At 72.5% G+C, this 57671-nt stretch carries 44 protein-coding genes and 3 pseudogenes (2 of these 47 only partly in view); 14 read left to right on the top strand and 33 right to left on the bottom strand.

Translation table 11 applies throughout. The features are described from left to right. Nucleotides 1-50, top strand: partial view of a dicarboxylate/amino acid:cation symporter gene (locus QSK20_RS04545; protein ID WP_285787657.1) — the 3' end only. Its footprint begins 1273 nt before the window's first position; 50 of the gene's 1323 nt are visible here — the last part of the coding sequence; its start codon lies off the left edge, out of view; the stop codon is at nt 48-50. A 94-nt stretch (nt 51-144) separates the two neighbouring features. Then, nucleotides 145-1212, top strand: a complete 1068-nt coding sequence (locus QSK20_RS04540) for an NADH:flavin oxidoreductase/NADH oxidase (protein WP_285787288.1) — start codon at nt 145-147, stop codon at nt 1210-1212. 115 nt (nt 1213-1327) lie between these two features. On the opposite strand, the gene QSK20_RS04535 is transcribed toward QSK20_RS04540, so the two are convergent. From QSK20_RS04535 to QSK20_RS04510, 7 genes and pseudogenes are all read right to left on the bottom strand, one after another. Continuing rightward, entirely contained in the window at nt 1328-4885 is a 3558-nt protein-coding gene (locus tag QSK20_RS04535) for an ATP-binding cassette domain-containing protein (protein WP_285787287.1), read from the bottom strand. A 100-nt stretch (nt 4886-4985) separates the two neighbouring features. Then, entirely contained in the window at nt 4986-5825 is an 840-nt protein-coding gene (locus QSK20_RS04530; RefSeq protein WP_285787286.1) for a GNAT family N-acetyltransferase, read from the bottom strand. Between the two features lie 115 nt (nt 5826-5940). Continuing rightward, complete coding sequence (gene ispG, locus QSK20_RS04525; protein WP_285787285.1) at nt 5941-7113, bottom strand: flavodoxin-dependent (E)-4-hydroxy-3-methylbut-2-enyl-diphosphate synthase; 1173 nt, start codon at nt 7111-7113, stop codon at nt 5941-5943. Between the two features lie 9 nt (nt 7114-7122). Continuing rightward, nucleotides 7123-8373, bottom strand: coding sequence for a M50 family metallopeptidase (locus tag QSK20_RS04520; RefSeq protein ID WP_285787284.1), 1251 nt, complete (start codon nt 8371-8373; stop codon nt 7123-7125). Beyond that, nucleotides 8373-9584 carry a 1-deoxy-D-xylulose-5-phosphate reductoisomerase gene (dxr, locus tag QSK20_RS04515; RefSeq protein WP_285787283.1) on the bottom strand — a complete coding sequence of 404 codons (1212 nt, stop codon included), beginning with the start codon at nt 9582-9584 and terminating at the stop codon, nt 8373-8375. Before dxr ends, QSK20_RS04520 begins: the two co-directional genes overlap by 1 nt. Nucleotides 9585-9633: 49 nt before the next feature. Beyond that, nucleotides 9634-9844 (bottom strand): annotated as a pseudogene (locus tag QSK20_RS32225) (IS1634 family transposase); the annotation flags it as partial. A 777-nt stretch (nt 9845-10621) separates the two neighbouring features. After that, nucleotides 10622-18433 (bottom strand): polymorphic toxin-type HINT domain-containing protein, encoded by a 7812-nt coding sequence (locus tag QSK20_RS04510; protein ID WP_285787282.1) that lies wholly within the window; start codon nt 18431-18433, stop codon nt 10622-10624. 448 nt (nt 18434-18881) lie between these two features. On the opposite strand from QSK20_RS04510, the gene QSK20_RS04505 reads away from it, so the two are divergent. Continuing rightward, a complete protein-coding gene (locus QSK20_RS04505) occupies nt 18882-21995 on the top strand; it encodes a DNRLRE domain-containing protein (protein ID WP_285787281.1) in 3114 nt (1037 codons plus the stop codon). A gap of 106 nt (nt 21996-22101) precedes the next feature. On the opposite strand, the gene QSK20_RS04500 is transcribed toward QSK20_RS04505, so the two are convergent. Then, on the bottom strand, nt 22102-22653 hold the full coding sequence (locus QSK20_RS04500) for a GNAT family N-acetyltransferase (protein ID WP_285787280.1): 552 nt from the start codon (nt 22651-22653) through the stop codon (nt 22102-22104). A gap of 51 nt (nt 22654-22704) precedes the next feature. Between QSK20_RS04500 and QSK20_RS04495 the strand changes: the two genes are divergently transcribed. After that, nucleotides 22705-23544: a YhjD/YihY/BrkB family envelope integrity protein gene (locus QSK20_RS04495; RefSeq protein WP_285787279.1), complete on the top strand. Its 840-nt coding sequence runs from the start codon at nt 22705-22707 to the stop codon at nt 23542-23544. Nucleotides 23545-23619: 75 nt separating this feature from the next. Here QSK20_RS04495 and QSK20_RS04490 read toward each other — a convergent pair whose 3' ends face one another. Both QSK20_RS04490 and QSK20_RS04485 read right to left on the bottom strand, forming a co-directional pair. Next, a complete protein-coding gene (locus QSK20_RS04490; protein ID WP_285787278.1) occupies nt 23620-24786 on the bottom strand; it encodes an alkaline phosphatase PhoX in 1167 nt (388 codons plus the stop codon). A gap of 68 nt (nt 24787-24854) precedes the next feature. Further along, nucleotides 24855-27032, bottom strand: coding sequence for an MMPL family transporter (locus tag QSK20_RS04485; protein ID WP_285787277.1), 2178 nt, complete (start codon nt 27030-27032; stop codon nt 24855-24857). Between the two features lie 128 nt (nt 27033-27160). On the opposite strand from QSK20_RS04485, the gene QSK20_RS04480 reads away from it, so the two are divergent. Together QSK20_RS04480 and QSK20_RS04475 are read left to right on the top strand one after the other, a co-directional pair. After that, nucleotides 27161-27907, top strand: a complete 747-nt coding sequence (locus QSK20_RS04480) for a TetR/AcrR family transcriptional regulator (protein WP_285787276.1) — start codon at nt 27161-27163, stop codon at nt 27905-27907. Nucleotides 27908-27918: 11 nt separating this feature from the next. Further along, nucleotides 27919-29514 (top strand): phytoene desaturase family protein, encoded by a 1596-nt coding sequence (locus tag QSK20_RS04475; protein ID WP_285787275.1) that lies wholly within the window; start codon nt 27919-27921, stop codon nt 29512-29514. A 187-nt stretch (nt 29515-29701) separates the two neighbouring features. Here the strand turns inward: QSK20_RS04475 and QSK20_RS04470 are convergent, their stop codons facing one another. Continuing rightward, nucleotides 29702-31258 (bottom strand): Rieske 2Fe-2S domain-containing protein, encoded by a 1557-nt coding sequence (locus tag QSK20_RS04470; protein WP_285787274.1) that lies wholly within the window; start codon nt 31256-31258, stop codon nt 29702-29704. Between the two features lie 270 nt (nt 31259-31528). On the opposite strand from QSK20_RS04470, the gene QSK20_RS04465 reads away from it, so the two are divergent. Continuing rightward, nucleotides 31529-31750: a DUF2631 domain-containing protein gene (locus QSK20_RS04465; protein ID WP_285787273.1), complete on the top strand. Its 222-nt coding sequence runs from the start codon at nt 31529-31531 to the stop codon at nt 31748-31750. 125 nt (nt 31751-31875) lie between these two features. On the opposite strand, the gene QSK20_RS04460 is transcribed toward QSK20_RS04465, so the two are convergent. The 8 genes from QSK20_RS04460 to QSK20_RS32060 form a co-directional block, all read right to left on the bottom strand. After that, a complete protein-coding gene (locus QSK20_RS04460) occupies nt 31876-33345 on the bottom strand; it encodes a DivIVA domain-containing protein (protein ID WP_285787272.1) in 1470 nt (489 codons plus the stop codon). A gap of 31 nt (nt 33346-33376) precedes the next feature. Beyond that, nucleotides 33377-34516 carry a dual-specificity RNA methyltransferase RlmN gene (gene rlmN / locus QSK20_RS04455; RefSeq protein ID WP_285787271.1) on the bottom strand — a complete coding sequence of 380 codons (1140 nt, stop codon included), beginning with the start codon at nt 34514-34516 and terminating at the stop codon, nt 33377-33379. A gap of 104 nt (nt 34517-34620) precedes the next feature. Then, entirely contained in the window at nt 34621-35952 is a 1332-nt protein-coding gene (locus QSK20_RS04450; RefSeq protein WP_285787270.1) for a phosphatidate cytidylyltransferase, read from the bottom strand. A gap of 347 nt (nt 35953-36299) precedes the next feature. Continuing rightward, complete coding sequence (gene frr / locus QSK20_RS04445; protein ID WP_088980176.1) at nt 36300-36857, bottom strand: ribosome recycling factor; 558 nt, start codon at nt 36855-36857, stop codon at nt 36300-36302. A 55-nt stretch (nt 36858-36912) separates the two neighbouring features. Then, nucleotides 36913-37680: a UMP kinase gene (gene pyrH, locus QSK20_RS04440; protein WP_285787269.1), complete on the bottom strand. Its 768-nt coding sequence runs from the start codon at nt 37678-37680 to the stop codon at nt 36913-36915. A 162-nt stretch (nt 37681-37842) separates the two neighbouring features. Next, on the bottom strand, nt 37843-38670 hold the full coding sequence (gene tsf / locus QSK20_RS04435; protein WP_285787268.1) for a translation elongation factor Ts: 828 nt from the start codon (nt 38668-38670) through the stop codon (nt 37843-37845). A gap of 137 nt (nt 38671-38807) precedes the next feature. Continuing rightward, a complete protein-coding gene (gene rpsB, locus QSK20_RS04430; protein ID WP_285787267.1) occupies nt 38808-39662 on the bottom strand; it encodes a 30S ribosomal protein S2 in 855 nt (284 codons plus the stop codon). Nucleotides 39663-40066: 404 nt separating this feature from the next. After that, complete coding sequence (locus QSK20_RS32060) at nt 40067-41338, bottom strand: hypothetical protein (RefSeq protein WP_502888841.1); 1272 nt, start codon at nt 41336-41338, stop codon at nt 40067-40069. A 235-nt stretch (nt 41339-41573) separates the two neighbouring features. Here QSK20_RS32060 and QSK20_RS04420 point away from each other — a divergent pair, with 235 nt between their 5' ends. The 3 genes from QSK20_RS04420 to QSK20_RS04410 are packed head-to-tail and all read left to right on the top strand — an operon-like array spanning nt 41574 to nt 44815. Next, complete coding sequence (locus QSK20_RS04420; RefSeq protein ID WP_285787266.1) at nt 41574-41933, top strand: YraN family protein; 360 nt, start codon at nt 41574-41576, stop codon at nt 41931-41933. Between the two features lie 15 nt (nt 41934-41948). Then, nucleotides 41949-43469 (top strand): YifB family Mg chelatase-like AAA ATPase, encoded by a 1521-nt coding sequence (locus tag QSK20_RS04415; protein WP_285787265.1) that lies wholly within the window; start codon nt 41949-41951, stop codon nt 43467-43469. Then, nucleotides 43466-44815, top strand: coding sequence for a DNA-processing protein DprA (locus tag QSK20_RS04410; protein ID WP_502888840.1), 1350 nt, complete (start codon nt 43466-43468; stop codon nt 44813-44815). The genes QSK20_RS04415 and QSK20_RS04410 overlap by 4 nt, the downstream gene beginning before the upstream one ends. Here QSK20_RS04410 and QSK20_RS04405 read toward each other — a convergent pair. Further along, the gene (locus QSK20_RS04405) at nt 44760-45101 is read right to left on the bottom strand and encodes a hypothetical protein (RefSeq protein WP_285787264.1); all 342 of its coding nucleotides are present in this window, start codon (nt 45099-45101) and stop codon (nt 44760-44762) included. The genes QSK20_RS04410 and QSK20_RS04405 overlap by 56 nt on opposite strands. 230 nt (nt 45102-45331) lie before the next feature. Here QSK20_RS04405 and QSK20_RS32220 point away from each other — a divergent pair. The 3 genes and pseudogenes from QSK20_RS32220 to QSK20_RS04395 all read left to right on the top strand — a co-directional run. After that, nucleotides 45332-45751: pseudogene (locus QSK20_RS32220) on the top strand (site-specific integrase); the annotation flags it as partial. Continuing rightward, entirely contained in the window at nt 45737-46669 is a 933-nt protein-coding gene (locus tag QSK20_RS04400) for a tyrosine-type recombinase/integrase (RefSeq protein ID WP_502888856.1), read from the top strand. The pseudogene QSK20_RS32220 and the gene QSK20_RS04400, both read left to right, overlap by 15 nt. A 133-nt stretch (nt 46670-46802) precedes the next feature. Then, entirely contained in the window at nt 46803-47984 is a 1182-nt protein-coding gene (locus tag QSK20_RS04395) for an aminotransferase class V-fold PLP-dependent enzyme (RefSeq protein WP_285787262.1), read from the top strand. 128 nt (nt 47985-48112) lie between these two features. Here QSK20_RS04395 and QSK20_RS04390 read toward each other — a convergent pair. Next, nucleotides 48113-48688 (bottom strand): annotated as a pseudogene (locus QSK20_RS04390) (M23 family metallopeptidase); the annotation flags it as partial. A 164-nt stretch (nt 48689-48852) separates the two neighbouring features. On the opposite strand from QSK20_RS04390, the gene QSK20_RS04385 reads away from it, so the two are divergent. Beyond that, nucleotides 48853-49482 (top strand): methyltransferase domain-containing protein, encoded by a 630-nt coding sequence (locus QSK20_RS04385; RefSeq protein WP_285787261.1) that lies wholly within the window; start codon nt 48853-48855, stop codon nt 49480-49482. Nucleotides 49483-49672: 190 nt separating this feature from the next. Here QSK20_RS04385 and QSK20_RS04380 read toward each other — a convergent pair whose 3' ends face one another. The 12 genes from QSK20_RS04380 to proS form a co-directional block, all read right to left on the bottom strand. Beyond that, nucleotides 49673-49996: a DUF2469 domain-containing protein gene (locus QSK20_RS04380; RefSeq protein WP_007075222.1), complete on the bottom strand. Its 324-nt coding sequence runs from the start codon at nt 49994-49996 to the stop codon at nt 49673-49675. After that, nucleotides 49993-50805 (bottom strand): ribonuclease HII, encoded by an 813-nt coding sequence (locus QSK20_RS04375; RefSeq protein ID WP_285787260.1) that lies wholly within the window; start codon nt 50803-50805, stop codon nt 49993-49995. The genes QSK20_RS04380 and QSK20_RS04375 overlap by 4 nt, the downstream gene beginning before the upstream one ends. Then, complete coding sequence (locus QSK20_RS04370) at nt 50799-51266, bottom strand: NUDIX hydrolase (protein ID WP_285787259.1); 468 nt, start codon at nt 51264-51266, stop codon at nt 50799-50801. Before QSK20_RS04370 ends, QSK20_RS04375 begins: the two co-directional genes overlap by 7 nt. 72 nt (nt 51267-51338) lie before the next feature. Further along, on the bottom strand, nt 51339-51971 hold the full coding sequence (gene lepB / locus QSK20_RS04365) for a signal peptidase I (protein ID WP_285787258.1): 633 nt from the start codon (nt 51969-51971) through the stop codon (nt 51339-51341). Continuing rightward, a complete protein-coding gene (gene lepB, locus QSK20_RS04360) occupies nt 51968-52831 on the bottom strand; it encodes a signal peptidase I (RefSeq protein WP_285787257.1) in 864 nt (287 codons plus the stop codon). Before lepB (QSK20_RS04360) ends, lepB (QSK20_RS04365) begins: the two co-directional genes overlap by 4 nt. A 158-nt stretch (nt 52832-52989) precedes the next feature. Beyond that, the gene (gene rplS, locus QSK20_RS04355) at nt 52990-53346 is read right to left on the bottom strand and encodes a 50S ribosomal protein L19 (RefSeq protein ID WP_088980190.1); all 357 of its coding nucleotides are present in this window, start codon (nt 53344-53346) and stop codon (nt 52990-52992) included. Nucleotides 53347-53489: 143 nt separating this feature from the next. Next, on the bottom strand, nt 53490-54260 hold the full coding sequence (gene trmD / locus QSK20_RS04350; RefSeq protein ID WP_285787256.1) for a tRNA (guanosine(37)-N1)-methyltransferase TrmD: 771 nt from the start codon (nt 54258-54260) through the stop codon (nt 53490-53492). 41 nt (nt 54261-54301) lie between these two features. Further along, complete coding sequence (gene rimM / locus QSK20_RS04345; protein ID WP_285787255.1) at nt 54302-54856, bottom strand: ribosome maturation factor RimM; 555 nt, start codon at nt 54854-54856, stop codon at nt 54302-54304. After that, a complete protein-coding gene (locus tag QSK20_RS04340; RefSeq protein ID WP_172900246.1) occupies nt 54856-55116 on the bottom strand; it encodes an RNA-binding protein in 261 nt (86 codons plus the stop codon). The genes rimM and QSK20_RS04340 overlap by 1 nt, the downstream gene beginning before the upstream one ends. Then, nucleotides 55091-55531 carry a 30S ribosomal protein S16 gene (rpsP, locus tag QSK20_RS04335; RefSeq protein WP_285787254.1) on the bottom strand — a complete coding sequence of 147 codons (441 nt, stop codon included), beginning with the start codon at nt 55529-55531 and terminating at the stop codon, nt 55091-55093. The genes QSK20_RS04340 and rpsP overlap by 26 nt, the downstream gene beginning before the upstream one ends. A gap of 244 nt (nt 55532-55775) precedes the next feature. Then, nucleotides 55776-56426, bottom strand: a complete 651-nt coding sequence (locus tag QSK20_RS04330) for a ribonuclease FAU-1 family protein (protein ID WP_285787253.1) — start codon at nt 56424-56426, stop codon at nt 55776-55778. A 136-nt stretch (nt 56427-56562) separates the two neighbouring features. Then, nucleotides 56563-57671, bottom strand: partial view of a proline--tRNA ligase gene (proS, locus tag QSK20_RS04325; protein WP_285787252.1) — the 3' portion only. Its footprint extends 298 nt past the window's final position; the window shows 1109 of its 1407 coding nt (coding positions 299-1407); the start codon falls outside the window, past its right edge; the stop codon is at nt 56563-56565.

Genomic DNA, 57671 nt, shown 5'->3' with positions numbered 1-57671 from the left:
GGCCGACTGTCGACCGCCCTGCCGACGACCTCGCGCCGACCCCGGCGTGATCTTGGTTGCAGGGGACCCTTCCTACCGCTTTTCGCGTAGCAGGGGTCCCCTGCAACCACACAGGCCGCAGCCACATCCCCGAGAGGAACCGAGATGAGCGCTCTCTTCACCCCTCTGCCGCTGCGTGGGGTCACGCTGCCCAACCGCATCGGCCTGGCCCCGATGTGTCAGTACCGGGCCGACGCCGACGGCCGGCCGAACGACTGGCACCGGGTGCACCTCGGGGCCCGTGCGGTGGGCGGCGCGGGTCTGGTGCTGACCGAGGCCACCGCCGTGGTGCCGGAGGGCCGGATCAGCCCGCAGGACACCGGCATCTGGTCCGGCGTGCAGGTCGACGCGTGGCGACCGATCACCGAGTTCCTCACCCGGCAGGGCTCGGTGCCGGCCGTCCAGCTCGCGCACGCCGGGTTCAAGGCGTCCACGTACCGGCCCTGGGCGGCACAGCGCGGTGGGGTCCCGGACGCCGACGGCGGCTGGACGCCGGTCGGCCCCGGCGCGGAGCCCTTCGTGCCCGGGTACCGGACCCCCACCGCCCTGGACACCGCCGGCATCGAGGCGGTGGTCGAGGCGTTCGGCGTGGCGGCGGCGCGGGCCGTGGACGCCGGCTTCGCCGCCGTGGAGGTCCACGCGGCACACGGGTACCTGCTGCACGAGTTCCTCTCCCCGCTGACCAACCACCGCACCGACGGGTACGGCGGTGACCGGGCCAGCCGGATGCGCCTCACCGTCGAGGTGGCCCGTGCGGTACGCGCGGCGGTCGGCGAGGACGTCGCCGTCCTGGCCCGGATCTCCGCCACCGACTGGGTCGACGGGGGCTGGACGGTCGACGACAGCGTGGTGCTGGCCGGGGAACTGGCTGCCGCCGGGGTGGACCTGGTCGACTGTTCCTCCGGTGGGGCCGCGGCGGACGCCCGGATCCCGGTCGGGCCGGGTTACCAGGTGCCGCTGGCCGCCCGGGTCCGCCGCGACGCGGTCGTGCCCACCGGCGCGGTCGGCCTGATCGTGGAGCCGGAGCAGGCGGAGCGGATCGTCGCCGAGGGTGAGGCCGACCTGGTGCTGCTGGGCCGGGAACTGCTGCGCGACCCGTACTGGCCGCGCCGGGCGGCGGCGAAGCTCGGCGCCGACCCGGAATGGCCCGCCCCCTACGCCCGCGCCTTCTGACCGTCGCCCCGACGACAGCCCCGACCGGTGCTGGACTCCGCCACCCGACCGGTGCGGGGCCCGGCCGCCCGACCGTTGCCGGACCCCACCACGGACGGGGCCGGCACCGGGTGGGTCAGCCGGCCAGGTGGGACCACCGGTCGGCCAGGTCGTGCCAGGGCCCCTGGGCGACCACCTCCCCGCCGACCAGCACCACCACGTGGTCGGCCTGGAGCAGGGCCGCCCGTTTGGACGTCGACCCGACCACCGTCACCCCGGAGGCCCGCAGCGCCGACCAGAGCGCCAACTCGGTGGTGACGTCCAGGGCGGAGGAGACGTCGTCGGCGATCAACAACTCGGTACGGGGCGCCAGCGCACGGGCCAGCGCCAGGCGCTGCAACTGCCCGCCGGAGAGCCGGGTCCCCTTGTGTCCGATCACCAGGCCGAGCCCGGCGCCGGCCGCCGCCAGGTCGTGGTCGAGCTGCGCGGTGGAGACCGCGCTGGTGGCGTCCACGTGGTGTCCGAGGGTGATGTTGTCGACCACGGTGCCGGAGAGCACCCGGGGCAGCTGGCTGACGTAGCCCACCTGGTTGGGTCGCAGGAACAGCTCCGGCTCGGTCACCGGGTCCCCGTTCCAGGCCAGGCGGCCGGTGTGGTGCACGATGCCGGCCAGCGCCCGCAGCAGCGACGACTTGCCCGCGCCGACCGGCCCGACGACCAGCACGAGTTGGCCGCGTTCCACGGTCAGGTCGACGTCGCGGACCGCGACCGTGCCGTCCTCGTGCACCGCCGAGAAGCCGGTGAGCGTCAGCTCGCGCAGCGGGTGCCGGGGGGCCGGTTCCGGCGCGGGCGCGGTGCCGGCGGAGAGGTCGAGTCCGGGCACCGCCGTCGAGTACGCCGCCATGCCGGTCATCGCCACCGTCCGTTTCGTCCACACCCGGGCCGACGGGTACTGGGCGATCAGCGACGCGGTGGTCCAGGCGAACCAGCGGGCCGCGCCCAGGGTGGAGACGGCGACCAGGGTCGCGCCCGACGACAGCCCACCGGCGAGGAAGAGCGCCCACGCGCCGACCGGCAGCAACCCGCTCACCACCGAGGGGGTCGAGCGGGACCACACCTGCACCCTGATCTCCCGCCGCTGCCGGTCGCTGCGGACGGTGTCCAGCGTGGAGAGGTGGTCGAGCACCGGGCCGGTGGCCCCGGCGAGCTTCACCGTCCGGGCCGCCGACAGCGACGACACCAGGGCGGTGGCGAAGGCCGCCCGAGCCGCCACGGTGGCCCGCGCGGAGCGCTCCAGGCGGGGCCCGAACAGCGTGGCCGCGAGCGCCGAGACCACCATCGTGCCGAGGAAGAACAGTCCCGGTACGACGCTGCCGGAGACCGCCGTCATCGCCACCACGAGGACGAGGCTGGTGGCGTTGTCCATCACGTTGTCGGCGAGCTGCACCACCCGTTCGGTGTCGCCGCCCTGGGCCACCACCTCGGCGGGGGTGTGTCCGCTGACCCGGCGCGCGCCGGTCTGCCCGTACAGCAGCCGGGCGCTGATCCGCAGGCTCTGCCGGACCCACCACTGCGGGAACCACAGGTTGGTCAGGTAGGGCACCGGCAGGGTGACCAGGAGCGCGGCGACGATGCCGACGGCCGGCAGCCAGATCGTGCCGACGTCGTCCACCACGCCCGCCCAGAGCCAGGGCAGCACCGCGCCGTCCAGCCCGAGGATCGAGGCGAGGGTGAACAGCACCAGCGCGAACATGCCGTACCGGCCGTCGTTGACGGCCAGGCGGAGGATCTCCCGTACGGTCCGGGCCGGCGGGGTCGCGGGCTCCGGTGGCGCGTCGGCGGTCGGCACGGCCGCGCCGGCCGGCGTCGGGCGTTCCGCCACGGCCACTGCCGACCGGGACGACTCCTCCCGACCGGCGGACGCGCTCCCGTCGGCCGTCGGGTCGCTGCGGCTGTCCCGGCCACCCCCGGCCGGAACCAGCACCCGTTCGCCGCCGCCGGTCGAGCCCAGCGGATCGTCGTACGCGCTGGTGTGGCTCGCGGCGAGCAGCCGGGCGAAGCGCTCCGACTCGTGCAGCGGCCCGGCCTCCACCACCGCGCCGTCGGCCAGCACCACCACCTCGTCGCAGCGGCGGACCGAGGACAGCCGGTGCGCGATGACGATGCCGATCCGGTCGGTGAGCAGGCGTTCGGTGGCCCGCTGCACCCGGGCCTCGGTGACCGGGTCGAGCCGGGCGGTCGCCTCGTCGAGGATCACCACGTGCGGGTCGCGGACCAGGATCCGGGCGAACGCGACGAGCTGCTCCTGGCCGGCGGAGAGGACGTACCCGCCCTCGCCCAGCCGGGTGTGCACGCCCGCCGGCAGCTCCGCGACCCAGGCGTCCAGGCCCAGCTCGTGCAGGGCCCGGCCGGCGGCGTCGAGCAGGTCCGGGTCGAAGAGCGCGACGTTCTCGGCGAGCGTGCCGGCGAGGATCTCGGTGCGTTGGGGCACCACGGCGACGAACCGGCGCAGCTGCTCGACGTCCAGGTCGAGCAGGTCCGTACCGGCCAGGAGGACCGTCCCCCGGGGCAGGTCCACGGCGCGGGACAGCACCTTGGCCAGCGTCGACTTGCCCGATCCGGTGCGCCCGACCACCGCGTACGACCGCCCGGGCACGAAGGTCAGGCGCACGTCGCGCAGGGCCGGCCCACGGGCGCCCTCGCTGGTCGGGTAGCGGAACGTCAGACCCCGGATCTCCAGCCGGCCCGGGGCCGGTGCCGACCCTCCGGTCGGCTCCTGCCGGGCGTCGGCGAGCAGCTGCACCCGGGCCCACGCGCCGAGGGCGGCCTGGAGCTGCGGCACCATCCGGGTGACCTGCTCGACGGTCCCGCCGAACCCGAGCACGAGCAACCAGATGGCGGTCAGCCGGGCGCCGTCCACGCGACCGGTGACCAGGGCCCAGCCGCCGGCGAGGACCACGGCGGCGATGCCGAACCGGGTGACCACGGTCGCCGCGGTGCTGACCTGGGCGGTGAGTTTCCACACCCGTTCGCCCTTGCGCAGCACCTGGGACGCCCGCTGGGCGAAGAGCTTCAGCACGTACGGCCGGGCCAGGGTGGTGCGGACGTCGTCCTGGCCGTGGATGGCCTCCTCCAGCACCGCGGCCAGGTCGGACCAGGCCTCCTCCTCGGCCATCCGGGCCGGGGCGATCCGCGAGGTCGGGCCGCGCAGCAGGAACACCAGCAGAAAGGTCAGCACCAGCATGCCGATCCCGGCCGGCCACCAGACGAACAGGGCGACCAGGGTGGAGAGCACCCCGGTGGCCAGCGCCTGGGTCAGCCGGACGCCGACGTGGCGCACCTCCGCGCCGACCTGGTAGACGTCACCGTCGATCCGGTCGAGCAGCTCGCCGACCGGGGTGCCCTCCAGGGTCGGCAGGTCCTGACCGAACGCGACCCGGCACAGCCGCCGCCGCACGTCCGCCGTCCAGTCGGCGGTGAGCCCCGCCATCACCAGGTTGATCACCAGGTCGGCGAGGACGACGGTGACCAGCGCGGCGGCCAGCACCACGAAGAGCAGACCGGAACGGTGCACCAGCACCGGCCCGGCCAGGGCGGCGGCAGCAGCCTGTCCGGCGGCGCCGAGCACGATGAGGACGGCCACGAACGTCACCCGGCGGGGCGAGGTGACCCACAGGTCGCGGAGCAGACGCATGGAAGGAAATCCTCCGGTCCCGGGTGGCGGAACGTCCAGCCTCTCCGGCGGCGGGCGACGGCTCAACGCATTTACGCCACCGGCAGAGGTCGGGTTCGGCTCAGAACAACACGGTGGCGAGGGTGCCGACGGGCCGGAAACCGCACCGCTGGTACACCCGGCGCGCGGGCAGGTTGAAGTCGTTGACGTACAGGCTCACCGTCGGCGCGACCCGCAGCAGGGCGTGGCGCACCACGGCCGCCATCGCCGCCGTGGCGATCCCCCGTCCCCGCCACTGCGGGTCGACCCAGACCCCCTGGACCTGGGCGGTGCGCGGGGTCACCACGGCCAGTTCGGCCTTGAACACCACCTGGCCGTCGACGAACCGGGCGTACGCCCGACCGGCGCGGACCAGTTCGGTCACCCGCCGCCGGTAGCTGCGACCACCGTCGTCGACCAGGGGCGACACCCCGACCTCCTCGGTGTACATCGCCACCGCCGCCGGGAAGAGCACGTCGATCTCGCCGGCCCGGACCTGCCGGACCTCCCGGTCGACCGGTACGCCGGGCAGCGCGTCCGTGGCGAGCAGGGGCTGGTTGGGGCGGACGTCCCGGGCCGGCCCCCAGCACGGGGCGAGCCGGTCCCACAGGCCGAGGACGGCGTCCGCCCGCCCGACGATCGACGAGCAGATCCGTTCCTCGCCACAGAGCAGGTCGGCGAAGGCGGCGACGGCGGACTGGTCGGCCAGCACCGGGGTCAGGTTGCCGCCCAGCCAGCAGAGCGACTCGAGGTGCCGGCGTGGACCGTACCCGAGGATCCGCCCCTCCGCCCGCCACCAGGCCAGCCCGCGCGCGGCGACCCGCTCGGCCACCTGCGCCCCCGCGTAGGGGTCGCGGTCGAGCAGCCGCTCGACCGCACGGCGCTCCGACTCGCCCAACTGCCGCACCGGCACCGTCAGCACGGATACCAGCCTGCCAGATGTGAACGCCGTCGCGCCGGTCGAGTGGCGAGCCCGCCGGGACGTGCGACGGCCCGACGGCGGTGGGCCGCCGGGCCGTCACACGTTCGGGCGCGGTTCAGTGGACGGTGACCGTCGCGCCGCCGACCAGGTCGCGGAGGTCGTCCGGCAGTTCCGCGCCCATCTCGTCGGCGATCCGCAGGGCCTCCTCGATCAGGGTCTCCACGATCTGCGCCTCGGGCACCGTCTTGACGACCTTGCCCTTGACGAAGATCTGGCCCTTGCCGTTGCCGGAGGCGACACCGAGGTCGGCCTCACGCGCCTCCCCCGGGCCGTTGACGACGCAGCCCATCACGGCCACCCGCAGCGGCACCGGCAGCCCCTCCAGGCCGGCGGTGACCTCCTCGGCGAGCTTGTAGACGTCGACCTGGGCACGCCCGCAGGACGGGCAGGAGACGATCTCCAGGCCGCGCTCGCGCAGGCCGAGTGACTCCAGGATCTGGTTGCCGACCTTGATCTCCTCGACCGGCGGGGCGGAGAGCGAGACCCGGATGGTGTCGCCGATCCCCTCGGCGAGCAGCGCGCCGAAGGCCACCGCCGACTTGATGGTGCCCTGGAACGCCGGACCGGCCTCGGTCACGCCCAGGTGCAGCGGGTAGTCACACCGCTCGGCGAGCTGCCGGTACGCCCGGATCATCACCACCGGGTCGTTGTGCTTGACCGAGATCTTGATGTCCCGGAAGCCGTGCTCCTCGAAGAGCGAGCACTCCCAGAGCGCCGACTCGACCAGCGCCTCGGCGGTGGCCTTGCCGTACTTGGCGAGGAGGCGCTTGTCCAGCGAGCCGGCGTTCACGCCGATCCGGATCGGCACGCCCGCGTCGCCGGCCGCCTTGGCGATCTCCTTGACCTTGTCGTCGAACTGGCGGATGTTGCCCGGGTTGACCCGGACCGCCGCGCAGCCGGCGTCGATCGCCGCGAAGACGTACTTCGGCTGGAAGTGGATGTCGGCGATCACCGGGATCTTCGACTTCTTCGCGATGGCCGGCAGCGCCTCCACGTCGTCCTGGCTGGGCACCGCCACCCGGACGATCTGGCAGCCGGACGCGGTCAGCTCGGCGATCTGCTGCAACGTGGCGTTGACGTCGGAGGTGAGGGTGGTGGTCATCGACTGGACGGAGACCGGCGCGCCGCCGCCGACCGGCACCGAACCGACCATGATCTGGCGGCTGTGGCGGCGGGGCGCCAGCGCCGGGGGCGGCACGACGGGCATACCGAGACTGACAGCGGTCACTTCAGATACTCACCTTGAGAAGAGCGTGATCGGGTTGACGACGTCCGCCGTGATGGTCAGCAGCGTGAACACGCCACCGACCAGGATCACCGCGTACGTGACGGGCATGAGCTTGAGGTAGTCGACACGGCCGGGGTCGGCCTTGCCGAACACGGCGTAGAGCCAGGAACGGACGCGTTCGAACCAGGCGATGGCGATGTGGCCGCCGTCCAGCGGCAGCAACGGCAGCAGGTTGAACACGCCGACGAAGAAGTTCAGCGAGATGAAGAGCAGGACGAAGAGTTCCCAGGCATCGTTGGCGACCGCCTCGCCGCCGAGCCGGCTCGCGCCGACCACGCTGATCGGGGTGTCCACGTCCCGCTCGCCGCCGGTGATCGCGTCCCAGAGGGCGGGCACCTTCTCCGGGATGCGCTTCATCGCCTCGTACGTGCCGACGGCCATGTTGCCGGTGTATTCGGCGGTCGCCCCGAACGCGTCGACCGGACCGTAGGTGACCATGTTCGGGGTGCTGGGACGCAGGCCGACGCCGAGCGCGGCGACCGGACCGACCGGGCCCTCCGCGTCGTCCAGCGGCGGGCGCTGGGTGGTGGCGAGGGTGGCCCGGGTAGTGGCCGGCTGGCCGTCGCGGACGTAGCCGATCTCGGCGGCGCTGCCCGGGGCGGTGGCCCGCAGCGCGACGAGCAGCTGCCCGTAGTTGTCGATCGGGGTGCCGTTGAGCGAGGTGATCCGGTCGCCGTTGCGCAGCTGGGCCTGCGCCGCCGGGCTGGCCGGGTCGGCCGGGGTGCACTCGCGGACGGTGTTCTCCGGCACCACGCACTCGCCGAGCGCGATCACCGCCGGCTCCTGGCGGGCCTGCTCCTCGGTGGTCGGGAAGTCCGGGTTCGGCAGGCCCATGAAGACGGCCGCCAGCCAGAGGGCGACGACGGCGAGCGCGAAGTGGGTGGCCGACCCGGCGCTCATCACGATGGTCCGCTTCCAGACCGGGTACCGCCACATCGCCCGCGGCTCGTCGGCCGGGTCGACGTCGTCGTCCTGCGGGGTCATTCCGACGATCTTGCAGAAGCCACCGAGCGGGATGCCCTTGATGCCGTACTCGGTCTCGCCCCGCTTGAAGGACCAGAGCGTGGGGCCGAAGCCGACGAAGTAACGGGTGACCTTCATCCCGAACGCCTTGGCGGTGGCCATGTGCCCCGCTTCGTGCAGGCTGACCGAGACGAGGATGGCCAGCGCGAACAGGACCACCCCGAGCAGGTACGCCATCAAGCTCCTTCCACCGACGCCGCGATGATCTGCTGCGCGTGCGCGCGCGCCCAGGACTCCGCGCCGAGCACGTCCTCGACGGTACCTGGTTCGTCGAAGTCGGGAGCCTCCTCCAGCACCCGCTCCAGGGTGTCGACGATGCCCAGGAAGGGCAGCCGACCGGCGACGAAGGCGGCCACGCACTCCTCGTTCGCCGCGTTGTAGACGGCCGGACGGCAGCGCCCCGTCTCGCCGGCCGCCTTGGCCAGCCGGACCGCCGGGAACGCCTCGTCGTCCAGCGGGGTGAACTCCCAGGTGTGCGCGGTCGTCCAGTCGACCGCCGACGCGGCGTCCGGCACCCGGTCCGGCCAGCCGATGCCGAGCGCGATCGGCAGTCGCATGTCCGGCGGGCTGGCCTGGGCGATCGTCGAGCCGTCGACGAACTCGACCATCGAGTGGATCACCGATTGCGGGTGCACCATCACGGTGATGTCGGCGTACGGCACGTCGAACAGCTCGTGCGCCTCGATCACCTCCAACGCCTTGTTGACCATCGTCGCCGAGTTGATGGTGACGACCGGCCCCATGTTCCAGGTCGGGTGGGCGAGCGCCTGCTCCGGCGTGACCTGCGTCAACTCGTCGCGCCGTCGGCCCCGGAACGGGCCGCCGCTGGCGGTGACGACCAGCCGCCGCACCTCGCTCCGCGTGCCGGACCGCAGGCACTGGGCCAGCGCCGAGTGCTCGGAATCCACCGGAACGATCTGCCCCGGCCGTGTGACAGCGGCCTTCACCAGGGGGCCGCCGGCGACGAGGGACTCCTTGTTGGCGAGCGCGAGCGTACGCCCGGCGCGCAGCGCGGCCAGGGTCGGCGCGAGCCCGAGCGAGCCCACCACCCCGTTGAGCACGACGTCGCAGGGCCACTGCGCCAGCTCGGTCATCGCGTCCGGCCCGGCCACGATCTTGGGGATCCGGAAGTCGCCGGTGGCGTACCCGCGCCGGCTCGCCTCGGCGTAGAACGCGAGCTGGAGATCCTGGGCGGCGGACGCCTTGGCCACCCCGACCGCCTCGACGCCCAGTTCGAGCGCCTGGGCGGCGAGCAGCGCGACGTTGCCACCGCCCGCGCCGAGCGCGACCACCCGGAACCGGTCCGGGTTGCGTCGCACGATGTCGATGGCCTGGGTGCCGATGGAACCGGTGGAACCGAGCAGGACGAGGCTCCGGGGAGAAGTCACCCGGTCATTCTTCCCCAACGGCGCGAGACGCCCGTCGGGAGCCTCAGCCCTCGGCGTCCACCCGCCTCCTCTGGGCTGCCCTCGTCTTCTTCTTGCGCAGGTCGTCCTCCTTGTTCGCCTCGAAGTACAACGTGGCCACATCGCACAAGCACAGGCTGTCATCGCCGCTGTTCAGGGCGTGGCCTGAGCGCAGCCGCGCGATCTGGTCACGAGCCGCCCGCGTGGGCGCGGGTCAGGGTGCGGCACATCGTCTTCCGCGACCTGTTCTACACACGAACCCGAGCGTAGGGGACCAATTCAGTGCCTCAGAAACACCCCACCAGCACCTAATGCACCAGGTCAGGGCGCTGCCCACCGTCGCACCGTAAGCCGGTGACCGAACTCAGGTTCGACGGCACGGGCGTCGCGTGCCGCCAAAGGCCCACTCAAACCCCTTACTGAACAGGTGGAGCACCGAACAACAACCTCGCAGCCCCACACCATCGCAAAGCCTCGTCTCGCAACGGGCCGTGATCCATGAATCGCACCACGTCCGGCAGAGTCTCAAGCGTCAGTCGGACAGAACTCAACCACTTCGCCCTCCCATACGCGACCTGCGGTTCGAGGTCCTCATGAGTGCCGGTCGCAGCGAACTCTCTGTACTGGATCACCAACTGCTCTGCCGAGCCACCGAGATCGGCAATAGCACGGCGAACTATGCTATCTGGATCCCTAAGGACGTCACCCTCTCGAACACCAAAGTACTTCAATCCCGCGGCGCATGCCATCAGCCGTCGATGCACGACATCCTCTGGGGCAAGGGCGCCCCTCTCAACGGACCTGTTCAGCGCATCCAACAAAAGCTGTCCCCAGGCTTCCGCGTCCGGTGCGCCAGATTCAGCCGTCGCCAAACCTGACGTGCACACGGAGACTACCGCCGTCCACCACTTCCGGCTGTCAGGCAGGTCCCTGCGGGCAAGGATCCGCCGCATCGAGGTCGCGGAGACAATCTGGTTGATTTCTTCGGCCGAAGGAATCAAATCATGCATCGCAACGCCCTACGGCTCGAATATCGTTGCGATTACATCGACTCCAGCCCTGCCGAAGGCAGCCTCACCTATAGGAAGAGTTTCTGCCCCTGGAAGGAAATGTCCACTTTGATTTGTGATGAAGGCCGGAAATCCATCCATAAACGTTCCCGAACCTGCCGCCTTCAGCTTGCCGCCCACTCCAGCCAGAACGGTGTGCGCAATCTCCGCTCTCGGCCATTCACCCGCACCACCGCCAGCATAAGCCGGCATCACCTTCAGCTCTCCGCTCATGGTCACACCCCATTTGAAATCGCTCGCACCCCCGAGCGCCGCCCGCAAGCCCTCCATGCCAGCACCCTCACCAAGGGTGACAGGGCTAACCCCGCGCTTTGCAGCTGTATCCATCTCGATGCGCTGCATCGCCTCCGGTCGGTTGTTCGAAAGACCGCAGTTGTGTACGAGTACCGGCGTGTTGCTGGCCACCACATAGTAGGTGTGGGTGTTGGCGACGGTGAGGTTGTGGACGGCGGCACGGGTGGTCTGTCGCTCGACTGACGTGATCTGGACAAAGGTTCCCGCGCTGGTCTGCAGCCACTGACCTGACTGAAGGTCGGTCGCGTCGACCCACTCCCCCAGTTCCGGCACCCAGAACGGGTGGCCGTCGGTCGCGGTGACCTCGGCGGTCGCCGAGCCCTCTCCGCCGTCGGTGTCGATGGTGACCTTCACCAGGTGCTTGACACCGTCGCCCTTGATCGTCGCGCTGACGGTCTCGACCTCGGTCTGGCCCGTCTCGGGGTCGGTGGCCAGGACCTTGTCGCCCGGCTTCACCTCCTCGATCGGCTTCGTGGAGCCGTCGGCCATGACGACCCTGGTGCCCGGGACGAAGCTGTTGCCGTCCGTCTTGCAGGAACCGCCACTGGAGCCGCCGCTGCTACGGGTCGAGGCCCCGGATGAACCGCCGGACTTCCCGGTCGTCTTGCCTCCACCACCGCCGGACTTTCCGGCACTGGACGAGCTGGCGGATGAGCCCTTCGGGTTGGACTTGGACTGGGCTTCCTTCTGGGTCGGGTTACCGGTCTTCTTGGTGTTGTTGACGGCCTTGTTGCTGGTCGTGTTGGCCTTCTCGGCGGCCTTCTTCTTGGCTGCCTGCGCGGCCTTCTTCGCCCGTTCGATCGCCAGCTTCTTGGCGTTGAGCGCCGCGGCCTCCGCCGCCTTGGCGGCGGCCAGCACGGCCTCGGCCGCCTTCTTCGCCGCCTGCCACGCCTGGATCGCCGAGATCGTCCGGTTGACCGCCTTCAGGACTGCCGGGATCTTGGCGACCTTGGTCCACGGGATCGCCCCGAGGATCAGGCTGCCGCACGCCCACATGTCGCCGCCGAAGCAGTTCATGGCGTCGTTGATGCCGATGAACTCCTTGAGCACGTACCAGGCGGAATCCAGGACCACCGACATCAGCGAGCGGCCCATGTTGGCCTGCGCCTGGGCGACCATGGCCGCCGACAGGCCCGCGCCAGCCAGAGCCGCCGCCGTCTCCGACGCGGTCAGCGTCACCGACAGACCGGTCGGGTCCGAGTGCGTCACCGGGTTGTTGTGCGCGTAGGCGTACCCGTTCGACTGGAGCGGGTCGGCCAGGTCGAGGATCGGGTCGGCGGAGAGGAACCGGCCGACGACCGGGTCGTACAGACGCGCACCGAGCGGGGTGTAGCCGGAGGCGTCGTCGCGGACCGCGCCGAGGAATCCGGCGTTGGTCTGCATGTTGCCGGCGAGCGCGGCGGTACCCCGCTGGTTGCCGAACGGATCCTGCTTACGGATCCGGACCGGCATGGCACCGTAACTGCCGACCTCGGCGTACGGGCTGCCCTGGTGGTCACCGGCGAGGGCGACCAGCGTGGGCGATGCGGTGGCGTGGGCGTAGCGCAGCATCGCGCCGCCGGGGGCGGCGTAGGTGCGCTGGGTGTTCACCAGCACGCCGCCCTGCTGCACGGTCAGCTGGGACTCGCCCAGGTTGAGGGTGGCCTGCCGGTCCTGGATGGTCAGCAGGCGGCTGCCGCCCGGCCCGTAGATGTGCCGGGTCTCGTTCTGCGCCTCCCACAGCTGGGCGGGGGCGGTGCCGGAACAGGCCGCCAGGACGATCGGCGTGGAGTTGGCCGAGTTGGCGTCCTTGACCGCGATGCACAGGCCGGAGGCGGTGTGCTTGAGCTGGCCGGTGGAGAGCCGCTCCACCTGCTGGCCGGCCGCGCCGTTGCACTTCTGCACACCGAAGGCCGAACCGGCGGTGTTGGCGGCCGGCTGGACGCACCAGCTCTCGTGCACGGCCAGGGTGCCCAGGTTGGCGTTGGTCTGGTTCGGGGCCGGTGCGAAGGTCCACTTCTGGGCGGGGGTGCCGTTGCACGTGTAGAGCTGGATCGGCTGACCCGCCTGGGCGAGGCCCTGACTGAGGTCGATGCACTTGTTGGCGAGACCGACGTACGCGGTCTTGCCCTTTCCGCCCGCACCGACGATCCGCTCGACCTGGCCGTCGTACGTCCAGGTCAGCGTCTGCTGGTCGCCGTTCTGGAGCGAGGTGACGGACTTCGTCTCGCCGGTCAGCTCGTACAGCCGCTCCGCCTCGGCGGTGATCGCGGCGCCCGCCGGGGTGACGTAGTTCTTGGTCACCTTGGTCAGCGTGCGCGGCTGGCTGCCGTCGGTCTTGCCGTAGGTGTAGGTGGTGGTGGCGTCCTTGGCGGTGTCGCCGCCGAGGTCCTTCTCCACCAGCTCCGAGCGGTTGCCGAGCAGGTCGTACTCGTACTCCTGCCAGTAGCCCGAGCCGTCGGTGCCGGCGCCCGCGTTCACGGTGCCGTCCCCGCTGATCGGCCCGGCCAGGCAGGATCCCTGGTCCTTGGCGGTCCACGCCTTCTTCAGCTGGCCGAGCGGGTCGTACGTGAAGCACTGGCGCTCCTCGATGCCGAGGGAACGCTCGCGGATCGCGGTGACGTTGCCGGCGGCGTCGTACCAGTAGGAGCGGTGCGAGACGAGGTTGTTGGCGACGATGGCCTTGTCGCCGGTCTGCTCGCGGTGCACCTGCTGGTCGGTGAGGGCGCCACTGGCCTCGTCGTACGTGGCCGTCGTCCACACCCGGTACGGCTGCGCGCCGAGGGTCGAGCGCAGCACCTGCCCGTACGGCGAGTAGGTCGTCTCCGAGCCGTACCAGTCCTTGCCGGACACCGACAGCGGCAGGCCGTCCTTGGTGTAGCGGACCAGGATCTTCTCCGACGGCAGGTTGCCGACGGCGGGCAGGGTGGTCGACTCGGTCAGCCCGGTGTCGGTGTACGTGTGCTCGTACGTGTAGGAGGTCGGCAACCCCCAGGTGTTCGCGATCGACTGCGGCAGCGTGAGGGTGGTCGACGTCGGCTGGTAGTCGTCGGTGTAGCCGCCGATCGACTGGGTGTACGCCAGGCCGTCGGTGTACCGGGTGGCGGTGGCCGGCAGGCCCTTGCCGCCGCTGACCGTGTCGTAGGTGAACTGGGCCAGGAGCGCGCCGGTGCTGTTACCGAGCCGCTGCTGGGTCGGGCGGGAGAGCTCGTCGTAGCCGTTCCAGACCGTGACGGCGCGGGCGTTGGTGGTGGTGAGCCGCCGGTCCCGGTGGTCGTACGTGGTTCCGGTGGTGCCGGAGTCCGGGTCGGTCGCGGTCGTCGTCCGGCCGCGCTGGTCGTAGGTCCAGGTCCACGGACGGGTGGGGTCGGCCGAGTGGGTGGCCTTCGCCAACTGGCCGCGCGCGTCGTACTCGTAGCGCATCGAGGTGAACGCGGTGCGGGCGGCGTCGGTGAAGGTGTCCACCCGGCTGGTCCGGCCCAGGGCGTCGGTGAACAGCCGGTACGAGGACGCGCCCGCCGGGTTGACCACGGTGGAGTGGTCGGTGCCGTAGGTGTAGCTGGTGGCCCGTGCCACCTCGGCCTCACCGTGCAGGATCGGCAGCTCCTGGGTGACGCGGCCCAGCCCGTCGTAGGTGTATCGGGTGGCGTTGGGCACGACCGGAGGATTGGGCACCTCGGTCTCGTCGGCGGTGAGCGGTGTGAACAGCTCGCCGACGGGCGAACCTGCGGCGAAGTAGGCGTTGTTGGTCTTCCACACCTCGCCGGAGCTGTTGTAGAAGGTGTCGCTGATCAGCCGGCCGCCGCCGGTCGCCTCCGCCTGGGACTGCCGTTCCCGGCCCAGCCCGTCGTAGAGGGTGACCGAGGTCTGGATCCGGTTCTCGTGTCCCCGGGTGAAGGTGGTGACGTACGGCGGCTTGCCGGCGGGGGTGGCGTACTCGGCCCGGAAGTCCGGGACGGCCGAGGACGACGGGGTACGGCCGGCGCCCCAGGCCTCGACCAGGCGGCCCATCGGGTCGTACTTCGCCTCGCTGACCCGGTTGTTCAGGTCGGTGGTCTTCAGCGAGACCGCCCGCCCCGGCTCCAGCTCACGGACCTGCTGGTGTCCGAGCGAGTTCGCCTCGGTGACGGTGAAGGTCTGGCCGTTCGACGCGGCCCCGTAGGTGATCGTGGAGATCTTGCCGTCCGGGTCGGTCTTCGACACCACCCGGCCGATCGCGTCGAAGCCGGTGCTGCCGTCCGCCTGGAACCCGGAACCGTCGGCCTTGAGCGACCAGGTCGCGGTGGCCAGTCCCCGGGTGGTGGCGCCCAGCGCGGTGCCGTACGCGGTGCCGTCGTAGGCGACCCGGCCACCGGAGCTCAGCGTCGTCAGCGCGTCGAAGTTGGCGTTCTCGCAGCTCGTCGGGCTGGTCCGCACCTGCCGGGTCAGACCGATGATGTTCTTGTCGAGGCGGTGGTGGTACTCGGCGAAGGTGCACGACTCGTCGCCGGTCTTCCCGGTGTCGCCGAGGGACTCGATGTACGTGGGCAGGCCGTAGTCGGCCTCGTAGGTGGTCCGCGTCTCGACGGCGCGCAGGGTGCGGTCGTCGTCGCCGGTGCCGGACGACCGGGACCAGGCCACCTGCCGGGGTTCGGTGACCCGCCAGGCCCGCAGCGGGCTCAGGCCGTCCTCCCGGTCGCGCCGGGCCAGTTCGAGGACCTCCGGGTACGTGACGCTGCGGGTGAGCCAGTCCTCGTCCTCGTCGTCCGCGCTGGTGTACGTCAGCTCCTCGGCGACCCGGCCGGCGAAGGCCTCCCGGTCCTTGGCGATCTCGACGTTGGTGATGTCCTTCACCGACACCGTGTCGCCCATGCCCCGGAAGTAGCGGGTCACCGACTTGGTGCGCCTGCTGCCGATGTCCGGGTCGTCCGAGCCGGTGAGCACGGCGGTCTGGGCGAAGCCGGCGAACTGGGAGTACGTGCGGGTCGACTTCTTGGTGAACTCCTGCTCGGCGAGACGCCAGCCGGGGTTCTCGTACGCGTACCGGGTGACGGTGCTGAACGCGCCGTCCACGTTGGGCAGTTCCTCGATGGAGTCGACGACGTACTTGTGGAACCAGTCGATCTCCTCGACCGCCGCGTCGGGGTGCCAGAAGGCCGGGTAGCACAGCCGGTCGTTGGCCTTGAGCGCGGCGGTGTCGGTCTTGGCGGGCAGGCCGGTGCCGGTCTTGCAGTCACCCGTGGGCGCCTTGTAGGTGACGACCGTCTCGCCGCCGTACTCGTTGATGACGCGGGCGATGCGCAACCGGGAGAACCCGGGCCGGTTGTCCCGCTTGACGCGGTTCGGCATGTCCTCGGAGTTGGACTCGAAGCGCACCGGGTTGAGGGTGACCTTCGCGTCGGTGGTGCCGTTGCGCCCGTAGCCGGTCCGGGTGATCGACTCCAGCCAGAGCGCCGTGTTCGGGCCGGTCTTGAGGACCGGGAACGACTGCTTGAGCTGGTACTCGTCCACCACCTGGCGGGCGCTGGTGTCGGTCCGCCGCAGCGCCGACGTGCTGATCTTGTCGAGCCGCTTGCGGGTGAAGAAGGACGGCGACGCGTTCCAGCACTTCGTGTTCGCCGCGCAGCGCAGGTCGGCGGGGGTGTCGTACCAGATGCGGAACTTGCTCGGGTCGGTGCTGGTGAAGTTCGCCTCGGAGCAGGTGACGCTGCCCTCGTCGAAGCAGCGTTCCGCCACGACGAAGTTGACCCGGGCCTTCGCGGTGCCGGAGAAGATGGCGTCCGTGCGCAGCCCGTAGTCGATCCGGTCGAGGTAGCCGCCCCGGTGGTAGGAGACCGGGTCCTTGAAGTTGAAGTTCCGGGCGTAGTAGTTCGTCTCGCGGCCCCACCAGAGGGTCATCGCGTTGCCGTGGACGTCCTCGACGTAGTCCAGGGACCAGCGCCAGGCCTGGGTGCAGTGCGAGCCGGCCCAGTCGTTCGCCTGGTAGCAGGGCTCGTTCACGTGGTTGCCGTAGACCGGCACGGTGAGGACGGAGTTGGTCACCGGGTCGTCGGCGGCGGTGCCGTTGTCGGACCAGCCGGGCAGCCGGTGCCGGCCGAAGTGGTAGCGGGTGCCGTCGCGGGTGGTGACGACCCAGTACTCGCCGTCCGCGTCGCCGTTGTTGAGGCTGGTGTCCTTCAGCAGCTCCACCTTGGAGCCGTCGCCGTTCGCGGTGAACCAGGCCTCCTTGTCCTCGTCCCAGACCAGCTCGGTGGTCATACCGGCGAGGGAGAGGGTGGCGTTGTCCGAGCCCCAGCAGAGGTCGGCGGTGCGGTGGGTGGCGTTGTTCGAGCCGGACTTCTTCGAGTCCTGCCGGCAGTTGGCGTAGCTGCGGGTGATCGCGCCCGCGCTGTAGTCCCAGCCGTCGCCGATCCAGGAGGCCTGGTTGTTGGTGGCGGAGGTACGGCCGTCCATCGACTGCGAGGAGTACGACAGGGCCACCTTCGGCATGAGACCGCCGGCGGTCTCCGGGACCTGGATCTGGTACGAGTAGGTGAACGCGCCGGAGGAGGCGCCCGCCGCCCAGGAGCCCGAGGAGAGCAGCGGGGTGGCGGTGAAGTCGCCGGACGCCGACGCTCCGGTGTCCAGGACACCGACGACGTTCGCGCCGGTCGACGCGGTCGTGTTGCGGGCCGCCACCGGTTCGAGGAGTTCCCCGACGGGCACGGTGCCGGTGACGACGCGGCGGGTCGGCTCGTCCTCGGCCGCCTCGTTGCGGGTGGGCGCCTTGGCGGCGGGCACCAGCTCCACCTCGCTGGTCACCCGGGCGGTGGCCGCGTCGGTCGACGCCGGTGCGGCACCGCCGGTGGTGGCGCAGTCGCCGGTGTCGGGCGAGTCGTAGACGCAGTCGGGCAGCAGCATGACGCCGAAGCGGTCGGCGGCCTGCGGGCCGTACATGTCGGCGAAGGACGTGTAGTCGACGGCGAGGGCGACCTCGGCGTCCGGGTCGGCGGTGGCCGGCGGCGTGATCTTCATGATCAGCCCCGGCACCCGGGCGGCCTGGGACGCCTCGGGAGCGGCGAGGTCGACGGTCCAGGTGCCGGCCAGGGCGGCGGGGTCCCCACCGACCGGCACGCCGAGGGCGACCGGCAGGTCGTCGACCGGCTTCGTGGCGCCCGGCGCGGTGCCGGTGAGGTCCACGGCGCCGCTGTCCTGCTGCCAGGGCTGGACGGCCTGGGGTTCGTACGGGTCGACCGGGACCTCGTCGGCGGTGGTCAGGTCCGTCTCGCTGCTGTCGTCCCGCTCGACCCGCTCGCTCTCCGGCAGGTCCGGCAGGTCGATGGCGACCTGCTCGCGGCTCATGCCGGAGCCGGGGATCGCCCACGCCTCGGCGGGCACCATCGTGGCGACCAGGGTCGCCGAGAGGAACCCCAGCAGTGCCGTGCGGGCGCGACGCCGCCGACCGTGACCTGGCTCCGTCGGGGTCCGCCGGCCGTGCCACAGCCCGGACCGCACACCGATACCACGCATACGCGTCGACTCCCACCAGGCGCGAAGACGAAAGGGAAGGCGCGGAAAGACCGCGAGGGGCATGCGCCAGGTGCGGCACGTGCGTGAGCACTCTGCGTCAGGAGACGCTTTCTCTCAAGGCCGTAAAAACGACCCCGACCGATTTCCGGTGACCTGCGTCACGGAACGATTACCAAGAGAAACTTTCGGATCGCACGATCCGCCACGAGTCGGCCGTATCGCCACAGGTGGTCGGAGATCGACCCGTCAAATCACCCCAGGTGACCACTTACCGACGCAACCGTCACGAGCGGCAGATCAGAAGGTCACGAATCGATAACTTCCGCAGGGTAGGCGGGGCGAGCCGATCCCGTGCGATCGTGTGCCCGCGTTTCTGCCCCCCGGTCAGCCGGACGGGGCCGTCCGTCTGTCTCCCCTGTCCACCTGGCCCCCACGGGAGTGGATCGTCGTGACCCTGCCCCGCCTGCTCGGCCCGCTCGTCCGTACGCGCGTCCGGCTGATCGTCTCCCTGGGTCTGCTGGCCGCCCTGGTCGCCGTCCCGCTGTTCTGGCGGTTCGCGACCGAGCCGGCCCGGCCGGCGGCCGGTCCCGCACCGGCGCCCGTTCCCCGGGACGAGGCGACCGCGCTGGCCGAGGCCCGCCGCACCGCCAAGGACGTGCTGGTGGAGACCGCCACGACGGCCACCTCGCTCACCTGGGCGCTCCCGGACGGACGGATGCGCACCACGTCGCACGCCACCCCGCAGCGGGCCAAGGACGACCGGGGACAGTGGGCACCGGTCGACACCACGCTGGTCCGCGACGCCGGGAACCCCGGCGGCCTGGACGTCCGCCCGGTGAACGGGCCGAGCACCGTCCGCCTCTCCGGCGGCACCGCCGGGGCGGGACAGGGCGGCTCCGGTGGGAGCGCCGTGCCCACCGACAGCGTCCTCGCCGAGATGGACGTCGAGGGTCACACCATCGCGTACACCTGGCCCGGCCCGTTGCCGGAGCCGGTCCTCGACGGTCCTCGTGCCCTGTACCCCGAGGTTCGTCCCGGCGTCGACCTGCTCGTCGTGGCCCGCGACGACGGCGCGGTCGGTCAGCTCCTGGTGGTCAAGAACCGGGCGGCCGACACCGTCCGGGCGGTCAGCGCGGTGAGTTACGGCCTGCGGTCCACCTCGGCGGTCTTCCGCCACGACGCGACCACCGGCGGCGTCCGGATCCTCGACCGGAGCGGCCGGGAGCTCGGCTCGATCCCCACCCCGTTCGCCTGGGACTCCGCCGGCCGGGAGAACCCCGAGTCGGCTCCCCGCACCGCCGTGGCCACCCCCGCCGACGTGCTGAGCCTCTCCGGCCTCAGCGGCGTCGAGCCGGGCGCACGGCAGGGCCGGATGCCGACCCGACTCGACGGCGACGGCACCGGCGCGGCCCGGCTGCACCTGGACGCCGCCGCCACCGGGCTGCTCACCGACGCGAAGTCCGTCTTCCCGGTCTTCCTCGACCCCACGCTGATCAGCGGCGTGAACCCCTGGGCGACCGTCTACTCGCAGCACCCCAACACCAACACCTACAACGGCACCAACTTCAACTCGGGCACCACGGACGCGCGGGTCGGCTACGAGCAGGACACGCCCCTGCGGGCCCGCTCCTTCTGGCGGATGGGCTTCAGCAGCAGCATCAAGGGAGCGACGGTCAGCGCGGCCACCTTCAAGATCCTGAACAACCACTCCTGGAGCTGCACCGCCCGGGAGATGCAGCTCTGGCTGACGAACTCGATCTCCACCGGCACCACGTGGAACGCGCAGCCGACCTGGCGCGAGGAGCAGCAGCGGCGGTCGTTCGCGTACGGCTACGGCAGCAACTGCGCCGACGACTACGTGAGCTTCAACGTGCTGGAGGCGGCCAAGGACGGCGCCAGTGCGGGCTGGCCGAACATCCACTTCGGCATGAAGGCCACCAGCGAGTCCGACACGCTGACCTGGCGCAAGTTCCGGGCCACCTCGGCGGAGCTGAGTGTCACGTACAACCGGCCGCCGCGGGAGCCGGTGAACGGCGTCTCGGTCCCCGGTGACGCCTGCCGGCCGGGGCCCGGCGGCGGCGTCACGGTCGCCAAGCGGGACATCGTGCTGTCGGCGACCGCCACCGACCCGGACGGCGGCACCCTGCAACTGGGCTTCCGCTTCTGGAAGGACGGCACCGCCGTGCCCGCCGACACCCTGGTCACCGCGACCAGCGCCGGCAAGGCGTCGCTGACCATCCTCGGCACCAACCTCCAGGACCAGGCGGTCTACTCGTGGGACGTCCGCGCCAGGGACTCGTTGGGCGCGTACTCGTCGTACTTCCCACCGGGCAACGAGCCCTGCCGCCTGACGATCGACGGCTCGAAGCCGTCCACGCCGACCGTCACGAGTGAGGTGTTCCTGGAAGCGACCCCCGACGGGGCGACCTGGTCGACGGTCAAGTTCGGCCAGACCGGCGCGGTCACCTTCACCGCCACCGACGTCTCGTACTTCACCTACACGTTCGAGGGCACCGGCACTCCCGTCAACGTGCCGGCGGTCAACGGAACGGCGACCGTGCCCGCCCTGGCGCCCCGGCACGCCGGTCCGAACACCCTGCACGTGTACGCCTACGACGCAGCCCACAACCAGAGCGGCCGGAAGGACTACAAGTTCTACGTACCGCCACGCGACACCGCTGACGCTCCAGGCGACACCGGCGGCGACGGCATCGCCGACCTGCTTCTGATCGACTCGGCGGGCAACCTGCGCAACTACGCCGGCGACACCGGTGGCGAGCTGTACTCGTGGCAGGTCGGCTCGTACACCCGGGACGGCCAGCTCAACCCGCCGGGCCACTGGTACGACCCGGTCACCGGCCAGGCGGCCCTGATCACGAAGCACTCCGACGCCTACCCGGGTGACGGTTCGACGGACCTGTTCGCCCGGACCCCGGACGGCGGCTTCTGGCTCTACCCCGGTGACGGGTACGGCTCCTTCGACGTCGACCGCCGGCTGCGGATCATCCTGCCCGCCGGGTTGCCGGCCCCGTCCACCTGGACCCAGATCAAGGCGGTCGGCGACATCACCGGGGACAAGCGACTGGACCTGGTCCTGCGCTCCGGAACCCAGTTCTGGACGCTGAGCGGCTACACCGGGGCGAGCTTCCAGACGGCGACGCTGATGGAGGGCACCGCCTGGGCCCGACGGGACATCGTCAACCTGGCGGACATCGACCTGGACGGCACGCCGGACCTGCTCTGGCGCAACCTGGACAACGGCAACGTGTACGTCCGGCACGGCAAGCCGGGCACGGTCGCCGGGAGCGTGAACCTGGACTCGTTGAAGTCGGCCGCCGCCTCCCGCAGCGGGGACGTCTCCTACGGCACCGGCTGGACGGAGACCACCATCAACGCGGCCATCGGCATCCCGGACGTCAACGGCGACCAGGTGCCCGACATCTGGACCCGGTCCGGCAGCCTCGGGCAGATGTCGATCTACCACCCGTCCACCACCAACACGAACGCCGCGGTGAAGGTGGTCCTCGGGGACAACTGGAACAGCGTCCGAGCCTTCGGTTGATCGCATGCGGTGGCGCGGCGGCCTTGGGCCGCCGCGCCACCGGCGCGCCGTCGCCGACCGGGTTCCGGACAGGCGGGGCGCGTCGACCGGCCGGTCGGTCAGCCGGTCAGCGCGGGGTCGGGCGGTGCAGGACGAATGCGTCGACCTCGGTGCCGCCGTACCAGTCGGTGCGCCGGCCGAGGTAGCTCATGCCGAGCCGACGGGTGACCGCTTTCGACGCCTCGTTGCCCGGGTCGGTCACGGCGTAGATCTCCTCGGTCGAGGTGTGCGCCCACTCCCGGTCGATCAGCGCCCGGGCCGCCTCGGTGGCGTAGCCGTTGCCCCAGTGGTCGGGGTGCAGGTGCCAGCCCACCTCGATGTCGTCGCTCAGCACCGGGTCGTCCGGACCGGGCAACTGCTTGATCATGGTGGTGCCGACCACCTGCCCGCTGTCGCGCAGCTCGACCGCCCAGATGTCGTACCAGCCGTCACGGGAGCCCCGCAGCTCCCAGCGGCGCAGCATCTCGACCACCTGCTCCGGATCGGTGAGCGGCGTTCCATTGTTGAAGAAGCGCATCATCTCGGGCCGGGAGTACATGTCGTAGAGACTCGCCAGGTCGGCCGGCTCCCGCGTCCAGGGGCGAACCAGCAAACGTTCCGTCTCGGTGATCACCGCCATGACGCGGGATCGTAATGCGTGTGCCGGCCCGCTGCGGGGAATTAGCCGGCGATGGGCAGCGGATGGCAGCGCGCGAAACGGATCAGCCGGGCCGCCTTCCGGCCGGTACGCGGCCGGGACCTGTCGCTGCACGCCGCCGCGATCACGTTCTACGGGGCGATCGCGGTGGTGCCGGTGGCGCTGCTGGCGATCTGGTTGACCGGGTCGGCCTTCGGGGCGGACCGGGTACACCGGCTCACGTCGTACGCGGTGGAGACCCTGCCCACCGAGATCGGTGCGGACCGGGCGCTGGCCGCGCTGGTCGACGGCGGCCTGGCGTTGACGCCGCTCTTCGCGCTCGCCTCCCTGCTGCCGGCGTCGCTGTACGGCGAGGGTTTCCGCCGGGCGTTCGTCTCGGTCGCCACCCCGCCCGACCCGGCCGAGTCCCTGGTCGGCTGGCGCGGCCGGCTCCTGCTGCTGCCGCTGTTCGCCCTCGCGCCCGCGCTGCTGGTGTCGATCCTGGTGGCGCTGCCGCTGACCACCGGGCTGGTCCGGCAGGGCGGGTGGACCGGCGCGCTCGGCGTGGTGCTGTCGTTCCTGTCGGTGTGGCTGGTGCTCACCCCGGTGCTGCTCTGGGTGTTCCGGGTGGTCGGTCCGGCCACGCCGGACTGGCTCTCCGCGCTGGGTGTGGGCTCGTTCACCGCCGCGAACCTCTCCGGGTTCCTGCACGGTTTCGTGCTGTTCAGCTCGCTGCCCCTGGATCTCGGAGTGCCGTTCGGCGGTTTCGACGCGATCGGAGGTGGCGTCGCCGTCCTGCTCTGGCTCTACCTCTTCCACGTGATCGTGCTGGCCGGCTACTCGGCCACCCTCGCCCTCTCCCGCTGGCGGGCCCACCGCGGCAGCCGTGGTTGAGCAAGGAGTTCGCGTCACCCGGAGCGGACGGTCGGACGCGGACTCCTTGCTCGACGACCGCAAGCGGGCGAGCGGTCAGGGGCGGAAGGGGCCGGTGACCTCGTAGGTGATGCCGTCCGTGCCGGCGATGCCACCGCCGGGGCCGCGCTGTGAGGAGAAGTAGAGGCGGCGGCCGTCCGGGGAGAAGGCCGGGCCGGTGATCTCCGACTCGGACTGCCCGGGCAGGCGCAGGAACGGGGCGACCACGCCGCTCGGCGTGATGATGTTGATCTCCATGTTGCCGCCGTCCTCGGCCACGTAGAGGTCACCGCTCCGACTGCCGGTGATGTTGTCGACGTTGGTGAGCGTGGCGGTGCCGGGCGGCACCAGCGAGTCGTCGTACGACAGGTCGAGGCGCTGGTTGACCGCGTCGTACGCCCAGACCCGACCGTCGCCCTTGGTGGTGAAGTAGCAGACGCCCCGGTCGTACCAGCAGCCCTCGCCCCCGGCGAAGCGCTTCGCCGCGCCGACCTGGCGGCGGGTGGGGGTGGGGATGCCGTCCCGGTCCGGGATGTCGGCCCAGGTGACCGGGCCGGCGACCTGGTCGGCCGGGGCGCAGAGCACCTGGACCCGGCCGGTGCGCAGGTCGCCCCAGGTGTCCGGGACGAACCGGTAGAAGCAGCCGTCCGACTCGTCCTCGGTCAGGTAGACCACCCGCCGGTCCGGGTCGCAGGCGGCGGCCTCGTGCTTGAAGCGGCCCATCCGGCTGCGCTCCTCGGCGTCGCGGCTGCCGTCCGGCCAGGTCTCGTAGACCAGGCCGAGCGGCACCTCCTCGCAGGAGAGCCAGGTGCCCCACGGGGTGGCCCCGCCGGCACAGTTGATGTTGGTGCCGGAGAGGATCCGGTACGCCGAGGCGATCGACCCGTCGGCCCGGAAACGCACCGCCGACGCGCCGCCGACCAGCGGGATCTCGGAGTTGGAGACGTAGATCCAGCCGTCGGCGGTCGGGAAGCAGGCCCCGCCGTCCGGGGCCGGATGCCAGAGGTAGCCGGTGCCGGCGACCACCCGGCCGGAGCGGCCGATGATCCGGCTGGTGAAGCCGGCGGGCAGTTCGACCCCGTTGGCGTCGACGGGGAGCAGGTTCCCGTACGGGCTGGGACCGGGCTGGGCGACGGCGGCGAAGGCCTGCTGCCAGAGGGCTCCGGCGAAGGTGGCGGTGCCCGCGCCGAGGACGGCGGCGCGCAGGACGGTACGACGCTCCACGGTTACCTCCAGAGATAAACGTCAATGCCCCGACGACCCTACGTCCGTCGGGGCATTGATCGCAGTCCCTATCGGGTGAACGCGGCGTGACGATCACCGGCCGGGGCGGGTTCCTCGTCCCCGGACTCCGACTCGCGGAGGCCGTAGCGGCGGTAGACCCGCCCGAGCGGGCCCGGGGCCCACCAGTTCCACCGCCCGAGCAGCCGCATGCTCGCCGGCACCAACAGCGCCCGGACCAGCGTGGCGTCCACCACGATGGCGACGATCATGCCGATGCCGACCAGCTTGATGTAGGCCATGCCGCCGGTGGCGAAGCCGGCCACCACGACGATCAGCAGCAGCGCGGCGGCGGTGATGATCCGTCCGGTGTACTGGAGGCCGGCCGCGACCGAGGCGGTGTTGTCGCCGGTCCGGTCCCACTCCTCGCGGACCCGGGAGAGCAGGAAGACCTCGTAGTCGGTGGCGAGGCCGAAGAGGACCGCCAACATGAAGATCGGGTTGCTCGGTTCGATGAACCCGGTCGGGGTGAAGCCGAGCAGGTCGGCGAAGTGCCCGTCCTGGAAGATCCAGACCACCACGCCGAAGGACGCGCCGATCGACACCAGGTTCATCAGCACCGCCTTGATCGGCAGCACCACCGAACCGAAGGCGAGGAAGAGCACCAGCAACGTGGCCACCGCCATCAGCAGCGCCATCCAGGGCAGCCCGGCGGAGAGGCTGTCCAGCAGGTCCCGGTCGGCGGCGGGGCGGCCACCGACGAGGACCTCCGCGCCGTCCGGCACGGGCAGGTCCCGGATCGCCCGGACCGCGTCCTGGGCGACGTCGCCGGTCGGCTCACCGGTGTAGGTGACGCTGAGCAGGGTCGAGGTGCCCTGGTTGGCGGCGACGGTCACCCCGGTGACGCCGTCCACCCCGGCCACCCGGTCGGCGAAGGGCTGGACCTGCTCGACCGGGGCACCGGAGACCAGCACGTCGATCGGGGCGACCGTCCCGCCCGGGAAGTCCGCGCTGATCCGGTCGGCCACCACCCGGGGCTCGGAGCCGGCCGGCAGCACCCGCTCGTCGAACCCGCCGAACTCCATCCGCAACGACGGCACCGCGAGCACCGCCAGCACCACCAGGACCCCGAGCAGGTAGGGCACCGGGCGGCGCATCACGCTGCGCGCGATCCGGGCCCAGGCGCCGCCGTCCGCCGCCGGCCGGGCCCGTCGCCGCCACTTCGGCAGCGGTACGCGCAGCGCGTTGATCCGTGGGCCGAGCACCACGAGCAGGGCCGGCAGCACGGTCAGCGACGCGAGCATGGCGATCAGGACGGCGGCCACCCCGCCCAGGGCCATCGAGCGCAGGAAGGCCATCGGGAAGATCAGCAGGCTGGACATGGCCAGGGCGATGATCACCCCGGAGACCAGCACGGTCCGGCCGGCGGTGGCCATGGTCCGGGCGATGGCCGACCGGACGTCCCGCCCGGCGTCCAACTCCTCCCGGAACCGGCTGACCACGAAGAGCGCGTAGTCGATCGCCATGCCGAGGCCGATCAGCGTGATCACGTTGATCGCGAAGATCGACACCTCGGTGACCATGTTCAGCAGGCGCACCGCGACGAACGCGCCGAGGATGGCCAGACCGCCGATCAGCAGCGGGGTCATGGCGGCGACCAGGCCCCGGAAGATCAGGATGAGCAGCACCAGCAGCACCGGCATGGAGAGGATCTCGGCCTTGGTGATGTCCTCGGTGGTCTGCTCGTTCGCCACGTGCAGGAACGGGACCGTGCCGCCGGTCTCGGTGCGCACCCCGGGCGTCTCGAAGGCCGGCACGAGGTCGTCGTACGCGGCGGTCTTGTCGTCCTCGTCGGTGGCGCGCAGCTGCACCAGCGCGTACGTGGCCCGCCGGTCGTCGCTGACCAGGGTGGGCGCCTGGGTCTCGTACCAGCTGGTGACCTGACGCACCTCGGGGTGCTCGCGCAGCCGGGTGAGGGTCGCCGTGACCGGGCCCTGGAAGGCCGGCTGGTCGACGGTGGTCGCGTCGTCGGAGAAGAGGACGATCACGTCGGCGCCCTGCGGCCCCAGCTCCGCGTTGATCCGGGCGAGGGCCCGGCTCGACTCGCTGCCCGGATCGTCGAAGCCGCCCCCGGTCAGCTGGCCGAAGACCGCCGCGCCCCAGGTCGCGCCGACCACGACCAGGGCCAGCCCGGCGGCGAGCACCGCCCAACGCATCCGCACCACCATCCGCCCCCACCAGGCGAACATCGCGTCTCCCTTCACCGACCGCCAGGTCGTACGATGTAACTATCGATCATTTTAGTGAACACCGTTAACTAGTAAGCACCGTAAACTTACGCAACGGTGTTCTCGCCCGTCAAGGAGACCTGCCCGGAATGACCCCATCGAGTCGGCGTGAACGCCTCCGTACCGCCACCGTCGCCGAGATCAAGGACGGCGCACGGCGGTTGTTGGTGACGGGTGGACTCGACGCCGTCTCGCTCCGGGCCATCGCCCGCGACATGGGCATGACCGCCCCCGCGATCTACCGCTACTTCCCCAGCCTGGAGGCGCTCGTCGCCGGCCTGGCCGCAGACCTCTACGACGAGCTGCGGCAGACCGTCGAGGCGGCCCGGGACGCCGCCGGGGACGACCCGCTCGACCAACTGCTCGCCATGAGCCGGGCATTCCGACGTTGGGGGGTCGGCAACCGCGCCGAGTTCACGCTGATCTTCGGCAACCCGGTGCCGGGGCTGGAGGAGTTCACCGATGCCTGCGGCGACGAGGACCACCCCGGCGCGCGGCTCGGCATGGTGTTCGTCCGCCCGCTGGTCACCCTCGCCGAGCGCGCCGGCCTGCGGACTCCACCCCGGGAGTTCCTGGAGGAACACCTCGGCGACCGGCTCGCCCCGCTGCGGCACAGCCAGGGTGACCTGTCGCTGGAGGTCGCGTACGCCTTCCTCAGCGGCTGGACCCGGATCTACGGGCTGATCGCGATGGAGGTCTTCGACCACCTGCGCTGGGCGGTCACCGAACCGGAGGCGCTCTTCGAGACCGAACTGGCCACCTTCGTCGCCCAGCTCGCCCCCGCCGCCGACCAGCCCGGCGCGCACGTCGCCCCGCGCCGGGCCGGATCGCAGTAGGCTGCCCGGACATGACATCCGAGCTGCCGTCCCGCGCCGACGTCGTGATCGTCGGAGCCGGGCACAACGGTCTGGTCTCCGCCGTCCTGCTGGCCCGCGCCGGCCTGAGCGTGGTGGTGCTGGAAGCCGCCGACGTCATCGGCGGTGCCGCCCGGACGGAGAACCCGTTCCCCAAGGTCCCCGGCCTGCGCCACTCCACCGGCTCGTACCTGCTCGGGCTGATGCCGCCCGAACTGCTCGCCACCCTCGACGTCCGCATCCCGGTGCTGCGTCGCGACCCGCACTACTTCCTGCCCACCCCGGGCGGACCCGGCTCGCCGTACCTGCTGATGGGGAGCGACCGGGCGGCCACCCGGGCGCAGCTCGCGGAGTTCTTCTCCCCCGCCGACGTGGCCGCCGACGACGCCATGCAGGCCGAGCTGGCCGCGCTCCGCGACGATCTCGCCCCGGCCTGGCTCGCCGAGCCGCTGCCGGTCGAGGAGACCGCCGAGCGGTACGTCCGCCCGGCCCTGCGCCGGACCTTCGTCGACCTGGTACGCGGTTCCGTCGCCGACTACCTGGCCCGGTTCGAGTTCCGCTCCGAGCTGCTGGTCAGCATGTACGCGGTCACCGACGGGCTCTCCGGGCTCAACGCCGGCCCGGACGACCCGGGCACCGGGCACAACTTCCTGGCGCACAACATGTGCCGCCTCCCCGGCGCGGACGGCACCTGGATGATCGCCGAGGGCGGGATGGGCACCGTCTCCCGGACCTTCGCCGAGGCCGCACGCGCCGCCGGGGCGACCATCCACGCCGGTACGCCGGTCGCCGCCGTCCTCCTCGACGGCGGAGCGGTCTCCGGAGTGGCGCTCGCCGACGGCCGGACGGTCGACGCCCCCGTGGTGCTCGGGGCCTGCGACCCGTACCGGCTGATGGAGCTGGTGCCCGACGGCGCGTTGCCGGCGCCGCTCACCGAGCGGATGACGGCGGTCCACCGCACCGGCAGCACGCTGAAGGTGAACCTGGCGCTGACCGGGCTGCCCCGCTTCTCCTGCCTGCCGGCGGACGCGCCGAGCCCGTTCGGCTCCACCATCCACCTGCTCCCGGGCTCGGCCTCCCTGGTCGGCGGGGACGCCGCCTCGCCGATGACCGCGCTCCGGGAGATGTGGGCGGACGTGCGGGCCGGGCGGCTGCCCGCCGAGCCGACCATCGAGTGGTACCTGCACACCACGGTCGACCCGTCGTTGCGCGATGACGCCGGGCACCACTCGTCGGCGCTGTTCGTGCAGTCCGTGCCGTACGAGCTGGCCGGCACCACCTGGGACGACGCCCTACCCGGCTACGTGGCGCAACTGGTCGCGCTCTGCGAACGGTACGCCCCGGGCACCGGTGACCTGATCGCCGACGCGGTGCCGCTCACCCCGCCCGGCATCGAGGCGCACTTCGGGATCACCGGCGGGCACATCCACCACGTCGACAACACGGTGTCCTTCACCGACCGGATGCCGTACGCCACCGGGGTCGACGGCCTGTACGCCGGCAGCGCCGGCTGTCACCCGGCGGGCAGCGTGATCGGCGCCGCCGGGCACAACGCCGCCCGCCGCATCCTCGCCGACCTGGCCACCTGACCCACGCCCGCACTGATCACGAACCCGGGGCGGACGGGGGCGGAGGCGGAGGCGGGTACTGCGGGTCGTTGTGGTTGTCGGACATGTTCACTCCCTCACGAAGGAACCCGTGCCCCCCATGGTCCGGCGCGGGTTCCCTCGTGCGGGAGAAGTGTCGGCGACCCGATAACGGTGGCCGGTCGGTTGGTCAGGAGGCCGGGGCGTCCGCGCGGTGGGCGCGGATCTTGTGGCCGACGCTGGTCAGGCAGCGACCGCTGGCGAGGTCGAACTTCCAGCCGTGCAGCTGGCAGGTGAGCTGGTCGCCCTCGACCACGCCGAACCGGGTCAGGTCCGCCTTCAGGTGCGGGCAACGCCGCTGCACCACCCAGTCGCCGAGGGTCACGTCCTCGGCGTCGCTGGTGCGCTCGTGCTCGTCGTACCAGCCCTCGGCGTACTGCTGACGTTCCCGGGAGAGGCACTTGAAGAACGAGTAGACGAACTCGTTGTACTGGCCGATCCGGGCGGCCGAGAAACGGCAGGAGAGGAAGAGCGAGTTGACCCAGTCCACCTCGCCGATGTGCAGCAGGTGCTCGACCAGGGCACGCTCGGTACGGAACCGGTACCGCACCTTCTCGTCCGCGTACGGCCGCACCTCCTTGCCCGGGAAGTCCACCACGATGGACTCGACGGACTCGCCGTCGTAGCCGACCAGGTCGAAACGGACCGGCCCACCGACGCCCTTGGCCAGGTAGACCGACTCCTCCAGCAGCGGCTCGACGCGGCGCTTCATCTCCTTCAGGACGTCGATCTCCGGGTGCCGCCAGGACGCCTTCTCCGCCTCGATGACCGGACGCTTGCGTTCCCGCATCTCCTCCAGGTGGGCGACCTTGTTGGCGAAGAACTCGTCGACCGGCACCGGGTGGCTGGTCTCGCAGCTCTCCGTGGTGACCTCGGCGACGCTGCCCGGCAGCAGCACCACCCCGTTGGTCCCGCCGACCTTCGCGTACTCGGAGAGGAAGACCGACTGGTCGGGGAAGATGTTCCCCTCGTCGCCGTGGATGTCGTTGAACTGCCACAACTCGTCGTCGAGGAAGCAGGGCGGACCGGCGATCGGGAAGACGTGGTCGGCCTTCAGGTCGTCGATGTAGCGCCAGGTGCGGTCGAACTGGCGGTCCCGCTTCTGCTTGCCGAAGGCGGTCTTGGCGGCCTGCGGCAGCTCGTAGACCATCGGATACCAGATCGCCCCGGAGAACTGGAGCATGTGCGCGTGCACGTGGCCCAGCTCGGTGAAGAGGCTCAGGTCGGTGGGGCGGGCGTCGTTCTGGTTGAGGAGGCGGACGCCGTCGTACTCCACCCAGAGCGAGGAGTCCCCGATCGGCCCGTCGGTCGGGCTGGTCAGCGACTGGATCATAATCTTCAGCCCGCCGTCGAGTTCGTGCACCTCCTCGTTACGGGTCCGCAGGAAGCTGGTGAAGCCCAGCTCACGCAGTTCGTCCTCCATCTCGGAGGTGGGGAACGCGGGCAGCAGCACCGTCGCCTTCTTCGACACGAACCGCTTCAGGTGCGCCGCGTCGAAGTGGTCCCGGTGCAGGTGCGAGACGTAGAGGTAGTCGACCTGGCCAAGGGTCTCCCAGTCGAGCTGGGAATTGTCCGGGAACGGGAACCACGAGGCGAAGTACGCCGGGTTGACCCAGGGGTCGCAGAGGATGCTGCCCGCAGCCGTGTCGATTCGCATGCTGGCATGCCCCGTACCGGTCACTCGCACCGTACAGTCCCCCTTAAAACGACAACCAAGGTGTACGACAAGACGCTACCGGAGTGACTGTGGCCCTCGAACCGCGACGCCGGTAGTGCCCTTCGGCCCGGTCACCGGGTCACCAGCCTCGACCGGGCGAACCGGGTCGGGGGCCGACCGGAACGCGCCGACGGGCCGGGCGGGGGCGGGGTGGAGACGGCACCGGCCGGACCCTGCGCCGGGCCCGGTGCGGGGCGTGCCAGACTAACCGGAGATCCGATCGCGAGGGAAGGACCGACAGTGGCAGGAAGCGAGCCGGTAACGTCGCCAGACCAGCACAAGCCGGGGTACCGCAAGGCCGGTCAGATCGGCGCGGTCCTCACCGCGCTGGCGATGCTGGCGATGATCTGCGGCAACCACGAGGGCAGGGTCGAGGACATCTTCCTGATCGTCGGCGCGGCGTTGCTGCTGCTGGTCGTCATCGGCGACGTGGTGCTGCGCCGCAACGGCCTGCGGTCCTGACCCGCCGGCTGGGTGACCCGCCGCCGGGCGACCCGGACGACGTGACGAGGGCCCGCCCCCCACTCGGGGGCGGGCCCTCGGTCGTCGTTCCCGGGAGCACCGCTCCGGCGTCCGGCTCGGCCCGGTCAGCGGCCGAGCAGGATGTCCTGGACGTCCTTCAGCGCCGCGTCGACCTCCGCCTCGAAGTAACCGCCCGGAACGAGCGGGAAGCGCATGCTGTCGAGGTCCTTCGGGTTGACCGGCATCGGGCCCCGCCCCGACATGCCGCCGAGCAGGCTGTCGAAGAACCGGTCCACCTGATCCGGGTCGTACCCGCTGCCGAACCGCCGCACCTGGAACCCACGCCGGATCTGGTCCACCCGGTGGAGGTCACTCCCGGGCGGGCCGGCCATCGGCGGCGGGCCGCCCATCGGGGGGCCGCTGGCCGGTTGGGCCGGCAACGCCGGGGGCATCCCGGGCGGCGGACCGGCCGGACCACGTCGCAGGTCCCGATCGGGCATGCGGATCTCGGCCGTCATGTCCGCCCGGCCGCGCCGACCCGCCTCGAAGCCGTCGAACCGGTCGTCCGGCCCGTACCCGCCGGGGCCGGCGGGGAGACCACGGGGCGGCGGGCCGCCGTGCCCGGGCGGGGGCGCGGCATGACTGCGTGGCGGGGCGTCGTAGTCCTCCCGGGGCGCGTCGAAGCCGCCCGGGAAGGCACCGGTCTGTTCCTCGTACCGGCCGTACCGGTCGCCCGGATTGGGCTGTGCGGGCATCGGCCGGGGCGGTAGCGGCGGTGGAACCGGCCGCCCGCGCTCGTCACGCATCGGCGGACCCATCCGGTCCGGCGGGCCCATCGGGTCGGGCGGCCCCATCCGATCCGGGGGACCCATCCGATCCGGGGGACCCATCCGATCGGGCGGCCCCATCCGATCCGGCGGCCCCATCCGATCCGGCGGACCCATCCGGTCGGGCGGGCCCATCCGGTCGGGCGGGCCCATCCGGTCAGGAGGGCCCAACCGGTCGGGCGGGCCCATCCGGTCGGGCGGGCCCATCCGGTCGGGCGGGCCCATCCGGTCGGGCGGGCCCATCCGATCCGGGGGACCCATCCGGTCGGGCGAGCCCATCCGATCCGGCGGACCCAATCGATCCGGGGGCCCCATCCGGTCCGGCGGACCCATGCGGTGCTCGGGGGGACCCATGCGGTCCGGCGGGCCCATCCGGTGCTCCGGCGGACCCATGCGGTCAGGGGGGCCCATGCGGTGCTCGGGGGGACCCATCCGGTCCGGCGGGCCCATCCGGTGCTCCGGCGGACCCATCCGGTCAGGGGGGCCCAACCGGTCGCCGGACCGGGCGGGAGGAAGGGCCCCGCCGCGCTCCTCCAGCTCGGCGAGCTGCCGCTCGACCCGGTCCAGGTGAAGGTCGACCTGCCACTCGTCATACCCGTTGAAGCGGACCCGGAAGACGACGTCGTGCACCTCCTGGGAGGCAACGGGCGCGCCGGCCGGCTCGCCGGCGAGGGTCGCCTCGACCCGGTCCAGGAAGGCGTCCACCTCGTCGACCTTGTAGCCCCGGCGGAGCGCCTTTCGCCGGAAACGCTGACCCTGACTCGCCACTATGTCTCCTGGTTCAGTTCGCTACGCCCCGTCACGCCGTCGCCCCGTCCTGCTCCCCCTCGGCTGCGGCCAACTGCCCACACGCGCCGTCGATCTCACGCCCACGCGTGTCACGCACGGTGGTGGAGACCCCGGCGTCGCGCAGCCTCCGGACGAACTCCCGCTCGACCGGCTTGGGGCTGGCGTCCCACCGGCTGCCAGGGGTCGGGTTGAGCGGGATGAGGTTCACGTGCGCCAACCTGCCGGCCAGCAACCGGCCGAGCAGATCCGCCCGCCAGGGTTGGTCGTTGACGTCCCTGATCATCGCGTACTCGATCGACACCCGACGCCCCGTCCGGGCCGCGTAGTCCCACGCGGCGTCCAGCACCTCGGCGACCTTCCAGCGCTGGTTGACCGGCACGAGCTCGTCGCGAAGCTCATCATCGGGCGCGTGCAGGGAGAGCGCAAGGGTCACCGAGAGGTCTTCGCTGGCCAGACGGCGGATGGCGGGCACCAGGCCGACCGTGGACACGGTGATGTGCCGCTGCGACAGCCCCAGGCCCTCGGGGGCCGGCGCGGTCAGCCGGCGGATCGCCGCGACCACCCGGGAGTAGTTCGCCAGCGGCTCGCCCATGCCCATGAACACCACGTGCGACAGCCGGGCCGGTGAGCCGGACACCACCCCGGAGGCGGCCACCCCGGCGAGGTAGACGGCCTGGTCGACGATTTCCGCGGTGGAGAGGTTCCGGGTGAGGCCGGCCTGGCCGGTCGCGCAGAACGGGCAGGCCATGCCGCAGCCGGCCTGGCTGGAGATGCAGACCGTGACCCGGTCCTGGTAACCCATCAGGACGCTCTCGACCAGGGAACCGTCGTGCAGCCGCCAGAGCGCCTTGCGGGTGGCCCCGTCGTCGCAGGCCAGTTCACGGACCGGAGTGAGCAGTTTCGGCAGCAGGTCGTCGGCCAGCCGCTCCCGGGTGGCCGCGGGCAGGTCCGTCATCCGCGCCGGGTCCCGGACCAGCCGCCCGAAGTAGTGGGTGGAGATCTGCCGCGCCCGGAAAGCCGGCTCCCCCAGCTCGGCGACGAGGGCCTTCCGACCCTCGAGGTCGAGGTCGGCGAGGTGACGTGGGGGCATCGAGGCCCGTCGGGCAGCGGCGGCGTCCGGATCGACCGGGATCATGGGCAGGCTCGTCATGGCCTGTCCAGTCTCCCACGCCCGCGCCGCCCCCGGCCCGTCCGCCGCTGTCCGGCCACCGCCGGAACCCCTGACCAGGACGGCAACCCGCCGTGATCCATGCCTCAGCTCACCACCGGCGCGAAGACCGCGAGCAGCAGGTACGCCGTGGGGACGGCGAAGAGGATCGAGTCGAGCCGGTCCATCAGGCCCCCGTGACCGGGGAGCAGGTTGCTCATGTCCTTGATGCCGAGATCACGCTTGATCATCGACTCGGCGAGGTCGCCGAGGACCGCCGCGATCGACACCGCCACCCCGAACAGGGCTCCCCACCAGGGCGCCACGTCGAACAACAGCCAGATCAGCAGGGCGCTGCCGAGCGCCGCCGTGCCGACCGAGCCGTAGAAGCCCTCCCAGGACTTGCTCGGGCTGATCGTGGGGGCCATCTTGCGCTTGCCGAAGTTGGCGCCGGCGGCGTAGCCACCGGTGTCGGAGAGGACCACCGCGACCAGGGTGACCAGCACCCGGAGGTGACCGTCCCCGGGGACGGCGGCGAGCAGCGCGGCGAACCCGGCGAGGAACGGCACGTAGACGGCGATCAGGGTGGCCGCGGTCATGTCCCGGCCCAGACCGGCCTTGCCCTCGGAGAGCCGCCACACCAGGGTCGCCGCCAGGGTGACCAGCAGTCCCAGCACCAGCGCGTCCGGACCGGACCACCAGGCCAGTCCGACGGTGAGCACGCCACCGGCGATCAGCGGGACCACCGGTGGGTGGGCGCCGGCGCGGCGCACCGCGCGGCTCATCTCCCACATGCCGACCGCCACCGCTGCGGCCAGCACGACCAGGAACGCCAGGATCTCGGTGAAAAGCGGCACCAGGATCAGCGCGCCGAGCGCGAGCCCCACGCCGATGGCGGCGGGCAGGTTCCGGCCGGCGCGGCTGGAGCGGCCGTGTCCGGCGGCGGAGCCACCGCCCCGGACCGGGCGTCGCCGGCCCCGCCAACGGCCCGGTGGTCGCTCCGACGCGGGCTCCGCCGTCCCGGCGGGACCGAACGGGTCGTGCGCCGGTCCGTGCGCCGACGGGTCCGGCGCGGGCCCTGGCTCCGGTTCCGGCCCTGGGCCGGCAGCCGGCTCCGCGTACGGGTCGCCCTCCGGCCCCGGGTACGGGTCGGGTCCGGCCGCTCCGGCCGGCTGGTACGGGTCGGGGCCGTCGATCGGCGCCGGCCCGCTCGACCAGGCCCGGTCGAAGTCCGGGTGGCCGGGGACGAGGGTGGGCTGGTCGTCCGCCCGCGCCTCGTCGTACTCCTCGGGGGTCCAGGTCACGACGGGCTGTTCGGCGTACGCCTGCCGGACCCGGCTACCGGGCCCCAGGTCGTGCTCCGGCCACGGGAGGGCGGGACGGGCCGCGCGGTCCCTGCCGCGGGGCTCGATGCTGCCGTAGGAGTCGAGGTGGGACATCACGCACCGAACGGGTGCGACGCGAGTTCCACCACAAGACGCAAGACCAAGACCATCCCCTGCACGCGACTGTTGTCCGTCCGGTACTCCCGCCCGACGGCCGGGAGATCCCCACTGTTCACGCTCCGGCAGTGGCGAATCGAGCCGAGCCTACTGCACCTACGGGCCGCGCACTCCCACAGACGAGGCCTGCCGTACTCCGGGTGCGACCCGGCGGGGCCGGGCACTCCGGGTACGGCCGGCCATCGGGGGCGGACAGCCGACGGCACCGGTGTCCGCCGCCGCCGGGGCGGACGACACACCGGTGCCGGGTGGCGCGGACGGGCCAGCGGCCGTCCCGGCGCCGGTCAGACCTCGAGCAGCTCGGTTTCCTTGTGCTTGACCAGCTCGTCGACGGTGGCGACGTACCGCTGGGTGAGGTCGTCGAGTTCCTTCTCGGCACGGCGACCGTCGTCCTCGCCGGCCTCACCGTCCTTGACGATGCGGTCCAGCTCCTCCTTGCCCCGGCGGCGCACGTTGCGGATCGCCACCTTGGCTTCCTCACCCTTCTGCCGGGCGACCTTGATCATGTCGCGCCGGCGCTCCTCGGTCATCTGCGGGAGCAGGATGCGCAGCTGGTTGCCCTCGTTGTTGGGGTTGACGCCCAGGTCGGAGTCCCGGATCGCCTTCTCCATCGCGCCGAGCTGCGAGTTGTCGTACGGCTTGATGATCGCCATCCGCGGCTCGGGGACCGCGACCGAGGCCATCTGGGTCAGCGGCGTGGGGGTGCCGTAGTAGTCGATGATGACCTTGGAGAACATGTTCGGAGTGGCCCGCCCGGTGCGGATCGCGCCGAACTCCTCCTTGGCGTGCTCGACCGCACGCTCCATCTTCTCCTCGGCCTCGAGGAGGGTGTCGTCGATCACCTGTCCCCTCGCCTCCTTCTCGTGTTCGTTGTGGGCCTGTCGTGTCGATGGCCGGTCAGGCGGTGATCAGCGTGCCGATCCGTTCGCCGGCCACCGCACGGATGATGGTGTCCTCACCCTGGGCGCCGAAGACCAGCATCGGCAGACCGTTCTCCATGCAGAGGCTGAACGCGGCGGCGTCGGCCACCCGGAGGTTACGGCGCAGCGCCTCGGAGAAGGTGATCGAGTCGATCTTGCTGGCGGTGGGGTCGAGGTTCGGGTCGGCGGTGTAGACGCCGTCCACGCCGTTCTTGCTCATCAGCACCACGTCGGCGCGGATCTCCAGGGCCCGCTGGGCGGCCACCGTGTCGGTGGAGAAGTACGGCATGCCCGCACCCGCGCCGAAGATGACCACCCGGCCCTTCTCCAGGTGCCGGATCGCGCGCAACGGAATGTACGGCTCGGCGACCTGGGCCATCGTGATCGCGGTCTGCACCCGCGTCTCGATGCCCTCCTTCTCCAGGAAGTCCTGCAACGCCAGGCAGTTCATCACGGTGCCCAGCATGCCCATGTAGTCGGCGCGGGCACGGTCCATGCCACGCTTCTGCAACTCCGCGCCCCGGAAGAAGTTACCGCCACCGATCACCACGGAGACCTGCACACCACGGCGGACCACGGTGGCTATCTGCCGGGCGATGGCCTGTACGACGTCCGGGTCGACGCCGATCGCGCCGCCGCCGAAGACCTCACCGGAGAGCTTGAGCACGACCCGCCGGGCCCGGCCGGGTGGCGGTGCCGTCGGATCGTCAGCCGCCCTGGTCCGATCACTCACAACCTGCGTCATCCGACCGCCCTTCCCCTCGCGCACGTTCCGCGCGCCGCGTCCCTGCGTCTCTGCCCGATGTCGACCCTATGTGACGAGGAGGCCGCGGTGCCTGTGACGTACACCTGCGACCTCCTCCTCGACGTTCCTGCCCACCGGGCGCGGCCGCGCCCGGTGACCGGCTCAGGCCTGGCCGACCTCGAACCGCAGGAAGCGGGTCACCTCGATGCCGGCCTCGGCCAGCACCTGCTTGACCGTCTTCTTGTTGTCGGCGACCGACGCCTGCTCGACCAGGACGTAGTCCTTGAAGAAGGCGTTCACCCGACCCTCGACGATCTTCGGCAGCGCGGCCTCGGGCTTGTTCTCCTCGCGGGCGGTCTGCTCGGCGATGCGCCGCTCGGACTCGACCACGTCGGCCGGGACCTCGTCGCGGCTGAGGTACTTCGGCCGCATCGCGGCGATCTGCATGGCGACGGCCCGGGCGTCCGAGTCGGCGGCCTCGTCGGTCTTGCCGGTGTACTCGACGAGGACACCGACGGCCGGCGGCAGGTCCTGGCTCTTGCGGTGCAGGTAGACGGCGGTGGTGCCGTCGACCTTGGCGAAGCGGTTCAGCACCAGCTTCTCACCGATCTTGGCGGACTGCTCCTGGACCAGGTCGGCGACGCTCTTGCCGTCGATGGTGCTGGCCAGCAGCTCCTCGGCGGTAGCGGCGTCGCTGCGCTCGCCGTGCTCGACGAGCTGCTGGGCCAGGGCGATGAAGGCGTCGTTCTTGGCGACGAAGTCGGTCTCGCAGTTGAGCTCCAGCAGCGCCTTGCCGGAGTGCGCGACCAGGCCGTTGGCGGCGGTCCGACCGGCCCGCTTGCCGACGTCCTTGGCGCCCTTGACACGGAGGATCTCGATGGCCTTGTCGAAGTCGCCCTCGGCCTCGGTCAGCGCCTTCTTGGAGTCCATCATGCCGGCGCCGGTGAGGTCGCGGAGCTTCTTGACGTCCGCGGCGGTGAAGTTGGACATGGCTCTCTCTTCGGTGTTGAGGCTCGGTGGGATGGTCTGGGGCGCCGGCCGTCCGGGAGCGGACCGGACGCGGCGCGGAGCCGGCGCGGCCGGCGGGTCCGCCGCTCCCGCCCGCCGGGGCGGGAGCGGCGGCGCGGTCACTCCGCGGCGGCGGCCGCCGGCTGCTCAGCGGCAGTGGCCGCCGGCTGCTCCTCGTCGGCCTTCTTCGGCTCCTCGAGCAGCTCACGCTCCCACTCGGGCAGCGGCTCGTCGGCGCCGACGGTGCCCGCCTCGGGCTTCTCGTCGGCGCCCCGACGCCGGCCGGAACGGGCGATCAGGCCGTCGGCGACGGCGGCGGCCACGACCTTGGTCAGCAGCTCGGCCGAGCGGATCGCGTCGTCGTTGCCCGGGATCGGGAAGTCGACCTCGTCCGGGTCGCAGTTGGTGTCGAGGACCGCGATGACCGGGATGTTCAGCTTCCGCGCCTCGTCGACCGCGATGTGCTCCTTCTTGGTGTCGACCACCCAGATCGCGGCCGGGAGCTTCTGCATGTCCCGCAGGCCACCGAGGGTGCGGGTCAGCTTGATCTTCTCGCGGGAGAGCTGGAGGGTCTCCTTCTTGGTGTAGCCGGCGGCGGTGCCGCTGAGGTCACCGAGGGCCTCCAGCTCCTTCATCCGCTGGAGCCGCTTGTACACCGTCTGGAAGTTGGTCAGCATGCCACCCAGCCAGCGGTGGTTGACGTACGGCTGACCGACCCGGGTCGCCTGCTCGGCGATGGCCTCCTGGGCCTGCTTCTTGGTGCCGACGAAGAGAACGCTGCCGCCCTCGGCCACCGTGTTGCGCACGAAGTCGTACGCCTTCTCGATGTAGTCGAGGGTCTGGCGCAGGTCGATGATGTAGATGCCGTTGCGCTCGGTCATGATGAAGCGCTTCATCTTCGGGTTCCAGCGCCGGGTCTGGTGCCCGAAGTGGACACCGCTCTCCAGCAGCTGACGCATGGTCACGACGGCCATGGTGGGGTACTCCTCGAAAGATCCCTGGTTGTCACGCCCGGCCGGCGGCCGGGCGTCCTGGCGCCTGGTCGCCGGTCATGGTGGGCCCGATCGGCATCGGGACCAGGGGACCGTCGCCCCACGGGGAGACCGTGGAGAGGACGCGCGAAGTCGACCGCGCGAGGCGGTCGCCAGTCGACAAGTGTACGCCCCCACCCGGCCCCCTACCCCCGGGGTGTACCAGGACGGGCCGTGGTCAGTGCCGGCCGGGCACGGACGCCGCCGGCCGGGCACCCGGCCGAGGCCACTCACCCGGGGCGACAGGAAGGCCCGGGTGACCACCCGGCCGACGCCGACGAACGGGCGCGCCCGCCGGCACCGTGCGGGTCCGGCGGGCGCGTGCGGTGGAGGGCCGACGGGGATGCTCAGCGGGCGGCGAGCGCGGCCGCGAGGAAGAGCACCAACCCGACGGTCAGGTACGCGGTGGGCGGGCGCAGCCAGCCACGGCTCCCCTCGGCCAGCGCCAACCCGCCGGTACGCAGCCCGTAGAGACCGGCACCGAAGATCGGCAGACCGCCGACCAGGAAGATCCCCACGACGACGTGGGAGACCGGCGCCGGATCGGCGGTCAGCCCGTGCAGCAGCACCCGCAGGGCGGGAACCTCGAAGACCAGCACCACCAGGGCGATGAGGACCGCGAGCGCCGGACGGCGGGTTCGGTAGACCCCGTCCCCGACGGCGGGACCGGGGCGGCCGAGCGCGCCCATCCCGGGATAGCCCAGCGGATCCGCGCCCGGCGGCGGCAGGTCGGCACGGGGCATGACCGGCGGCATCGGGCCGGTCGGCATCTCCAGCGGATGGGGCGGCTCCACGGCCGGGCCCGTCTCGACGGCACGGTCGAGGTCGACGCTCCGACCGGCGTCGCCACGGCCGAGGTCGACGCCACGGTCCAGGTCGACGCCACGGCCGGCGTCCAGGCCACGGTCGAGATCGACGCCGCCCCGGCCCAGGTCGACGCCACGGCCGGCGTCCAGGCCACGGTCGGGATCGGCGCCCCGACGGTCCAGGTCGATCGCGCGGCCGTGGTCGGCACCGTGCCCCGCCTCGACGTTGCGACCCGGGTCCGTGCTCCGGCCGGCGTCGACCGTCCGGCCCGGCTCGGCGACCCGACCCACCTCGCCCGTGCGGGACGGTTCGACGACCGGGTAGCCACCGAACGGGGACTGCCGCACGGGGTCCGGAACCCGTACCCGATCCGGCGTCTCGACGTCGTCACGGAAGGAGTCGATCTCCTCCCGGAAGGAGTCGACGTCCTCCCGGAAGGCCAGTTCGTCCCCGGACCGCTCGCGGGAACGACGGGAGGCACGCTCACCCCGTAGGTCACTCCCGGTGACTCCACTCGCGGTGGAATCGGCGCGTCGGGACCGAGACGCCCGGTAACCCTCCGCATCCGGACGCTCCACCCCCAGTGGGTCGTCCTCGCGGTATCGGCCGGGCTCGGCATACCGGCTCGTCGGGGGGTCGGTCAGGTCGCCGTACCGTCGCTCACCGGTGTCACCACGCTGCTCAGGCGTCCGGAAGTCGTCACCCCGGTAGCGATCATCGCCACCGGCGTGCCACTCGGACTCGCCGTAGCCACGGTCACCGGAGCGCCACCGCGACTCCTGATCTTCGGGAAAGCTCCGTCGTCCGTCCACGACCGGCACCGTATGTGACACGGACCATCCCGCGCCATTCGCCGCTCCGAGATCACCTTCACCTACCCTTTTCGTTACTCGGAGTACAGATCGACGGGCTATCGACCCGGGCCGCCGCCAGCCGGCCATAGCACGGCCGGGGCATGATCGTCCGGTTGTCCACAACCGCCTCCGTCGTCCACAGGTGGGCGGTCCGGAGCTGCGGCAGCGGACCGGTCCGGTGCACGGTGCCGGCATGACGAGACGAAGCCAGGCGGTCGGCGCGTACGGCGAACGGTGCGCGGTCCGACACCTGATCGGGGCGGGGCTGCGCCCGGTCGCCCGCAACTGGCGGTGTCCGGAGGGCGAGATCGACATCATCGCCTGGGACGGCGACGTCCTCGCCTTCTGCGAGGTCAAGACCCGCCGCGACGGCAGCTTCGGCAGTCCCGCCGAAGCCGTCGTCCCGACGAAGGCCCGACGGCTGCGGGGGCTCGCCGTGCGGTGGCTGACCGAGACCGGGACCCGCGCGGACGACCTGCGCTTCGACGTGGTGTCGGTCCGCCTGTCCGCCGCCGGGGCCGCCCGCGTCGAGCACCTCAAGGGCGCGTTCTGAGATGGGCGGCCGCCGGTGAGCTACGCCAGGGTGCTCTGCGTCGGTCTGGTCGGGATGACCGGGCACCTGGTGGAGGTGGAAGCCGACCTCGCGCCGGGACTGCCCGCCCTCGCGATCAGTGGACTGCCGGACACCGCGCTGCACGAGGCCCGGGACCGGGTCCGGGCGGCGATCGTCAACTCCGGCGAGACCTGGCCCAACCGCCGCATCACGCTCAACCTGCTGCCGGCGACACTGCCGAAGTTCGGTTCGGCCTTCGACCTGGCCATCGCGGCGGCCCTGCTCGGCAGCGCGGGCCAGCTCCCGCTGCTGCCTCTGGAGGGGGTGGTGCTCCTCGGCGAGTTGGGGCTCGACGGGGCGGTGCGGCCGGTCCGGGGCGTCCTGCCGATGGTCGCCGCCGCGGCCCGTGCCGGCGTGACCCGGGCGATCGTGCCGGTGCAGAACGCCGCCGAGGCCGCGGTGGTCCCCGGGATGCGGGTCCGCGCGGCCGACAGCCTGCACCGGCTGGTGGCCTTCGTCCGGGACGGCACCCCGCTGGCCGAGCCGGCACCCGCCGCCGCGACCACCACCGCGGCCGGCCCGGACCTCGCCGACGTGGCCGGGCAGGGATACGCCCGCCGGGCGTTGGAGGTGACCGCGGCCGGTGGCCACCACCTGGCGCTGCTCGGGCCACCCGGTACCGGCAAGACCATGCTCGCCGAGCGGCTCCCGTCGATTCTCCCGGCGCTGGACGACGAGGCCGCCCTGGAGGTCACCGCGCTGCACTCGATCGCCGGTCTGCTGCCACCCGGCGGCGAGCTGCTGCGCCGGCCGCCGTTCCAGGCCCCGCACCACACCGCGACCGTGCCGGCTCTGGTCGGGGGCGGTCCGGGACTGGCCCGGCCCGGCGCGGTCTCGCTGGCCCACCGAGGGGTCCTCTTCCTCGACGAGGCCCCGGAGTTCACCCGGGGCGCGCTGGAGGCCCTGCGGCAGCCCCTGGAGGACGGACACGTCCAGCTCGCCCGGGCCCGGGGTGCCGCCGGGTATCCGGCGCGGATCCAGTTGGTGCTGGCGGCCAACCCCTGCCCCTGCGCCCGGCCGGTGGGGGACGTCGCCTGCGAGTGCAGCCCGCTGGCCCGCCGTCGCTACCTCGGCCGCCTCTCCGGTCCGCTGCGGGACCGGATCGACGTCCAGGTGACGGTGCCGCCGTTGCGTGCCGCCCAGCTGATGGGGACGGGTGAGGTGGCCGAGCCGTCGGCGGTGGTGGCGGCCCGGGTCGCGGCGGCCCGTGCGGCGGCCGCCGAACGGTGGGCGGCGGTCGGTCACCGTCTCAACGCGGAGCTGCCCGGTCCGGTGCTTCGCCGCCCGCCGTTCCGGCTGCCCGCCGGGGACACCGCCGAGCTGCGCCGACGGCTGGACACCGGATCGCTCTCCGCCCGGGGCTTCGACCGGATCATCCGGATGGCGTGGAGCATCGCGGACCTGGACGGCCGGGCCCGTCCGGGCCGGGACGACGTGTGGGAGGCGATCAGCCTCCGGACGGGAGAAGAGGCATGACCGACCACGACCACGCCGACCGGCTGGCCCGCATCGCGCTGACCTGGCTCGCCGAGCCCGGCAACTGGCCGGTGTACCGCCTGGTCACCGAGCTCGGTGCGGTGGCCGCGCTCGACCTGCTGCTCGACGGGGGCGCCCCGGAGGAACGAGTACGTCGGGCCGTGGCCGCCCGGGCCGGGTCCGCCGATCCACGGGCGGTGTCGGCGCAGGCCCTGGCCCGTACCGAGCGGCTGGGGGCCCGCCTGGTCACCCCGGCCGACGCCGAGTGGCCCGGCCGGGTCGGTGACCTGAACCGGCTGGTGCTGCCCGGTGCCAGCCGCTGGGTGGACACCGAGACGGCCCCGCCGCTGTGCTTCTGGGTGCGCGGCGGCTGGCCGCTCGGCGAGGCACTGGACCGGTCGGTGGCGGTCGTCGGCGCGCGGGCCGCCACCTCGTACGGGGTCCATGTGGCCACCGAACTCGGGTACGGGCTCGCCGATCGGGAGTGGACGGTGGTCTCCGGAGGGGCGTTCGGCATCGACGCCGCCGCGCACCGGGGGGCGTTGAACGCCGGAGGCGTGACGGTGGCGGTGCTCGCCTGCGGGGTGGACCGGCCGTACCCGATGGGCAACAGCGCCCTCTTCGACCGGATCGCCGAGACCGGCCTGCTGGTCAGCGAGTGGATGCCGGGCGCCGAGCCGCTGCGTCCCCGGTTCCTGATCCGCAACCGGGTCATCGCCGTGGCCACCCTGGGCAGCGTGCTGGTGGAGGCGTCGGCGCGCAGCGGGGCCACGCAGACCATGCGGCGGGCGCTCGCCGTCGGCCGTCCGGCGATGGTGGTGCCCGGTCCGGTCACCTCGGCCATGTCGGTCGGGGCGCACGAGCTGCTCCGCGAGTACGAGTCGGCCCGGCTGGTCACCGGCGTGCCGCACGTGCTGGAGGAGGTCGGACGGATCGGTGTCGACCTCGCTCCCCCGGCCCGGGGCCCGCACCGTCCCGGCGACCTGCTCGACGACGAGGCGGCGCTGCTGCGGGAGTCGTTGCCCCGGCGGGGTGTGGTAGGCCCGGACGTTCTCGCCGCCCGGGCCGGGCTGGACGTCCGGACGGCGTTGCGCAAGCTCGCCCTGCTGGAGGAAATGGGCCTGGTGGCGCGCCGCGACGGCGGTTATGCGATACCGCCGCGACGGCGCGGCCCGACGGTCCCCCGGACCGGGGCGGAACAGCCCGTCGCCGACCAGCGGTCCGGGCCGGGCGCCGAGGGCGGGTCCGGGTGCCCGGTGCCCACGGCCGGAGCCGAGCCGGCGTCGCGGGTCAGTCCCCCTCCAACCGGATCTCCACGTCGTGCCCCCGCATGCACCGACGGGTGAGCGCCGCCAGACTCCGGATCCGGGTCATCTCCGCCGGGGAGGCGGCGACCTCGGCGAGGCAGCGCAGCTCGGCCATGAGCCGGGGCGCCTCCGGGGCGCTCACGACGAGTTCCCCGGCGGGATCGAACCGGTCCAGCAGCGGCGTGCGTCCGCCACCGCGGGCCCGGGTGAGCAGCCGCAGCAACACGTCGTCGGAGTCGTCCACCACCTCGACCGGGACGTAGGAGCAACGGCGGGCGGGACCGGCGGACCGGACCACCCGGTAGAGCACGACATCCAAACCCATCCGGCCGCCTCCGCCCGTCGACGTCTGCCTGACCCGTACCGGACCGGCCCACCTCGACGAGCGGACGTCAGGCACGACGACCACGTCACCGGCGAGCCGGGACGGCCCCACGACCGGGGAGGCCGCTGTCGGCGACACCGGACGGTCGGGGCCGGCGGGTCCGCCGCGCTGCCACCCGCCTGTCCTCGACCGTAAGCTGAACCGGTGCAGCGGGACAACCACATCCCGGCGTGGTGCGCACGTCGGCTCCCCGGCGGCCGGGTGGTCGACGGCCGAGGCAAGCCTCACCCGCTGAGGAGCGGCCCCACCCGCGTGCTCCACGCCGATCGGCCCACCACCACCGCCGACGGCGGTGGCGGTGGCGGTGGCGTCCCACGCCGGTCGGCGGGGCCACGGTGAGCCGTGCCGACGACAGCACCCGGGCCCTGCACGAGGCGCTGCCCCCACCGCTGCGCGACGTGGTGGACGAGTTCGCCCGGCATCTGTCCCAGGTGCGCGACCGCTCGCCGCACACCGTGCGGGCGTACGTCGCCGACCTGGTCTCGTTGCTCGACCACACCGTCCGGATGGGCGGTGGCGTCCCCGCCGACGTGGACCTGACGGTGCTGCGCAGCTGGCTGGCGAAGCAGCGGACGATGGGGGCGGCCCGCAGCTCGTTGGCCCGCCGCGCCGCGTCGGCGCGGACGTTCAGCTCCTGGGCACACCGGTCCGGGCTGCTGCCGACCGACGTGGCGGCCACGTTGGCCAGTCCCCGGGCCCGGCGGGAGCTGCCCACGGTGCTCCGGGTCGACCAGGCCGCCGCGCTGCTCGACGCGGCCCGTCACCACCGGAGCGGCCGGGACCCGGCCGCCGCCTCCCGCGCCGCACCGGACGCGTCCATGCCCGCGCCGGACGCGACCGTGCCCCCACCGGACGCGACCGTGCGCGCGCCGGCACGGTCGGTCACCGCCGTCCCGACGCCCGAGCCGGACGCGACCGTGCACGCGCCGGAACGGTCGATCACCGCCGCCTCGACGCCCGAGCCGGCGGAGACGGTCGGGCGACGGCCCGACGAGGATGACGAGGCCGTGCTGCTGCGTGACCGGGCCCTGCTGGAACTCCTCTATGCCACCGGGGTGCGGATCAGCGAGGCGTGCGGGTTGGACACCGGCGACGTCGACCACGGCCGGCGGCTGGTCCGGGTTCTCGGCAAGGGGAACCGGGAACGGTCCGTGCCGTACGGGCTCCCGGCCCAGCGTGCCGTCGACGAGTGGCTGCGGCGGGGGCGGCCGGTCCTGGCCCGGCCGGGCTGCGGGAACGCCCTGCTGCTCGGCGCGCGGGGCGGCCGGCTGCACCCCACCACCGCCCGCCGGATCGTCTCCGCCCACGCCGACGCCGCCGGGCTGCCCCACACCAGCCCGCACGACCTGCGCCACTCGGCTGCCACGCACCTGTTGGAGGGCGGCGCGGACCTGCGGGCGGTGCAGGAGATCCTCGGCCACTCCTCGCTGGCGAGCACGCAGATCTACACGCACGTGTCGGTGGAACGCCTGCGGGCCGCATACCGGCAGGCCCACCCCCGCGCCTGACCGGCCGACCAGGCACCGGGCGCGGGCGCGGCGCGGCGGCCAGGCGGTGTCCGGTCGAGGGACCGCACCGGCGCCGGCCTCGCCCCTGCCACGAACCCCGAAACCCGGACCGGAGGCGGGCTACGATCACCGGGTGACCGTCCCGCAGCCCCCCGCCCCGCTGCCCGGCGCCCGGTTGCTGTTCTCCCTCGATCCGGCGGTCAGCCACCTCAACCACGGCGCGTTCGGCACCGTCCCGCTCCCGGTGCAACGGGCCCAGCAACGGCTGCGGGACGAGATGGAGGCGAATCCGCACCGCTTCTTCTCCCGGGGTCTGGTCGAGCGGGTCGCCCACGCCCGACGGCACCTCGCCGGTTTCCTCGGTGCCGATCCGGAGGGCAGCGCGCTGGTCGGCAACACCACCACCGGGGTCGCCGTGGCGCTCCAGTCGCTCGGCCTGCGCCCCGGCGACGAGGTGCTGACGACCGACCACTGCTACGGAGCCGTCGTCCTCTCGGTGCACCGGGAGTGCGGGCGGACGGGCGCCTCGTCCCGGGTCCTCCCGGTGCCGCTCGGCGCCACCGACGAGGAGATCGTGGAGACCGTCCGCACCGGGCTGCGACCGGGGCGGACCCGGTTGCTCGTGGTCGACCAGATCAGCTCGGCCACCGCCCGGCTGTTCCCGGTCGCGGCCATCGTCGGTGTCGCCCGCGAGCAGGGGGTGCCGGTGCTGGTCGACGCCGCGCACGTGCCCGGCATGCTGCCGGTCGGCGTGGAGAGCATCGGTGCCGACTTCTGGGTCGGCAACCTCCACAAGTGGGGGTACGCTCCGCGCGGCACCGCCCTGCTGGCGGTACGCCCGCCGTGGCGGAGCCGGATCGAGCCCCTGACGGTCTCCTGGGAGCAGGAGAGCGGCTACCCGGCGCGGGTCGAGTGGCAGGCGACCCTGGACTACACCGGCTGGCTCGCCGCCCCGGTGGGGCTCTACACGCTGCGCGGCCTCGGCGTGCAGCGGGTGCGTGAGCACAACGCCGCCCTCGCGGCGTACGGCCAGCGGGTGGTCGGGGACGCCCTCGGCGTGGCGCCGACCCACCTGCCGGACCCCGGCGGACCGGGGGTGGCGATGCGACTCGTCCCACTGCCGCCCGGGACGGCCGCCACCTTCGAGGGGGCGAAGGCCCTGCGGGACCGGATCGCCGACCGGCTCGCCACCGAGGTCGCCGTGGCGGCGTGGGACGGTCGCGGCTGGCTGCGCCTCTGCGGGCAGGTCTACAACAGCGCCGAGGAGTACGAGCGCCTGGCGGTGCGCCTGCCGCCCCTGCTCGCCCAGCGCTGACCCGTCCGCCCGGCAGCACGACCCGTCCGACCCGCAGCACGACCCGTCCGACCCGCCGGGCGACCCGCAGCACGACCCGTCCGACCCGCCGGGCGACCCGCAGCACGACCCGTCGGGCGCACCGGCGAGGGCAGCAGCCGCACCGGGACCGGCCCGAGCAGGGCGAGCGGGTCGAGGTACTCCTCGCCCCGGCGCAGGCCCCAGTGCAGGCAGGCCGGTGCCGGGCAGCCGGCGTGCCCCGGCGACAGTTCCCCCAACGGTGTGCCGGCGGCGACCCGGGCGCCGACCCGCACCGACGGGCGCACCGGCTCGTAGGTGGTGCGCAGTCCCTCGGCGTGTCCCACGGTGACCACCGGTCGACCGGCGACCATGCCCGCGAAGAGCACCACCCCGGCACCTGCCGAACGGACCCGGGCGTCGGCCGGGGCGGCCAGGTCGACGCCCCGGTGACCGGGCAGCCACGGCCGGGGCGGTGGATCGAAGTCGCGGACCGGAGGGGACGGTGCGTCCAGCGGCCACCGGAAGACCGGCCCGGCGGTCGGCCGCGCCGGGTCGGACGCCGACAGCGGTACGGGTTTCACGGGAGCCGACGCCCAGCCGACCGGATGGGCCGCCGGTCCGGTCGCCGGGAGAGCGGTCAACGCCAGCGCCGCCATCGGGGCCACCAGCGTGACCCGGTTCGGCACGCGTCTCCGTCGCGTCATGGCTGTCACGCCCGCAGCGTGCCCGGCACGGCCGGCCGACGCCACCGGCGGGGTGGTCACCTGTGGACGGCGCGACGCCCTGTGGACGAACGCCCACGCCTGCCGACGATCTGCTATGGCCGGCCGCCCGAGCAGCACCGGTCCCGGCTCTCTAGGCTGGCCCGGTGGACAGCGACTGGTACGCCTGGCACGCCGACTACGACGACCCGGACTCGCCGCTCTCGCACCGGCTCGCCGAGGTACGGCGGCTGGTCGGCGCGGCGCTCGACCAGGCGCCCGCCGGAGGGCTGCGTGCGGTCAGCCTCTGCGCCGGGCAGGGCCGGGACCTGATTCCCGTACTGGCGGAGCATCCGCGCGGCGTCGACGTCACGGCTCGGCTGGTCGAACTGGACCCCCGCAACGCCGATCTGGCCGCCGAGGCCGTCCGGGCCGCCGGGCTCACCCGGGTCGAGGTGGTCCGGGGCGACGCCGCGCGCACCGACGTCTGGGCGGATCTCGTGCCCGCCGAGATCGTGCTGGTCTGCGGTCTCTTCGGCAACATGACCGACGCCGACGTCCGAGCGGTGGTCCGGCACTGCCGGCAGCTCTGCGCGACCGGCGGCACCGTCGTCTGGACCCGGCACCGGGGCGCGCCGGACCTGGTGCCGACGATCTGCGACTGGTTCGCCGAGGAGGACTTCACGCTGCTCTCCCTCACCGGGCCGGCGATTCCCAGCGCGGTGGGGGCGCACCGCCTCACTGGTCGGCCCCACCCGCTGCCGGCCGGGGTGACCATGTTCGAGTTCGTCCGGTGACCTGACCGGTGGCGGGATCCGTCGTCGGACCGGCGGCACGGCCCGACGACCGACCGGCGGCGCGACGGCCCCGGCGACCACTGTGGAACGGACGGACCGGCCCGCCACGCGACGACGGCACGGTCAGCGCTGGCCGGACGGCGGCCGACGGCGGTGGTCGGGGATCAGCCTGCGGGTCGGGCGGGTGGCCTCAGCCGCCGAAGCCGGAGTCGGCGGGGAGGGAGATGTCCGGCTTCTCCAACTCCTCGACGTTGACGTCCTTGAACGTCATCACCCGGACATTCTTGACGAACCGGGCAGGGCGGTACATGTCCCACACCCAGGCGTCGTGCATCTCGACCTCGAAGTAGACCTCGCCGTCCGAGTTGCGCACGTGCAGGTCGACCTGGTTGGCCAGGTAGAACCGGCGCTCGGTCTCCACCACGTAGGAGAACTGGCGGACAATGTCGCGGTACTCCCGGTAGAGCTGAAGCTCCATCTCGGTCTCGTACTTCTCGAGATCTTCCGCGCTCATCGCACTCCGCCCTCCATGACCACATCTTCCCCCACCGGCACCGGCGGTCGAGGCTGCTCGCCCAACGCCACGCCGACGGTACCCCCTGACCGCCCTGAACGCTCCATCGGCTCGTGGCCGCCGGCCGTCACCGGACGCCGGGAGCGGGGCGGACGCCCGTCCCGGCCCGACACCGCCGCCACGTTGACGTACGAGAACCGGTGCTCGGCGCACGGCCCGTGCTCCCGCAGCGCGGCGGTGTGCTCGGCGGTGATGTACCCCTTGTGGTCGGCGAACCCGTACCCCGGGTGACGCGCGTCCAGCTCCACCATCATCCGGTCCCGGGTGACCTTGGCGAGCACGCTCGCCGCCGCGACGCACGCCGCGACCCGGTCGCCCTTCCAGACCGCCAGCCCCGGCACGTCCAGACCGTCGACGGGGAAGCCGTCGGTCAGCACGTACTCCGGCCGGGTGGTGAGCGAGGCGAGCGCCCGGCGCATGGCGGCCAGGTTGCACACGTGCAGGCCCCGGGCGTCGACCTCGTCGGCCGGGATCACCACCACCGCGTACGCCAGGGCCCGGGCGACCACCTCCTCGTACACCCGCTCCCGGCTGGCCGGGGTGAGCAGCTTGGAGTCGGCGAGCCCGTCGATCTCGCCCCGCCGGCCCTCGGGCAGCACCGCCGCAGCGGCCACCAGCGGTCCGGCGCAGGCACCTCGGCCGGCCTCGTCCGCGCCCGCGACGTGCCGGAAGCCCCGGCGTTGCAGCGCGCGTTCGAGGGCGTAGAGACCGCCGTCGCGGCGGACGACCGTACGTGGCGGCGTCAGCACCCCGTCCCACCTCCCCGCACCCGGGTCAGCAACGCCGGCAGGTCCACCGGGTAGTACCGCTCGGTGGTGGCCGCCAGCTCGTCCCGGGACCACCAGCGGTGCCCGGTGACGGTGGCCCGTTCGATGTCGTCGAACCCCGTGGTGTCCACCTCCCAGGTGGGCACCCGGACCAGGAAGAAGTCCTGCTCCTGGCGGTACCACACCCCGTCGAACGGGTACTCGACCGTCTCCCGCCACACCGGCTGGCCCAGTTCGGCGGGGGTCAGCCGGAGCCCGGTCTCCTCGGCCAGTTCCCGGGCCGCGCCGGCGGCGCTCTCCTCGCCGGTGTCCAGCCCGCCGCCCGGGGTGAACCAGTACCGGTGCCCGGGGCGGGCCGGGTCGACCCCGCGGAAGAGCAGGACCCGCCCGGCCGCGTCGAGCAGCAGGACGCGCGCCGCGCGCCGGGGGGTGGGGGCAGTCACCTCTCCAGCCTGCCAGACCGGCCCCGCTCCGCCTGCGACCACCCTGGCCCCGTCCTGGCGGCCCGGCCGGCGTCAGGGATTCGGGATGCCCTCGAAACTGCTCGGCACGGAGAGCCAGGTGGCCCGGCTCACCGGCCAGAAGACGGTGAAGGCCCGCCCCACCACGTCGTCGACGGGGATGGTCGCCAGGTCGATGTCCTGGAGCCGCTCCCAGTGCTCCAGCGAGTCGCCGGAGGCCGACCGGTGGTCGCCCATCACCCAGAGCCGCCCCTTCGGGATGGTGACGTCGAAGTCCTGGTCCGCGGGCTTGTCCCGCCGACCGTCGACGGAGTAGACGTACGGCTCGTCCAGCGACCTGCCGTTGATCATCAGTCGGTCCTGGTCGTCGCAGCAGACCACGCGGTCGCCCCCGACGCCGATGACCCGCTTGATGTAGTCCTCGCCGTCCGGGTTGCCGCTCCACTCGGTCGGCGCCTTGAAGACGATCACCTCGCCGCGTTCCGGGGAGCGGAAGTCGTAGACCAGCTTGTTGACCAGCACCCGGTCGTCGATCTGGAGAGTGTTCTCCATCGACGGCGAGGGGATGAAGAAGGTCTGCAACACGAAGGCGCGGACCAGCACCGCGACCAGGATCGCCACACCCAGGAGGACCGGCAGCTCCTTCCAGAAGGAACTGCGGGGCTTGTCGGTCTGCTCGTCTATCACGAGTGGAGCCTACGTCGCCCGACGCGCATCGATCGACCGGAACGCGCGACAAGCCCGCCCACGCCGACCAGCGGCGCGAACGGCAGCACCTGGCCGACCGGATCCGGTCCGGCCGGCGCGGGCGCGGCGACCACGGCGTCGACCTCGGCGAACGTCTCCGGCACCGGCAGCGACGACCAGCGGGAGGACGGCCAGACGACCAGGAACGCCCGGCCCACCACGTTGTCGATCGGCACCGGCCCCTGGCAGCGGGCGTCCTGCGAGACGAGCCGGTGGTCGCCCAGCACGAAGATCTGCCCGGGTGGGACGACCACCTCGTCGAACCGGCGGGACCGGCACTCCCGGGGGTTGGGGGGCAGGTCCAGCGGCGAGTCGCGCAACACGTACGGCTCGTCGAGCGCCACGCCGTTCACGGTCACCCGGCCCTGCGCGTCGCAGCAGGCGACCCGGTCCCCGGGGATCCCGATCACCCGCTTGATGAAGTCCTTCTCGCCCGGGCGACTCACCCCGACCAGGTCGCCGAGGGTCTGCCCGAGCTTTGCCAGGAACCCCGGCTCCGGCACCCCGTCCACCTGCGGCGCCCACCGGTCGGTGCCCCGGAACACCACCACCTCGCCCCGGGCCGGGTCACGGACGTCGTAGACGACCTTGTTGACCAGCACCCGGTCCCCGACCAGCAGGGTGTCCTCCATCGAGCCGGACGGGATGAAGAACGCCTGGAGCAGGAACGTCCGGATCAGCACGGCGAGGCAGAAGGCGACGACCAGCAGCAGCGGCAACTCCTGCCAGAGCGGCATCTGGCGGCGGGGCCGCCGCCGCCACGGGTCGACCGCGCCGTCCTCGTCCACCGACTGCACCACGCCCACTCCCCGCATCAGCACAAACGACTACCGCCCGCCGAGCCTCGTCGAGGCTCCACGGGCGGTGGACGATCCGTCGGCACTGCTGCGCCCGCCCGACCAGAGTAGTGTGCCCGGGTCGGAGGGGCTCCGGCGTGCCGGCCGGTGTGGCGGCGAGATCAGCTGGGCTGCTTCTCGCGCTTCTCCTTGATCTTGGCCTTCTTGCCCCGCAGCTCGCGCAGGTAGTAGAGCTTGGCCCGGCGGACGTCACCACGGGTCACGACCTCGATACGGTCGATCGCCGGGCTGTTGACCGGGTAGGTCCGCTCGACGCCGACGCCGAAGCTGATCTTCCGGACGGAGAAGGTCTCCCGCAGGCCGTCACCCTGGCGGCGGATGACCACGCCCTGGAAGATCTGCACACGGGACCGGTTACCCTCGACGACCCGCGCGTGCACCTTGACGGTGTCACCGGCGCGGAAGTCGGGGAGGTCGGTCCGCTTCGACTGGGCGTCAAGGGCGTCCAGGATGTTCATCGCTGCAACCTCGTAAGGCTCACGGCGCGCCGGTGGTCGGCACGCGAACGGGTGATTCTGATCCTCGGGTGGTGGCCGGTGGAGACGACCCCGGTCGGGGATCCTCGTAGCCGCCCACGGTGTGAGCGAATACGGCAACCCCCCTACTCTGCCATATCCCCTTCCGGTGCCGGGAACCCGGCCCGGTCGAGCGCCGCCCGGTCCTTCCGGTCCAGCTCGGGGCCGAGGGCGGCGAGCATGTCCGGTCGGCGTCGCGCGGTCCGGCGCAGCGCCTCGTCCCGCCGCCAGCGGGCGATCCGGCCGTGGTCACCGGAGCGGAGGATCTCCGGCACCTCGTGGCCGCGCCAACTCGGCGGCTTGGTGTAGACGGGCGCCTCCAGCAACCCGTGGGCGTGCGACTCCTCGTCCAGGGAGCCGGCGTTGCCGAGCACCCCGGGCAGCAGCCGGGTGACCGCCTCCAGGACCACCAGCACCGCCACCTCGCCGCCGAAGAGCACGTAGTCACCGAGGGAGACCTCGGTCACCGGCATCCGGGTGGCGGCGTGGTCCAGCACCCGCTGGTCGATGCCCTCGTACCGGCCGCAGGCGAAGATGAGGTGCTCCTCGGCGGCCAGCTCGTGCGCCATGGCCTGGGTGAACCGTGCCCCGGCCGGGCTGGGGACCAGCAGCCGGGGCGGCGGGGCGTCGGCCGGGGCGAGCGCGTCGAGCGCCTCGCCCCACGGCTCCGGCCGCATCACCATGCCCGGCCCGCCGCCGTAGGGCGTGTCGTCGACCGTGCGGTGCACGTCGTGGGTCCAGGTCCGCAGGTCGTGTACGGCCAGCCGGAGCACCCCCCGCGCCCGGGCCCGGCCGATCAGCGACAGGTCGAGCGGGGTGAGGTACTCCGGGAAGATCGACACAACGTCGACGCGCATGGCGGGGGTCGCTCCTGCGGGTGTCACGGGTGGTGCCGGCGTCACAGGTCGAGCAGCCCGCCCGGCGGGTCGACGACGACGCGACCGCCGGCCAGGTCGACCTCCGGCACGATCGCCCGGACGAACGGGATCAGCGCGGTACGTCCCTCGGGACGCCGCACGACCAGCAGCTCGGAGGCGGGCGCGTGCTCGACGCGGGCCACCTCGCCCAGGTGCTCGCCGGTCGGGGTGACCACGGCCAGCCCGACGAGCTGGTGGTCGTGGAACTCCTCCGGGTCCTCCGGCGGCGCGATGCCGGCGCTGTCCACCGCGAGCAGCGTGTTCCGCAGCGCCTCGGCGACGTCCCGGTCGAGCACGCCCTCGAACACGACCAGCAGGCGTCCCTGGTGCCAACGGGCGGACTCGACGGTCAACCGGTCGGGCACCTGGTACGGCACGCCCGGACCGGGCGCCGGGTTCGCGGGCCTCGCCCCCGGCTCGGTGGTCAACACCGAGCCGGGGGCGAACCGCGTTTCAGGTTCGTCGGTCCGCACCTCCACGGTGACCTCACCGCGGACACCGTGCGGCTTACCGATCCTGCCGACGACGAGGAGCATCAGTACGAGTCGACGATGTCGACGCGTACCCCGCGCCCGCCGATGGAGCCGATCACCTGGCGCAGCGCCTTGGCGGTCCGGCCGGACCGCCCGATCACCGTGCCGAGGTCCTCCGGGTGCACGCGGACTTCCAGCCGCTTGCCCCGACGGGAGTCCACCAGCCGGACGCGCACGTCGTCCGGGTGGTCGACGATCCCCTTGACCAGGTGCTCCAGGGCCGGACGGATGGCCACGTCAGGCCTGCTCACCGGAGTTCGCACCGGCCGGCTCCTCGGTCTTCGCCGCCTCGGCCTTCTCGGCCTTCTTCGCCGGCTTGGCCGGGGCGTCGGTCAGACCGGCCGCGGCCTTCGCCTCGGCCTCGTACGCCTCCTGGCGGTTGACCCGCTCCGCGGCGACCTTCAGCGGCGGCGGGGCCGGCAGGCCCTTGAACTTCTGCCAGTCGCCGGTCAGCTCCAGCAGACGCTGCACCGCCTCGCTCGGCTGGGCGCCGACGGACAGCCAGTACTGGACCCGCTCCGACTTGACCTCGATCACCGAAGGGTCTTCCTTCGGCTGGTAGATCCCGACGAACTCGATCGCGCGACCGTCCCGCTTGGTGCGGGAGTCGGCGACGACGATGCGGTACTGCGGGTTGCGGATCTTGCCCATCCGCAGGAGCCGGATCTTTACGGCCACAGTGTTTTCGCTCCTGTTGCGATTCTCACCGGCCCGAACGGGCGGTGCGGCGGGGTGAGAGCCGACCGGCACAGTGGGGATGGGCCGGGGACTGCTCGGGTGGACTGGCGGCATGCCCGGGTTAGAGGGCGCCGGACACGCGCCGGATACCAGCCAGCCATTGTGCCAGATTCCAGGCCGATCCCTCGCACCGGGTCGCCTCGGCGGCCCGTACGCGTCGGCCCGGCGGCTGACACGTGTCGGCTCAGCGGACGGGCTTGCGGTCCCAGCCCGGCGGCAGGGCCGACGGGGCGACCCACTCCGCCGGCGGGGTGAAGTCGCACCAGGTGCCGTCGAAGGGGAACCGTCCCGCCTCGGCGAGCGCGATCACCCGCCGCCCCTCGGCGCGGACCGCCGCCTCGTCGGCCACCCAGTAGTGCTCGGGCAGGGCGAGCCGCTCGGCGAACTCCTCCTCGTCCTTCCACTGCCAGCTCAGGTCCGATCGCACGACCACGTCGAGGTCCTGGTCGACCATGTCCACCCCGGCGAGGTGACCGTCGTCCCAGCGGACGCCCGGTTCCTCCAGGTTCACGTACCAGTTGGCGAAACATCCCTCTTCGTCGGAGAACCACCACACCGAATGGGCGGCCCCGGCGGGCAGGAACTTCAGCAACGGCGGGCCGTTCCAGCGGCTCACCGCCAGCCCGTAAGACGGGGAGGTCACCCACTCGGCGAACGGCATCGTCCGCATGCCCCGGCCGTCGGCGCTGACCTCGCTGGCCACCGGGGAGTCCCGGGCGATCCAGAGCAGCAGGCCGCGCTCGTCGTCGCTGACCACCCGGGCCGGGCGGACCCAGCCGATCCGGCCCCGCCGCACGTTCCGGTGCACGATCAGTCGTCCCGGCTCGAACCGCACCCGCGCCTCCCGCTGTCTCGCCGACTCGCCGACTCGCCCGCACGCTGCCCCGCATGCACGCTGCCCCGCATGCCTGCAGGGGACCCCTGCTCCGCACCGGGCGGTAACAGGGGTCCCCTGCTACCACCACCGCACGTCAGTACGCCCGGGCGAGGATGGCGACCAGGTCGGCCTCGTCCTCCGAGTCGGGCACGGAACCGTCGGCCCGCAGCAGGCAACGCACGGTCACGCCCTGGGCGTTCGCCTCGGCCTCGCCCGCGACACCCACCGCCGACCACGGCACCCGGGCCCAGCCGGTGGCAGCGGCCTCGATCGCCTCGGCCAGCGTGGCCACCTCACGGGTACGGGACTCGCGGTGGGCCAGCGCCTGGTCGTACAGGGCCTGCTGGTCGGCGGTCAGCGCGGCGAGCACCGCGTCGACCACGTCGGTCACCGGCACCGGGGTCTTCGAGCCGTCCGTCCGGCGGACCACCACCGCGTTGCCGGCGGCCAGGTCCCGGGGCCCGACCTCGACACGTACCGGGTAGCCGCGCAGCTCGGCGTCGACGGCCCGGCGGCCGAACGGGGTGTCGGTGCGGTCGTCGAGCGCGACCCGGACCCCGGCGTCCCGCAGCGCGTCGCGGAGCTTGCCGGCCGCCGCGCCGACGCCCTCGCCGTCCTTGACCACCATCACGTACGCCTGGACCGGCGCCAGCTTCGGCGGCACCCGCAGGCCGTTGTCGTCGCCGTGGCACATGATCAGCCCGCCGAGCATCCGGGTCGAGGTGCCCCAGGAGGTCGTCCAGGCGTGCTCCCGGCCGCCCTCGGCGGAGGAGTAGGTGATGTCGAACGCCTTGGCGAAGTTCTGCCCCAGCTCGTGGCTGGTGCCGAGCTGGAGGGCCTTGCCGTCGCCCATCATGCCTTCGAGCGTGTAGGTCGCGGTCGCCCCGGCGAACCGCTCCCGGGCGGTCTTCAGACCCACCTGCACCGGGATGGCCAGGACGTTGACCATGAGGTCCTCGTACGCCTCGTGCAGGATCCTCCGGGCGTAGGAGCGGGCGTCGGACCTGGTCGCGTGCGCGGTGTGCCCCTCCTGCCAGAGGAACTCGCTGGTGCGCAGGAAGACCCGGGGGCGCAGCTCCCAGCGGACCACGTTGGCCCACTGGTTGAGCAGAAGCGGGAGGTCCCGGTAGGAGTCCACCCACTTGGCCATGAACTCACCGATGACCGTCTCGCTGGTCGGCCGCACCACCACCGGCTCGGCGA

Source organism: Micromonospora sp. NBRC 101691 (assembly GCF_030269285.1).
In the GTDB taxonomy this organism is placed as follows: domain Bacteria; phylum Actinomycetota; class Actinomycetes; order Mycobacteriales; family Micromonosporaceae; genus Micromonospora; species Micromonospora echinospora.
Note: the sequence above shows the minus strand (reverse complement) of the source record. Positions and strands in the feature narration are given on the sequence as shown.

What these genes read in the sequence shown, in the direction of transcription:
- QSK20_RS04540 (WP_285787288.1), top strand. Translation starts at nt 145, where the DNA reads ATGAGCGCTCTCTTCACCCCTCTGCCGCTGCGTGGGGTCACGCTGCCC.
- QSK20_RS04535 (WP_285787287.1), bottom strand. Translation starts at nt 4,885, where the DNA reads ATGCGTCTGCTCCGCGACCTGTGGGTCACCTCGCCCCGCCGGGTGACG.
- QSK20_RS04520 (WP_285787284.1), bottom strand. Translation starts at nt 8,373, where the DNA reads ATGGCGTACCTGCTCGGGGTGGTCCTGTTCGCGCTGGCCATCCTCGTC.
- QSK20_RS04510 (WP_285787282.1), bottom strand. Translation starts at nt 18,433, where the DNA reads ATGCGTGGTATCGGTGTGCGGTCCGGGCTGTGGCACGGCCGGCGGACC.
- QSK20_RS04500 (WP_285787280.1), bottom strand. Translation starts at nt 22,653, where the DNA reads ATGGCGGTGATCACCGAGACGGAACGTTTGCTGGTTCGCCCCTGGACG.
- QSK20_RS04495 (WP_285787279.1), top strand. Translation starts at nt 22,705, where the DNA reads ATGGGCAGCGGATGGCAGCGCGCGAAACGGATCAGCCGGGCCGCCTTC.
- QSK20_RS04485 (WP_285787277.1), bottom strand. Translation starts at nt 27,032, where the DNA reads ATGTTCGCCTGGTGGGGGCGGATGGTGGTGCGGATGCGTTGGGCGGTG.
- QSK20_RS04480 (WP_285787276.1), top strand. Translation starts at nt 27,161, where the DNA reads ATGACCCCATCGAGTCGGCGTGAACGCCTCCGTACCGCCACCGTCGCC.
- QSK20_RS04475 (WP_285787275.1), top strand. Translation starts at nt 27,919, where the DNA reads ATGACATCCGAGCTGCCGTCCCGCGCCGACGTCGTGATCGTCGGAGCC.
- rlmN (WP_285787271.1), bottom strand. Translation starts at nt 34,516, where the DNA reads ATGACGAGCCTGCCCATGATCCCGGTCGATCCGGACGCCGCCGCTGCC.
- QSK20_RS04450 (WP_285787270.1), bottom strand. Translation starts at nt 35,952, where the DNA reads ATGTCCCACCTCGACTCCTACGGCAGCATCGAGCCCCGCGGCAGGGAC.
- pyrH (WP_285787269.1), bottom strand. Translation starts at nt 37,680, where the DNA reads ATGACGCAGGTTGTGAGTGATCGGACCAGGGCGGCTGACGATCCGACG.
- tsf (WP_285787268.1), bottom strand. Translation starts at nt 38,670, where the DNA reads ATGTCCAACTTCACCGCCGCGGACGTCAAGAAGCTCCGCGACCTCACC.
- rpsB (WP_285787267.1), bottom strand. Translation starts at nt 39,662, where the DNA reads ATGGCCGTCGTGACCATGCGTCAGCTGCTGGAGAGCGGTGTCCACTTC.
- QSK20_RS04420 (WP_285787266.1), top strand. Translation starts at nt 41,574, where the DNA reads ATGACGAGACGAAGCCAGGCGGTCGGCGCGTACGGCGAACGGTGCGCG.
- QSK20_RS04410 (WP_502888840.1), top strand. Translation starts at nt 43,466, where the DNA reads ATGACCGACCACGACCACGCCGACCGGCTGGCCCGCATCGCGCTGACC.
- QSK20_RS04405 (WP_285787264.1), bottom strand. Translation starts at nt 45,101, where the DNA reads ATGGGTTTGGATGTCGTGCTCTACCGGGTGGTCCGGTCCGCCGGTCCC.
- QSK20_RS04400 (WP_502888856.1), top strand. Translation starts at nt 45,737, where the DNA reads ATGGGGGCGGCCCGCAGCTCGTTGGCCCGCCGCGCCGCGTCGGCGCGG.
- QSK20_RS04380 (WP_007075222.1), bottom strand. Translation starts at nt 49,996, where the DNA reads ATGAGCGCGGAAGATCTCGAGAAGTACGAGACCGAGATGGAGCTTCAG.
- rplS (WP_088980190.1), bottom strand. Translation starts at nt 53,346, where the DNA reads ATGAACATCCTGGACGCCCTTGACGCCCAGTCGAAGCGGACCGACCTC.
- trmD (WP_285787256.1), bottom strand. Translation starts at nt 54,260, where the DNA reads ATGCGCGTCGACGTTGTGTCGATCTTCCCGGAGTACCTCACCCCGCTC.
- rimM (WP_285787255.1), bottom strand. Translation starts at nt 54,856, where the DNA reads ATGCTCCTCGTCGTCGGCAGGATCGGTAAGCCGCACGGTGTCCGCGGT.